The 55,740-nt window shown below is 66.1% G+C and carries 56 protein-coding genes and 1 tRNA gene (2 of these 57 cut by a window edge); 17 read left to right on the top strand and 40 right to left on the bottom strand.

The genetic code is table 11. The features are described 5' to 3' along the window. From H8F26_RS11660 to H8F26_RS11640, 6 genes are all read right to left on the bottom strand, one after another. A protein-coding gene (locus tag H8F26_RS11660) for an IS3 family transposase (protein WP_231598221.1) crosses the window boundary here: on the bottom strand, positions 1-43 show its start. 791 nt of this gene lie to the left of the window's left edge; only the first 43 of its 834 coding nucleotides appear in the window; its start codon is at positions 41-43; its stop codon lies off the left edge, out of view. Positions 44-92: 49 nt separating this feature from the next. Then, positions 93-380 (bottom strand): transposase, encoded by a 288-nt coding sequence (locus tag H8F26_RS19425; RefSeq protein WP_231597691.1) that lies wholly within the window; start codon positions 378-380, stop codon positions 93-95. Between the two features lie 112 nt (positions 381-492). After that, complete coding sequence (locus H8F26_RS20160; protein WP_370594618.1) at positions 493-780, bottom strand: transposase; 288 nt, start codon at positions 778-780, stop codon at positions 493-495. Between the two features lie 158 nt (positions 781-938). After that, positions 939-1,265, bottom strand: a complete 327-nt coding sequence (locus H8F26_RS11650; protein WP_197154059.1) for a hypothetical protein — start codon at positions 1,263-1,265, stop codon at positions 939-941. A gap of 123 nt (positions 1,266-1,388) precedes the next feature. After that, a complete protein-coding gene (locus H8F26_RS11645) occupies positions 1,389-1,706 on the bottom strand; it encodes a hypothetical protein (RefSeq protein WP_197154058.1) in 318 nt (105 codons plus the stop codon). A gap of 27 nt (positions 1,707-1,733) precedes the next feature. Next, complete coding sequence (locus tag H8F26_RS11640; RefSeq protein ID WP_197154057.1) at positions 1,734-1,934, bottom strand: hypothetical protein; 201 nt, start codon at positions 1,932-1,934, stop codon at positions 1,734-1,736. A 516-nt stretch (positions 1,935-2,450) separates the two neighbouring features. Between H8F26_RS11640 and H8F26_RS11635 the strand changes: the two genes are divergently transcribed. From H8F26_RS11635 to H8F26_RS11630, 3 genes are read left to right on the top strand one after another with little or no spacing between them, the layout of a single operon-like run. Continuing rightward, entirely contained in the window at positions 2,451-3,101 is a 651-nt protein-coding gene (locus tag H8F26_RS11635) for a hypothetical protein (RefSeq protein WP_197154056.1), read from the top strand. 15 nt (positions 3,102-3,116) lie between these two features. Continuing rightward, on the top strand, positions 3,117-3,404 hold the full coding sequence (locus tag H8F26_RS19420; RefSeq protein ID WP_231597691.1) for a transposase: 288 nt from the start codon (positions 3,117-3,119) through the stop codon (positions 3,402-3,404). Between the two features lie 10 nt (positions 3,405-3,414). Then, positions 3,415-4,293: an IS3 family transposase gene (locus H8F26_RS11630; RefSeq protein ID WP_231605622.1), complete on the top strand. Its 879-nt coding sequence runs from the start codon at positions 3,415-3,417 to the stop codon at positions 4,291-4,293. Positions 4,294-4,476: 183 nt separating this feature from the next. Here the strand turns inward: H8F26_RS11630 and ltrA are convergent, their stop codons facing one another. Continuing rightward, positions 4,477-5,727 (bottom strand): group II intron reverse transcriptase/maturase, encoded by a 1,251-nt coding sequence (gene ltrA, locus H8F26_RS11625; RefSeq protein ID WP_231597922.1) that lies wholly within the window; start codon positions 5,725-5,727, stop codon positions 4,477-4,479. 562 nt (positions 5,728-6,289) lie between these two features. Between ltrA and H8F26_RS11620 the strand changes: the two genes are divergently transcribed. After that, positions 6,290-7,501, top strand: coding sequence for an IS256 family transposase (locus H8F26_RS11620; RefSeq protein ID WP_197158927.1), 1,212 nt, complete (start codon positions 6,290-6,292; stop codon positions 7,499-7,501). 632 nt (positions 7,502-8,133) lie between these two features. Here H8F26_RS11620 and H8F26_RS11615 read toward each other — a convergent pair. The 3 genes from H8F26_RS11615 to H8F26_RS11605 all read right to left on the bottom strand — a co-directional run bounded on the left by H8F26_RS11615 (position 8,134) and on the right by H8F26_RS11605 (position 9,634). After that, positions 8,134-8,394, bottom strand: a complete 261-nt coding sequence (locus H8F26_RS11615) for a hypothetical protein (RefSeq protein WP_197154055.1) — start codon at positions 8,392-8,394, stop codon at positions 8,134-8,136. Between the two features lie 134 nt (positions 8,395-8,528). Continuing rightward, a complete protein-coding gene (locus H8F26_RS11610) occupies positions 8,529-8,672 on the bottom strand; it encodes an AlpA family transcriptional regulator (RefSeq protein WP_231605157.1) in 144 nt (47 codons plus the stop codon). Between the two features lie 386 nt (positions 8,673-9,058). Further along, a complete protein-coding gene (locus H8F26_RS11605; protein WP_231605155.1) occupies positions 9,059-9,634 on the bottom strand; it encodes a site-specific integrase in 576 nt (191 codons plus the stop codon). Between the two features lie 84 nt (positions 9,635-9,718). Between H8F26_RS11605 and H8F26_RS19905 the strand changes: the two genes are divergently transcribed. Together H8F26_RS19905 and H8F26_RS19900 are read left to right on the top strand one after the other, a co-directional pair. Beyond that, the gene (locus H8F26_RS19905) at positions 9,719-10,348 is read left to right on the top strand and encodes an ISAs1 family transposase (RefSeq protein ID WP_197154053.1); all 630 of its coding nucleotides are present in this window, start codon (positions 9,719-9,721) and stop codon (positions 10,346-10,348) included. Continuing rightward, positions 10,345-10,884 carry an ISAs1 family transposase gene (locus tag H8F26_RS19900; protein ID WP_197158971.1) on the top strand — a complete coding sequence of 180 codons (540 nt, stop codon included), beginning with the start codon at positions 10,345-10,347 and terminating at the stop codon, positions 10,882-10,884. Before H8F26_RS19905 ends, H8F26_RS19900 begins: the two co-directional genes overlap by 4 nt. A 3-nt stretch (positions 10,885-10,887) precedes the next feature. On the opposite strand, the gene H8F26_RS11590 is transcribed toward H8F26_RS19900, so the two are convergent. From H8F26_RS11590 to hisF, 10 genes are all read right to left on the bottom strand, one after another. Continuing rightward, entirely contained in the window at positions 10,888-11,595 is a 708-nt protein-coding gene (locus tag H8F26_RS11590; RefSeq protein WP_197154052.1) for an Arm DNA-binding domain-containing protein, read from the bottom strand. A gap of 318 nt (positions 11,596-11,913) precedes the next feature. Then, positions 11,914-13,167: an IS256 family transposase gene (locus tag H8F26_RS11585; protein WP_197153752.1), complete on the bottom strand. Its 1,254-nt coding sequence runs from the start codon at positions 13,165-13,167 to the stop codon at positions 11,914-11,916. A gap of 301 nt (positions 13,168-13,468) precedes the next feature. Beyond that, a tRNA-Ser gene (locus H8F26_RS11580) sits at positions 13,469-13,553 on the bottom strand. A 91-nt stretch (positions 13,554-13,644) separates the two neighbouring features. Next, positions 13,645-15,708 (bottom strand): ComEC/Rec2 family competence protein, encoded by a 2,064-nt coding sequence (locus H8F26_RS11575; RefSeq protein WP_197154051.1) that lies wholly within the window; start codon positions 15,706-15,708, stop codon positions 13,645-13,647. A gap of 51 nt (positions 15,709-15,759) precedes the next feature. Beyond that, complete coding sequence (locus H8F26_RS11570) at positions 15,760-15,951, bottom strand: hypothetical protein (RefSeq protein WP_231597786.1); 192 nt, start codon at positions 15,949-15,951, stop codon at positions 15,760-15,762. 10 nt (positions 15,952-15,961) lie between these two features. Then, complete coding sequence (glyQ, locus tag H8F26_RS11565) at positions 15,962-16,897, bottom strand: glycine--tRNA ligase subunit alpha (RefSeq protein WP_197154050.1); 936 nt, start codon at positions 16,895-16,897, stop codon at positions 15,962-15,964. A gap of 128 nt (positions 16,898-17,025) precedes the next feature. Beyond that, on the bottom strand, positions 17,026-17,151 hold the full coding sequence (locus H8F26_RS19895; RefSeq protein ID WP_255518567.1) for a hypothetical protein: 126 nt from the start codon (positions 17,149-17,151) through the stop codon (positions 17,026-17,028). Positions 17,152-17,344: 193 nt separating this feature from the next. Then, positions 17,345-18,043, bottom strand: coding sequence for a bifunctional demethylmenaquinone methyltransferase/2-methoxy-6-polyprenyl-1,4-benzoquinol methylase UbiE (gene ubiE / locus H8F26_RS11560; RefSeq protein WP_197154049.1), 699 nt, complete (start codon positions 18,041-18,043; stop codon positions 17,345-17,347). Positions 18,044-18,051: 8 nt separating this feature from the next. Then, complete coding sequence (locus H8F26_RS11555) at positions 18,052-18,363, bottom strand: hypothetical protein (protein ID WP_231597785.1); 312 nt, start codon at positions 18,361-18,363, stop codon at positions 18,052-18,054. A 52-nt stretch (positions 18,364-18,415) separates the two neighbouring features. Next, positions 18,416-19,222, bottom strand: coding sequence for an imidazole glycerol phosphate synthase subunit HisF (hisF, locus tag H8F26_RS11550; protein ID WP_197154048.1), 807 nt, complete (start codon positions 19,220-19,222; stop codon positions 18,416-18,418). Positions 19,223-19,312: 90 nt separating this feature from the next. Here hisF and H8F26_RS11545 point away from each other — a divergent pair, with 90 nt between their 5' ends. The 3 genes from H8F26_RS11545 (at position 19,313) to H8F26_RS11535 (ending at position 22,767) form a co-directional block, all read left to right on the top strand. After that, positions 19,313-19,525, top strand: a complete 213-nt coding sequence (locus H8F26_RS11545) for a DUF2862 domain-containing protein (RefSeq protein ID WP_197154047.1) — start codon at positions 19,313-19,315, stop codon at positions 19,523-19,525. Between the two features lie 136 nt (positions 19,526-19,661). Next, positions 19,662-20,594, top strand: a complete 933-nt coding sequence (gene chlG / locus H8F26_RS11540) for a chlorophyll synthase ChlG (protein WP_231605620.1) — start codon at positions 19,662-19,664, stop codon at positions 20,592-20,594. Between the two features lie 22 nt (positions 20,595-20,616). Then, positions 20,617-22,767, top strand: coding sequence for a transglycosylase domain-containing protein (locus tag H8F26_RS11535; RefSeq protein ID WP_231605154.1), 2,151 nt, complete (start codon positions 20,617-20,619; stop codon positions 22,765-22,767). 40 nt (positions 22,768-22,807) lie between these two features. On the opposite strand, the gene H8F26_RS11530 is transcribed toward H8F26_RS11535, so the two are convergent. Together H8F26_RS11530 and H8F26_RS11525 are read right to left on the bottom strand one after the other, a co-directional pair. Then, a complete protein-coding gene (locus H8F26_RS11530; protein ID WP_231605153.1) occupies positions 22,808-24,202 on the bottom strand; it encodes a 16S rRNA (cytosine(967)-C(5))-methyltransferase in 1,395 nt (464 codons plus the stop codon). Continuing rightward, the gene (locus H8F26_RS11525) at positions 24,195-24,530 is read right to left on the bottom strand and encodes an MGMT family protein (RefSeq protein ID WP_197159170.1); all 336 of its coding nucleotides are present in this window, start codon (positions 24,528-24,530) and stop codon (positions 24,195-24,197) included. Before H8F26_RS11525 ends, H8F26_RS11530 begins: the two co-directional genes overlap by 8 nt. A gap of 55 nt (positions 24,531-24,585) precedes the next feature. Between H8F26_RS11525 and trmH the strand changes: the two genes are divergently transcribed. Then, on the top strand, positions 24,586-25,275 hold the full coding sequence (trmH, locus tag H8F26_RS11520; RefSeq protein WP_197154043.1) for a tRNA (guanosine(18)-2'-O)-methyltransferase TrmH: 690 nt from the start codon (positions 24,586-24,588) through the stop codon (positions 25,273-25,275). 37 nt (positions 25,276-25,312) lie between these two features. Here trmH and H8F26_RS11515 read toward each other — a convergent pair whose 3' ends face one another. Then, positions 25,313-25,540, bottom strand: coding sequence for a hypothetical protein (locus H8F26_RS11515; RefSeq protein ID WP_197154042.1), 228 nt, complete (start codon positions 25,538-25,540; stop codon positions 25,313-25,315). 87 nt (positions 25,541-25,627) lie between these two features. Continuing rightward, entirely contained in the window at positions 25,628-26,449 is an 822-nt protein-coding gene (locus H8F26_RS11510; protein WP_197159169.1) for an ABC transporter permease, read from the bottom strand. 206 nt (positions 26,450-26,655) lie between these two features. Between H8F26_RS11510 and H8F26_RS11505 the strand changes: the two genes are divergently transcribed. Then, positions 26,656-27,351 (top strand): response regulator transcription factor, encoded by a 696-nt coding sequence (locus H8F26_RS11505; protein WP_197154041.1) that lies wholly within the window; start codon positions 26,656-26,658, stop codon positions 27,349-27,351. Here H8F26_RS11505 and H8F26_RS11500 read toward each other — a convergent pair. From H8F26_RS11500 to recR, 3 genes are all read right to left on the bottom strand, one after another. After that, positions 27,297-28,730: a sensor histidine kinase KdpD gene (locus H8F26_RS11500; RefSeq protein WP_197154040.1), complete on the bottom strand. Its 1,434-nt coding sequence runs from the start codon at positions 28,728-28,730 to the stop codon at positions 27,297-27,299. The two genes, H8F26_RS11505 and H8F26_RS11500, sit on opposite strands and share 55 nt — an antisense overlap. A gap of 22 nt (positions 28,731-28,752) precedes the next feature. Then, complete coding sequence (gene lipA / locus H8F26_RS11495; protein WP_197154039.1) at positions 28,753-29,664, bottom strand: lipoyl synthase; 912 nt, start codon at positions 29,662-29,664, stop codon at positions 28,753-28,755. A 141-nt stretch (positions 29,665-29,805) separates the two neighbouring features. After that, positions 29,806-30,375 carry a recombination mediator RecR gene (gene recR / locus H8F26_RS11490; RefSeq protein WP_231605619.1) on the bottom strand — a complete coding sequence of 190 codons (570 nt, stop codon included), beginning with the start codon at positions 30,373-30,375 and terminating at the stop codon, positions 29,806-29,808. A gap of 141 nt (positions 30,376-30,516) precedes the next feature. Between recR and psbP the strand changes: the two genes are divergently transcribed. From psbP to H8F26_RS11470, 4 genes are read left to right on the top strand one after another with little or no spacing between them, the layout of a single operon-like run. Then, positions 30,517-31,080, top strand: coding sequence for a photosystem II reaction center PsbP (gene psbP / locus H8F26_RS11485; protein ID WP_197159167.1), 564 nt, complete (start codon positions 30,517-30,519; stop codon positions 31,078-31,080). Between the two features lie 2 nt (positions 31,081-31,082). Next, positions 31,083-32,150 carry an FAD-dependent oxidoreductase gene (locus H8F26_RS11480; RefSeq protein WP_197154038.1) on the top strand — a complete coding sequence of 356 codons (1,068 nt, stop codon included), beginning with the start codon at positions 31,083-31,085 and terminating at the stop codon, positions 32,148-32,150. Between the two features lie 32 nt (positions 32,151-32,182). Continuing rightward, entirely contained in the window at positions 32,183-33,541 is a 1,359-nt protein-coding gene (locus H8F26_RS11475) for an NHLP bacteriocin system secretion protein (protein WP_197154037.1), read from the top strand. Next, a complete protein-coding gene (locus H8F26_RS11470) occupies positions 33,538-33,738 on the top strand; it encodes a hypothetical protein (protein ID WP_197154036.1) in 201 nt (66 codons plus the stop codon). Before H8F26_RS11475 ends, H8F26_RS11470 begins: the two co-directional genes overlap by 4 nt. A gap of 14 nt (positions 33,739-33,752) precedes the next feature. Here the strand turns inward: H8F26_RS11470 and H8F26_RS11465 are convergent, their stop codons facing one another. From H8F26_RS11465 to H8F26_RS11435, 7 genes are all read right to left on the bottom strand, one after another. Next, a complete protein-coding gene (locus H8F26_RS11465; RefSeq protein WP_197154035.1) occupies positions 33,753-34,466 on the bottom strand; it encodes a hypothetical protein in 714 nt (237 codons plus the stop codon). 11 nt (positions 34,467-34,477) lie between these two features. After that, a complete protein-coding gene (locus tag H8F26_RS11460) occupies positions 34,478-36,337 on the bottom strand; it encodes a TolC family protein (protein ID WP_231605152.1) in 1,860 nt (619 codons plus the stop codon). 108 nt (positions 36,338-36,445) lie between these two features. Further along, positions 36,446-37,705, bottom strand: a complete 1,260-nt coding sequence (locus tag H8F26_RS11455; protein ID WP_197154034.1) for a carbohydrate porin — start codon at positions 37,703-37,705, stop codon at positions 36,446-36,448. Continuing rightward, positions 37,702-38,796, bottom strand: coding sequence for an FUSC family protein (locus H8F26_RS11450; RefSeq protein WP_197154033.1), 1,095 nt, complete (start codon positions 38,794-38,796; stop codon positions 37,702-37,704). The genes H8F26_RS11455 and H8F26_RS11450 overlap by 4 nt, the downstream gene beginning before the upstream one ends. Then, positions 38,790-39,791, bottom strand: a complete 1,002-nt coding sequence (locus H8F26_RS11445) for an aromatic acid exporter family protein (protein ID WP_197154032.1) — start codon at positions 39,789-39,791, stop codon at positions 38,790-38,792. Before H8F26_RS11445 ends, H8F26_RS11450 begins: the two co-directional genes overlap by 7 nt. A 77-nt stretch (positions 39,792-39,868) precedes the next feature. After that, entirely contained in the window at positions 39,869-40,810 is a 942-nt protein-coding gene (locus H8F26_RS11440) for an LCP family protein (protein ID WP_197154031.1), read from the bottom strand. 15 nt (positions 40,811-40,825) lie between these two features. Further along, positions 40,826-42,631, bottom strand: a complete 1,806-nt coding sequence (locus H8F26_RS11435) for an ABC transporter ATP-binding protein (protein ID WP_197154030.1) — start codon at positions 42,629-42,631, stop codon at positions 40,826-40,828. 90 nt (positions 42,632-42,721) lie between these two features. Here H8F26_RS11435 and H8F26_RS11430 point away from each other — a divergent pair, with 90 nt between their 5' ends. After that, positions 42,722-42,922, top strand: a complete 201-nt coding sequence (locus H8F26_RS11430) for a hypothetical protein (RefSeq protein ID WP_197154029.1) — start codon at positions 42,722-42,724, stop codon at positions 42,920-42,922. Between the two features lie 280 nt (positions 42,923-43,202). Here the strand turns inward: H8F26_RS11430 and H8F26_RS11425 are convergent, their stop codons facing one another. Continuing rightward, a complete protein-coding gene (locus H8F26_RS11425; RefSeq protein WP_197154028.1) occupies positions 43,203-43,532 on the bottom strand; it encodes an RNA-binding protein in 330 nt (109 codons plus the stop codon). 302 nt (positions 43,533-43,834) lie between these two features. On the opposite strand from H8F26_RS11425, the gene H8F26_RS11420 reads away from it, so the two are divergent. Continuing rightward, positions 43,835-44,035, top strand: a complete 201-nt coding sequence (locus H8F26_RS11420) for a hypothetical protein (protein ID WP_197154027.1) — start codon at positions 43,835-43,837, stop codon at positions 44,033-44,035. A 145-nt stretch (positions 44,036-44,180) separates the two neighbouring features. Here H8F26_RS11420 and H8F26_RS11415 read toward each other — a convergent pair whose 3' ends face one another. The 5 genes from H8F26_RS11415 to H8F26_RS11395 all read right to left on the bottom strand — a co-directional run. Continuing rightward, positions 44,181-46,082, bottom strand: a complete 1,902-nt coding sequence (locus H8F26_RS11415; protein WP_370594705.1) for a DEAD/DEAH box helicase — start codon at positions 46,080-46,082, stop codon at positions 44,181-44,183. 374 nt (positions 46,083-46,456) lie between these two features. Beyond that, a complete protein-coding gene (locus H8F26_RS11410; RefSeq protein ID WP_197154026.1) occupies positions 46,457-46,873 on the bottom strand; it encodes a phosphomannose isomerase type II C-terminal cupin domain in 417 nt (138 codons plus the stop codon). Between the two features lie 711 nt (positions 46,874-47,584). Continuing rightward, entirely contained in the window at positions 47,585-49,324 is a 1,740-nt protein-coding gene (locus H8F26_RS11405; RefSeq protein WP_197154025.1) for an ATP-dependent RecD-like DNA helicase, read from the bottom strand. Then, entirely contained in the window at positions 49,321-53,244 is a 3,924-nt protein-coding gene (locus tag H8F26_RS11400) for a UvrD-helicase domain-containing protein (protein ID WP_197154024.1), read from the bottom strand. Before H8F26_RS11400 ends, H8F26_RS11405 begins: the two co-directional genes overlap by 4 nt. Then, on the bottom strand, positions 53,241-55,740 hold the 3' portion of the coding sequence (locus tag H8F26_RS11395; RefSeq protein WP_197154023.1) for an exodeoxyribonuclease V subunit gamma. 920 nt of this gene lie beyond the right edge of the window; the window shows 2,500 of its 3,420 coding nt (coding positions 921-3,420); its start codon lies off the right edge, out of view; it ends in the stop codon at positions 53,241-53,243. The genes H8F26_RS11400 and H8F26_RS11395 overlap by 4 nt, the downstream gene beginning before the upstream one ends.

Genomic DNA, 55,740 nt, shown 5'->3' with positions numbered 1-55,740 from the left:
GCGTGGATCGAGGCAGCCCCAGCAGCGCACACTGCCTGCTGATGCTGAGCTCGGGGTGGTCGTGATCGACCAGCTTGCGCAGTTCACGGGCATCAGAGCAGTTGAGACTTTTTTTTGAGCCACTCCAGCTCCATCTGCAGCCGTCCGATCTGCTGGAACAGCTCCGCCTCCTTGGCCTGCCCCTCCTCCTTGTCCTTGGTCTTCTTGCCTCGGGTGAAGAGCTCGCTGGCACCGTCCAGGAGCTGCCGCTTCCACTGGCTCACCTGGATCGGGTGGATGGCGTGGTCGGCGGCGATCTCCTGGATCGTCTTGCGGCCACTGATCGCCTCCATGGCGACCCTGGCCTTGAACTCGGGGCTGTGGGTGCGGCGCTTGCTCATCGGTGGGAGCCCCTTTCAGGGGCGGTACCCCGCCTCAGAGGTTAACGATGGGGCCTGTCCAGAAAAGCCAGACCACCTCAGACTCCATGGCAGAGGACCGGGCCAGGGTGGCTCACTTTTCGCTGTCGCCTCCCCCTGCCATGGCAGGGGGAGGACCCGGGGTAACCCGCCTACGTAATTGACGCGACCCGCCTACGTAGTTGACATCGGGCAGGTAGCCGTTGCGGTAGCCGAGCCGCTCCTCGCTGCGCTCATGGCGCTCTGCGCCGAGCACGGCAGCGACCTCCAGCTCGATCAGCTGCTGCAGGCCGTGGCGCACCAGCTCGGGGATCAGCTCACCGGCGCTGCTGCCATCCAGTAGCGGCGCCAGCTCAATTGCGGCACGATTGGACGTGGGCATGGTTCGTCTGGTTGAGGTAGTGCTCAAACCAGGGTCACGGGCCTGCCCACCCCTTGCAACGCTGGCCGCTGAGCGGAACGTCTGAGGTGCGCGCTCAACCCCGGCTACGCCGGGGTTGAGGTCCCCAGGGATTTACACCAACACAGGGGACGCAAGCCTCAATCCAGGTCGTGGAAGTTCCCCTGAGCGTCCCAGACGCCTTTGAAACGGGTTCTTTTGCTGGGGTTATAACGAGGCGAATATTCAATTCTTCGACCTCCTGAAGGGGCACCAGCACCCTTTGCATAGAACCTTCTGCTGGTCATGAACGAGACATCATCAAACTTCAGACCACGCTGCTTCCTGATGCTGCTTGCCTTGGTCTTTGCCTGATCAAATCCTCTTGCTGTTCCAAGGACTGCCCTTGTCTTCTTATTGAAGATCACGAACTCAGCGTTTGGGTTGTAGTCCTCACATAGATCAAGAAACTCTCTGAAGTTGATCACAGCATCAACCTCTTGTTCTGCTTGAGCAGTTTGAGATCTGCTGCTGTCCTTGCTTCTAGATACTGCTCCAAATTCAGGAAGTCAGTCTTTGCGAGGATCTGTTTGAGATTATTTTCTGTATTTTTACTTGTAATCTTGATATCCATACCTATGTCTTCGCTTGACTGCATCTAATATTTTTCTTGCTGCTCTTTTGATTCTACTTTCAAAGACCCTGACACCTTGTTGAGGATCGATTGGATTGGGGTGATATTTAGATCGCCCTCTCCGCCTGGGATCTATTGCTCTTGGGTTGATCTGATCCCAGTCTTGAAGACCAGGGTCATCCTCCAAGTCCTGCAGGTAAGAACCGTCTTTCATCTTGTCCCTTAGACGCTTGATGATTTCACGGTCTTCCAGGTATGCCTTGTAGAGCAATTCAACATAATCACGAAAAGTCATTTACCAGTCCCCTCTATGTTCAATAAATCATTCAGTTTTTTGCTCATACTGCAAGTGATCTTGCTCATATATTTTCTGTTTCAAGTGTTTGATTTCATCGCTGATCCATGAATAGGCAAGTTTGAGATCAGGGTGAACACGATATCCAGATGTTTCTTCTATGTGCTTCCTTTTTGAAAGCAAATAGTTGATCTTCTGTTCGTGCTGCTCTCTTATTGCCTTATCCATTTTCTCTTAGAAACTAACTTGTGGCATTTTCAACATGGTGTATGCATTACGAATTAGATGCTTATGAAGATCACTTCTGTTCATACTGTAGTGATCCATCAATTCTTCTTCAAACACCAAGAGATCTCTCTCTTTTTCCTTGTAAGAAATATGGGTCTTAGATGGGAGCGAAGATAATCTAGTATTACTTCTTTTGTGTGGGTATGCAAGTGTAGATCTGTTCATTTGATATCCAATAGATTTCAATATCTGGAACGCTAAGACAGCAATTCCGCAAGTATTTATATTGCAATAAAAAGGTGATGCGGGAACTCAAACCGCCTAGAAACGCTCAAAGGACTCTTAAGAACCAAAATAATGCCTGAAGACCGCCAAAGTCTATTTATACAATTTACACCCAATAAATACACACAGTTAGTAAATTGACACAAACCAGTTAATACTGAGATCGCAAGCATTTGATTGACTTGATAAGAAGATAGTGATAAACTACAAACAAGAAGAATCAAGATAGATATGCATCTTACCGACAGGGAAAGGCAGGCAATTTCAAGCAGAGATACTCTCACGGATCAAGAGAAGAGAGAAAAGATCAAAGAGTGGGATCTTGAGGTATGGACTGCTTTTACACCCAATGTCAAAGCACACGAGAAGAACTCAAATGCATATTGGTGCTACTGCCCACACTGCAAAAAAGGAAACGGAAAGACTGGTATCCACAACCTCACTGGGTTGGTCTATCCGCATAGCAATGGAGATGGTCTGGGTTTTGCCTGCAAGGCATGCGGGACCAAGCATCCCAGGGTCTACGAGTTCCTCGGCAAAGGTTCTGCCGCAGCAGAGGAATATGCCTGGAAACGCTTTGAGATTGATGCTGTGGGCAAGGGTTGGTATTGCCCTCACCCACAACGCTGGAAAGAGATCAGCGAACTAGCAGGTAAGAGACGAGCAGCGAGATACAAAGCGGACTACGAACGCAAGAGGCAAGAGAACAAGGTTGCCTACGCACTGCGTGAGCAGGAAGCACTGAAAGAAGCAAAACCCAAATCACCTTCATGCCAAAAGGGGTCATGCAGCGTCTCCAAGGACGAAGTGGCAAGAGTGAGGTGGTCTGGCTTTTCTGGACAGGCCCCATCGTTAACCTCTGAGGCGGGGTACCGCCCCTGAAAGGGGCTCCCACCGATGAGCAAGCGCCGCACCCACAGCCCCGAGTTCAAGGCCAGGGTCGCCATGGAGGCGATCAGTGGCCGCAAGACGATCCAGGAGATCGCCGCCGACCACGCCATCCACCCGATCCAGGTGAGCCAGTGGAAGCGGCAGCTCCTGGACGGTGCCAGCGAGCTCTTCACCCGAGGCAAGAAGACCAAGGACAAGGAGGAGGGGCAGGCCAAGGAGGCGGAGCTGTTCCAGCAGATCGGACGGCTGCAGATGGAGCTGGAGTGGCTCAAAAAAAAGTCTCAACTGCTCTGATGCCCGTGAACTGCGCAAGCTGGTCGATCACGACCACCCCGAGCTCAGCATCAGCAGGCAGTGTGCGCTGCTGGGGCTGCCTCGATCCACGCTGTACTACCGGCCGACACCGGTCCGTGTATCGACGCTGCGGATCATGGCCAGGATCGATGCTCTCTACCTGGAGGATCCCTGCAGCGGCAGCCGCCGGATGGTGGACTATCTGGCCCAAGATGGTATCCCGATCAGCCGAGATCGAGTGCGAAACCTCATGCGGCGCATGGGATTACGGGCGATCTACCAGAAGCCCCGGACGACGGTTCCAGGTGATCCGTCCGTGCGGTTCCCCTGCCTGGTGGACCTCACGCAGGTCACGTCGGTGGATCAGGTCTGGGCGACCGACATCACCTACATCCCTCTGCAGAAAGGGTTCCTCTATCTGGTGGCGATCATGGATCTCCATTCCAGGCATGTGCTCAGCTGGAGGCTCTCCAACAGCCTTGACACGAAGTTCTGTCTGGAGGCCCTGGAGATGGCCTTGGGAGGCGGCCGTAGGCCAGAGATCTTCCACTCCGATCAAGGCTGTCAGTTCACGTCCGCTGACTTTGTGGCCAGACTCAAAGGGGAGCGGATCCAGATCAGCTGGTCCGGCAGAAAGCGGTGCTACGACAACATCCTTGTTGAACGGCTGTGGAGGACTGTCAAGTACGAGGAGGTCTACCTACGGGCATACAGCGATGGCTGGGACGCTGAAATCAGCCTGGCCCGCTTCCTGTGGCGGTATTGCCATGTAAGACCTCACAGTTCCCTTGGAGGCAAAACTCCCCACGCGGTCTACACTGAGGCCGAACCATGTTGCTTGCGTCCCCTGTGTTGGTGTAAATCCCTGGGGACCTCAACCCCGGCGTAGCCGGGGTTGAGCGCGCACCTCAGACGTTCCGCTCAGCGGCCAGCGTTGCAAGGGGTGGGCAGGCCCGTGACCCTGGTTTGAGCACTACCTCAACCAGACGAACCATGTCGAGTCACCCCGGGGAACTTCCCCCCGAGGTGCTCACAGAACCGTACGTGACACTCTCGCGTCATACGGCTCCCATCATCCACATGCCACTTCACTGACTCGACGCCAGTGCGCGAACAGATCACGATGTCCAGACCTGATCCTGGCAAGTACTCGCCAGCTTTGGAGCCGACGACCCCGCAGCCTTTTGTACTTCTGCCGTAACCAGGCTGCAATTCTGTCATCCAGGTAGCGATACAACTTCCTGATCAGTTCTGTCCTATAGAAACGACCGTAGTACTGAATCCAGCCACGAATCACTGGATTCAGCACTTTAGCGATCTCCTCAAGCGACAGATACACGAGCGATGGAAGCCCTATCGACCTAATCCTCTCCCGCATACGCTGGAGAGCCTGCGGACTCACTGCCGGCAAAAAGCCTGTGTAGATGACTCCGCGAGAATTGCGAGACACACGTGGCCGAAACGCGAAACCAAGAAACGTGAACGTGACATCAGCAAACGGTGCCCGGCGGTTGCTATCCCTGCAGTAGACCACCTGGGTCTTCTGGGGATGAAGCTGGAGGCCACAGGACGCAAAGCGATCCTGCAATGCCTCCAGCAACCGCCGAGCTTCCTTCTCGCTGTGGCAATGACAGATCACATCATCTGCATAGCGCTCAAAGGCAATGGCCGGGTGGCTCCGGCGCATCCACACATCAAACGCATAGTGCAGGAACAGATTGGCCAGCAGTGGACTGATGACACCACCTTGCGGTGTGCCCCGGTCCCTGGGATGGAGCGTGCCATCCGGCAACAGAACCGGTGCCTGCAGCCATCGTTGCAGGTAGAGCACCACCCAGCGCTCGGAGGTATGGGCCTTGATCGCGCGCATCAACAGGTCGTGATCGATAGCATCGAAAAACCCCTTGATGTCGAGATCGAGAACCCAGTTGGACCTCCAGCAGCGCTGACGGCAGACCTCTACTGCCTGATGCGCTGACTTGCCCGGTCTGTAGCCGTAGGAATCCTGATCAAAGATCAGCTCCAGCTCTGGCTCCAGCACCTGCTTGACCACCATCTGTGCGATGCGATCAGCAACCGTCGGGATACCCAGCGGCCTGACGCCTCCACCGGATTTGGGAATCTCCACACGCCGAACTGGTGGCGGAAGATAACTTCCTGATGCCATCCGATTCCAGAGTTTGTAGAGATTATTCTCCAGATCCTTGTTGAAGTCGTCCAGGCTTTGGCCATCCACACCGGCCGCCTGTCCGTTCCGTTTCACCTGTTGATAGGCCTTCCAGACCATCACCTTGGTAATCGGTAGCGGCTTGTCTGTTGTCATCCCATTCCTCCTGCCGTAGGCAGTTGATGGGAGACTCCAAACGGGATGATGCAACCCCTTGGCTCCGAGTCCGTTACAGACCCATCATCGCTACTACGGGTTGCTCCGCCCCTGCCACAGACATCGGTATTGACCCTCATGGTGGTGACCACTTGGGATGTTCCCTTGGCATTCCATGGCAGGTTCTCACGTTCCGCATCAGGGCCTGCGATGAGCTCGTGCCGTCTATACGCCGGCTGCCGTGTGGTCCATAGACAGGCTCTGTCCACACTGATCCAGGAGATTTGGGCCGCCTCCCGTTTTGGCAGCGTCTGAAATAGATATCGGCGCGTCATCAACGGTTCGCTTGCGCTCACCTTCTCGTCGCACACCTGACGGATCCAGTCCGCCGTTTCCCCGTCGCTCACCACCACGTCTTTTGAACGCAGCAGCACGGGGTGGTTTGGTACCAGCCCCTGCAGGCCGATCCCGGGAGGCCACACTCCCATCCCCGATGCAGTTTCATCAGCCTTGGCTTTCACCTGCTGACTCGTGACACACGCCCACGTCCAATCGTGCCGCAATTGAGCTGGCGCCGCTACTGGATGGCAGCAGCGCCGGTGAGCTGATCCCCGAGCTGGTGCGCCACGGCCTGCAGCAGCTGATCGAGCTGGAGGTCGCTGCCGTGCTCGGCGCAGAGCGCCATGAGCGCAGCGAGGAGCGGCTCGGCTACCGCAACGGCTACCGGCCGCGCACCCTGGCCACCCAGGTGGGGGACATCGATCTCCGCATCCCCAAACTGCGCTCCGGCAGCCACCTGCCCTCGATCCTGGAGCCGCGCCGCCGTGTGGACCAGGCCCTCTACGGCGTGGTGATGGAGGCCTATGTCGGCGGCATCTCAACGCGCAAGGTCGACGCCCTGGTGGCCGCCCTGGGAGTCCAGAGCGGCATCTCCAAATCTCAGGTGAGCCGCATCTGCGCTGACATCGACATCCAGGTGCAGGCCTTCCTGAACCGCCCCCTTGAGGCCACCGGCTACGCCTACCTGTACCTCGATGCCACCTATCTCCACGGGCGTCTCGGCAAGGCGATGCAGGTCTGCTCCAGGGCTGTGGTGGTGGCCATGGGCGTCAATGCCGATGGTCGCCGCGAGCTGCTCGGCATCAAGGTGGGCGACAGCGAAACCGAGAGCTTCTGGAGCGAGTTCATTGGCTCGCTCAAGGAGCGCGGCCTCACTGGGGTCAAGCTCGTGATCAGCGACGCGCACGTGGGCCTCACCAAGGCGATCCGGCGGATGCTGCAGGGCAGCTGCTGGCAGCGCTGCAGGGTCCATTTCGCCAGAAACCTGCTCCAACGGGTGCCCAAGGCCCACCAAGGCATGGTCACCGCTGCCTTGCGCTCGGTGTTCGCCCAGGAGAAAACGGACGAAATCGAGGCCCGCTGGGACGATCTGGCCAGCTCACTGGTGGATCGCTTCCCCAAGGCTGCTGAGCTCATGCTGCACGCCCGGGAAGACGTGCTCGCCTTCCGTCACTTCCCGCCTCAACACTGGAAAAAGACTTGGAGCACCAACCTGCTCGAGCGCCTCAATGAGGAGATCAAACGCCGCACTCGGGTGGTTGGCATCTTCCCGAATGACGCCTCGATCACCCGCTTGGTGGGGGCTGTGCTGCTGGAGCAGGACGAGCACTGGCAGCTGGAGGGCCGGCGCATGTTCTCCGCCGAGAGCATGGCCGCCATCCCCTCACTGGCGGAGCTGCCCACGCAGCCTTCCTTGCAAGAAGCAGCGGCCTGAGCCTCAGGCCCCAGGAGATCGCGCCGTAGCGCCCCCACAGGGCGCAGCGGCGGCGATCACCGCCCGGGGGCCGGCACCGCAGACGTCACGACCAAGATTGCAGGTGTAGCCCACAACCGATCGGCAATCCAGACGAAAGACTTGACAAGTCAATCGTCTGGATTCATCGTGAAATAACGAGGTGCACATGCGCCTCGAGAATGACAGCCCGTCATTCACCCCTGTTCTCCCTCAGTCCAGGGCAATCGGGCCTCGGGATTTACACCACGCCAAGGGACGCGGCCACCATGTTCCACCCGTCCTGGGTTAACGATGTCAGGGGCCGGAACTGTCCAATAAAAGGCACCCACCTCAGAGAACGCGAGCGGTTTGCCTCCAGACACGTCAGGCGAAGTCAGGAACGGTGAAGTCTCTGCCTTCCTTGAACCCACTACTAAGACATTTGTCATCGAAGAACTGATGTAGATAGAACCTTGGTGGGTCCTCCAAAGAAAGAGATGCAACGAACTGATTAAGGTTTCAGACCGCATTCATTTTCTAAAAAAAATCCGCCCCAGAAATTTAGGCGGAATGGGTAACTAAATCTAATCAGTTAACAGAAGTCACATTACTGCTTATCGACTGGTGCTGAATCAATAACAAGCATAAGAAGAAGAAAACTTAAGACCATCCTCCGTCAAACAAAAGGTTCCATCCAATCGTTTGTAAGGGTGTTGCGCATGAAGAACAGCAAGAGCATCAAAAGTTGATTGGACAAGATCATCCCAACCATCACCAACACCATCTCCCCAAATGATGTCATCAACCTTGTCATCAAAGTAGATGCCAGGTTCATGGTTAATACCATCTGGTGTATCAAGGAACGAAATCTGTTCCAAGTTGTTGGTCTTCATGAAAGCGACCAACGAGTCACAGGATCGAGCAAGAGTCATGTTCAGCAAAGAAAGAAAGTGCGCATTAATATTTGTTCTCGGTGTTCTCTCACCGATAGGGTTTTAAGTCGGTTTATCGACTATTAATTACTCAGTTAAGCAGCAGAAATCTTCTGGGAGCACCAATCTTCAATGTCGGAACGAATCCAGACCACAGAACGAGCACCCAGAAGAATCTGCTTCGGGAAGTCACCAGCATCCATCAAGCGATAGATGCTGGACTTAGACAGACAGGTCATCTCTTTGACCTGAGGCAAGCGCAAAAAGGCGCAGCGATAATGAGACATTGGCAAAAAGCAAAGGACTTTTTAGTGGATTGCTTTTTGTCTTGTTAGACAGAGATCAGGTCGGGGATGTCTGATCGAAATACACCCTCTCGGGTAGGCACTTATTTAATTTGTATCGCAGAGAGGGTTGCTCGATTCACCCCGTTTCGATGAGATAATTATAAGGCGACTAGAGCGCCCCAGAAGCGCCCCTGTGCCAGTTCTTTTGACCCTCAGAGGCAGGGGCAAAGCACCCTCAAGACCCAAGGCGTAGCAGGAGGTCTCAGAGGGTCTTTTCGACAACGAAAAACCTAGAAAAATTGGCACAAGGGTCGTCTCAGAAGGTCCTAATTGACCTTTCAGACCTTGAGACCCTGGGCAAGCAGAGCGTCACACCAAGCGACCATGAATCGTCTGCGCTCATCAAGCATTTCTGAACGGTCATACGCCATCCGTATCTTGTCCCCGATGCTGTGGGACAACTGCCTCTGAATGATCTCAGCGGGGAACCCCAGAACCTCCTGACCTGCTGTCATCGGGATTGCCCGAATGCCATGAGCATTGAGCACACCCTTGTATCCCATGCGCACGAGGTGCTGATTCATCGAGGAAGGGTTCATGTGCCCCTTGCTCGCTCCTCTCGGTGAGGGGAAGACAAATCCGTTACCCGTGCCGAGTTGCCTGAGCGTTTCCAGCACCTCCCGCAGCGGATCGGTCATGGGGATCAGATGGGCATCTCCATTCTTCATGCGGGCACCAGGGATGACCCAGAGGTCCTGGGAGGCGTCCCACTCCTCCCAGCGCATCCCAGAGAGCGAACTCGCCCGTAGGAAGGTCATGAAGGCGACTTTCAAGGCGCAGAGAGTCACCACAGACCCATTCGCCTGGTTGCCTTCTAGATCCTCAAAGAACTGAGGCAGTTGCTCCCACAGCAAGGCAGGGCCGCCTGAAAGTCCGTCCAGCTTGCCCTTGGCGCCCCTGCCGCGGCCTGGTTTGCTCGCGGGACCAGCCCCTCAGCAATGCCCCAGACCGCTGCTCCCGCTGTTGATTTCAACGCCGATGCCGACCTGATCAGCTTCCTCAAGGCCATCCCCGATGGCCGTTACCGCCGCGGGGTGCGCTACCCGCAGTGGTACCTGCTGCTGGTGGCGGTGCTTGGGATCCTCAGCGACTGCCGCAGCTCCCGCGATCTGGAGGCGTTCGCCAGGCGGCACCGGGAGGTGTTGAACCAGGCCCTGGGGCTGAATTTCAAGCGCTGGCCTTCGGACGCCACCTTCCTCTACCTGTTCAACAAGGCGCACCTGCAGCAGTTCGGCGAGGTGCTCCAGGCCTGGATGATCAGCCATATCCCAGGCGGTACAACGGCTGTGGAGCAGTTGGTGTGCGATGGCAAGACCCTGAAGGGTTCAGCCATCGAGACCGATGACGGCAACCACCGCTTTGTCGCCCAGGTGACGGTCTACGCCCGAGCCCTCGGTGTCGCCTTGGCTCAGAAGGCCTACGACACCCATGAATCGAGCGAGCGAGCAGCGCTCAAAGAGCTGCTGAGCACGATGGATTTAGAGGGCAAGCTGATCCAGGCGGATGCCCTGCACACGACGCAGGCGTTTTTCGCTGGTGCCTCGAGCAGGGAGCCGACGTCGCCCTGACCGTCAAAACGAATCAGCCCAGGCTCCATCGGCAGATCAGCCGCCAGTTCGAGGGAAAACGTCGGATCCCTTTCACTGCAACGGATCAGGAGAAACGCCATGGGCGTGACACGCGCTGGGAGCTCAGGGCCAAGGAAGCCCCCGATCACATCAAGGAAGCCTGGCCGGGCAGCGCCTGGATCGTGAAGCTGATCACCACGACCACCAAGCGCAACGGCAAGCACAGTGTCACCAGGCACTTGTTCATCACGACCGTTCGCACAGCTCCAGAAGGCCTGCTGCGCCTGATCCGGCAACGCTGGAGCATTGAAAACGAATGGCACTGGGCCCGCGACACCCAGCTCGGTGAGGACGCCCACCGCTATACCCATCGCATCGGTGCACCGGTGTTTGCGTTCCTGCGGACCGTGGTCATGAACCTGCTGCGGCGCGGCGGCTACCGCTCGATCCGACGGGGGCTCCGGGAACTGGCTTACGACATCAGAGGGATGCTGGCGTTGGGCGGGGTTCAGCTCGCGGGAGCGAGGTTGGAGTGACTTTCAGGCAACCCTGCACAGCAAGGTTGGGTGCGGAGTGGGTTTGTGCTTGCCCTTGGTGCCTCTGCTCCCAAGGGCAGGGTTCTGGTCGCGCTCCATCCATCCCTGATCAATGGCGTGGTCAAAGACCATCCGCAGCACCATCAGGGACTTCTTCGCTTGAACAGGTGCCCTTGCTTCCACCAGGCGGAAGTAGTCCATGACCAACTCGCGCCCCTTCTTGCCAGAAGGACCTTTGCCGTCCCAGCAGAGGTGCTCAAGCGCGGTCTCACCCCCGAAATGCGGGAGGACTTGATTGCGGAGCAGGTTCGGGTATTCCTTCTGCGCTGCCTTGGAGGTGGCAGAGGCGAGATATGACTCACACGCCTGCTGGAGGGTTGGTCCAGAGGAGTGCTGGATCAGTGCCTGCTTCTCCTGACGCTTGAGGTCTCTGGGGTCTTTGCCGTTTTGCTTGCTCCAAGACCTGATTCGGTCCCACTCGTCACGCGCCTCCTTGAGGGACCATTTCCCGACGCCTCTGCCATAGACACCAATCCGCACGGGCACTTGCTTGCCCTGCCTGCCAGGGGGAAAGCGCATCCGCCCCTCAAAGGACTTGCCGCCGCCCCTGGAGGCGGACTCGATGACTAAGAAGAGGGAGTCACCAACGGAGACATTGCGCCTGCGGGGACCTGCCTGCTCTGCCTTGACCTGAGAGTCAGAGAGCGGCATCTCAGCAATCCAACAACACCAATTTTATCCAACAACACAAGGTCTATTTGGCCGCGTCCCTTTGCGTGGTGTAAAACCCGAGGCCCGAATGCCCTGACTCAGAGGGTGAACAGGGTGGAATGACGGGCTGTCATTCCTGAGGTGCAGATGCACCTCGTTCTTCCACGATGAAACGAGACGATTGACTTGTCAAGTCTCTCGTCTGATCGCGGCTGTGTTGTGAGCGGCAGGAGTCTTCTATGCAGCCCAGGGGTTACAGCGCCGGCCCCCGGGCGGCGATCGAGGCCGCTGCGCCCTGTGGGGGCGCTGCCACCTCAATCACCTGGGGCCTGCGTCTTGCACCTCTGCGGCGGCGGCGCTGAGCAGGGCCGGCAGATCCTCCAGCTCCGGGATGGCAGCCATGCTTTCGGCGGAGAACATGCGGCGGCCTTCCAGCTGCCAATGCTCGTGCTGCTCCAGCAGCACCGCGCCCACCAGGCGGGTGATCGACGCGTCGTTGGGGAAGATGCCGACGACGCGGGTGCGGCGCTTGATCTCCTCGTTGACCCGCTCCAGCAGGTTGGTGCTCCAGACCTTCTTCCAGTGAGGCTGCGGGAAGTGACGGAAGGCCAGCACGTCCTCTCTGGCCTCGTTCATGAGCTCGGTGGCCTTGGGGAAGCGCTCCGCCAGCGAGGCGGCCAGGTCATCCCAGCGGCTGAGGATCTCTCCGGCATCCTCCTGAGCGAACACCGAGCGCAGGGCGGCGGTGACCATGCCCTGGTGGGCTTTGGGGACGCGCTGGAGAAGGTTGCGGGCGAAGTGGACGCGGCAGCGCTGCCACACACAGCCCTGCAGCTGGCGCCTGATGGCCTTGGTGAGGCCCACGTGGGCGTCGCTGATCACCAGCTTGACGCCAGTCAGGCCGCGCTCCTTGAGCGAGGCAATGAACTCGCTCCAGAAGCCCTCGGTTTCGCTGTCGCCCACCTTGAGACCCAGCAACTCCCGGCGGCCGTCCGCGTTCACCCCCATGGCGACGACGACAGCCCGTGAGCAGACCTGCAGGGCCTTGCCCAGCCTGCCCTTGAGGTAGGTGGCATCCAGGTAGACGTAGGCGTAGCCGGACTCCTGCAGGGGCCGGCTCAGGAACGCCTGCACCTGCTGGTCGATCTCCTGGCAGATGCGACTGACCTGGGATTTGGAGATACCGCTCTGGGATCCCAGGGCGGCGACCAGGGCATCCACCTTGCGGGTGGAGACCCCACAGATGTAGGCCTCCATGATCACGCCGTAGAGGGCCTGCTCCACCCGGCGACGGGGCTCGAGGATCGAGGGCAGGAAGCTGCCAGCCCGCAGTTTGGGGATCAGCAGGTCGATGTCGCCTACCTGGGTGGTCAGACTGCGGGGCCGGTAACCGTTGCGATAGCCGAGCCGCTCCTCGGTGCGCTCGTGGCGGTCGGCACCCAGCACGGCAGCGACCTCCAGCTCGATCAGCTGCTGCAGGCCGTAACGGGCCAGCTCGGGGATCAACTCACCGGCAGTGCTGCCATCCAGTAGCGGCGCGAGGTCGGGTGCGGCACAGTAAGTCTTGGGCATGGTTCGTCTGGTTGAGGTGGTTCTCGAACCAGGGAAACGGGCCTGCCCACCCCTTGCAACGCCAGCCGCTGGGCCAGCCACCTGAGGTGCGCGGCCCACCCCGGCTACGCCGGGGTGGGGGTGCCGGGGGATTTACACCAAGCCTTGGGACGCCAGCGTCTATTTCCAACAACACATCCCACAACACAATTTTGGGACATCCTGGTTTTTGAGGGGACCAACCAGGACCACAGAGCACTAAAGAAGTCCCTCACCGCATGGGGTTTGGGACTTCCGTGGTCTTGTCGGGACCTTCTCTGAACGGAGAGGGTGGGATTCGAACCCACGGAAGGTTTCCCTTCAAACGATTTCGAGTCGTTCGCTTTCGACCACTCAGCCACCTCTCCAGGCACCCCATCCCGAAAGCCTGAGGCCAGAGGATGCAAGGGCGACACGGCCAGCAGGCCATGACTGCTGCACTCTAAGGATCAGCCCGCCTCAACCCGTCTGCAGGGAGCCGCTGAGGCCGCTGGCCCTCCAGCCTGGGGGCAGGGTTTGCCTGCGGGAGGCGAAGTTGCCACTCCACCAGACCCGCTCAATGTTGCCGTCCGCCAGGCTGTGCTGATCGCCCTGGCGGGGCCTGAAGCCGAGCCAGATATTGGCGGGCCAGCTTGCCGGGGTGCTTCGCTCCCAGCTCCACAGGGCCTGGCGATCCGGCAGCAGCAACCAGCGCTGCCGGCCCACCCGGAGCTGAAGGGCGCGGCTGTCCACCGCGACGGCGGAGGCCTCCAGCCCCTCACTGCTGAGGGTCTGCCCCGGCAGCAGCGGCGGGCCGGCCTCGCCGGTGCTCTGGACCAGCTGGGCCAGGTCCTGCCAGCAGGTCGGCCCGTCGCTGGCCACGGGATCGAGCAGCAGCAGCCAGTCGTAGCGCCGGATTCCCAGGCCGGTGGCGAGGCTGCGGGCCTGGTGACAGCTCAACCCATCGCTGCGGCTGCTCACCAGGGCCGCCCTGCCGCCATGGCGGGCCACCAGCAGGTCGCGCGGCCCCTGGTGCACCAGCAGCATCCGATCGGCCGCCAACCAGGCCAGATGCAGAGTCACGGCGATGGTGATCAGCGCAGCTCCCAGCTGGCGCCAGCGCCGCGCCAGTTGCGGCAACAGCAGGGCCAGGCTGCCGAGGGCGAGCAACAGCACCAGAACCGGCTGCGGACGGCCGGTCTGCCACTGCGCCATCGGCAGCCGGGAGATCTGCTGACAGATCAGCAGCAGCAGCTGGGCCAGCAGCAGCAACGGTTGGACCAGCACCGGCAGCACCGCAGGCAGCAGCACCGCCACCAGGGCGAGGGCCATCGCGCCGAGGGTGAGCGGCGAGAGCAGGGGTGCCGCCAGCAGATTCGCCGGCACGGCGTAGAGCGGCACCACACCGAAGTGGAGCACCTGCAGGGGCAGGGTCCAGGCGGTGGCGGCCAGGGGGATCGCCAGGGCTCCGCCCAGCCAGGTGGCGGCCCGTCCCGTTCCCCAGCCTTCCGGCAGAGCAGCGCCAAGGCAGCCCTTCAGCCAGCTTTCCAGTGGACCTGCGGTGAGGATCAGACCGGCGGTGGCGCCCACGCTCAGCTGAAACCCCACATCCGCGAGCCAGCCAGGTCGCAGCAGCAGCATCGCCACCACCGTGCACAGCAGGATCGCCACCGGCCGGCCGCGGCGGCCGCTCTCCAGCAGCAGCAGGGCGCCGCCTCCCATCAGAACGGCCCGCACCACCGAAGGCTGCGGGCCCGCCAGCAGCAGGAACAGGGCCAGGGCGCCAGCGGCCAGGGTCAACCTGGGCAGCCTTGGCAAGCGGCGTGCCAGGGGCAGGACAGCTCCCAGCAGCACACTGAGGTGAAAGCCCGAGGCAGCCAGGGCGTGGGAGAGCCCGGCCACCCGAAAGGCTTCGCGCAGATCAGCGGGCAGCGGCACCACGGCGCTGCCCAGCACCAGGGCCGCCAGCAGGCCGCCCCGCTCCGGGCCGCCGACCGCAGTGAGTTGCCGCGCGATCCGGCGGCGCAGGTCGGCGATCGGCGTGGCCGGCCGGCTGAGCACTTGCCAGCGCTCCACCTGCATCTGAGACCAGATGCCCTGGCGGGCCAGGCGTTCGGCGGCGCTGCTGAGCAGGGGGTGCGGCGCGCTGGAGGGGCGCCGCAGCCGGCCGGACACGGTCAGGCGCCAGCCCTGTTGCAGGGCTGGGCAGGCGTTGAACAGCAGTTCGCTGCGGCCTGCTGCCGTCTGGAGAGGAACGCGGCAGGGTCTGCTGGCGCCGCTGGTGCCTGCGCCGCCGTTGCTCCCTGTGCCGCTGGTTTCAGTGGTGCTGGTTTCAGTGGCGCTGGCGGTGCTGAAACGGGGATCACTCAGCAGCCAACCGCTGAGCTCCACCTCCAGGCTTGGCTGGGTGGCCGAGAGCCGCAGGGAGGGATCCCCTGCGGCAGGCCCGGTCGGTTCCAGGGCAGATCGACCGGCGAGCAGCAGGACCAGGGCGAGGCAGGCCAGCGGCAACCCCAGGCCGGGCCGGTTGTGGGTGGCTTGCATCGATCGCGCTGCACTGGGATGCAGCGTTCCCCAGGGCCGCCACAGCGCGATTCAGAACTGGGGAATCTGCAGCAGCAGCTCGCATAGCTGCGGACTGGGAACGGACTGACCGACCAACGGGGCCACAATCGCAGCCACCGGCCGCAGCCGACAGGGCCAGACCGCCCGTTCACTGAGGCGTCCCACCTGGAAGCTGCCGAGGATCAGCACGGCCATCAACAACGAACGGCGCAGGGGCGGCATGGCGCGCTGCTCAGGCGGGCACCATGGCGTCCTCCCGCTGCTCCTGCGGGTGCAGCGCCAGCCACTCCTGCCGCTTGTCGGGGCTGAGCAGCGGGAAGCCGAGGCTGCGGCGCTCCTCCAGCCAGGCCTCCGCCACCTGCCGGGCCAGGGTGCGGATCCGGCCGATGGTGGCGGTGCGCTCGGTCACCGAGATCACGCCGCGGGCCTCCAGCAGGTTGAAGGTGTGGCTGCACTTGAGCACGTAGTCGAGCGCCGGGGCCGGCAGCTTCTGAGCCACCAGATCGGTGGCTTCGGCTTCGTAGAGGGCGAAGAGCTGCTTGAGCCGCTCGGGATTGGAGGCCTCGAAGTTGTAGGTGCACTGGCCCTTCTCGAAGGGCAGCCAGATGTCGCCGTAGCTGCGGTTCCCATCCCAGCTCAGCTCCCAGATGCTCTCCACATCCTGCAGATACATGGCGAGGCGTTCGAGGCCGTAGGTGATCTCGATCGACACGGGCCGGCAGTCAATGCCGCCGCACTGCTGGAAATAGGTGAACTGGGTCACCTCCATGCCGTCGAGCCACACCTCCCAGCCCACGCCCCAGGCGCCGAGGGTTGGCGATTCCCAGTTGTCTTCCACGAAGCGGATGTCGTGATCAGCGGGGCGGATGCCGAGGGCCTCGAGGGAGGCGAGGTAGGTCTCCTGGATCGCATCCGGTGAGGGCTTGATCAGCACCTGGTACTGGAAATAGTGCTGCGCCCGGTTGGGGTTGTCGCCATAGCGGCCATCGGTGGGGCGCCGACAGGGCTCCGGATAGGCCACAGCCCAGGGCTCGGGGCCGATCGCCCGCAGCACCGTGTGGGGACTCATCGTGCCGGCTCCCTTTTCGGTGTCGTAGGGCTGAAGGATCAGGCAACCCCGTTCGGCCCAGAAGCGGTTGAGGGTGTGGATGATGTCCTGGAAGTGCATGGGGGGAGATCTGCCCAAGGGCGGTGAGGGCATTGTCTCCCTTGGATCGGGCCAGGAGCCCCTGCAGGGAGCTGGGACCACGGAGATTGCCTCAGCGCGAGGCTCTGCCTCAGCCAGGGGCGGCTGCGTCAGGGTGGAGAGGTCTCGAGCAGGCGGCTCAGCGACTGGTTCACCGACTCGCGTGGGTGGCTGAGGTCTTCGAACTGTTCCGGTGGCAGGGCCTTGCTCCACAACCAGCCCTGGCCATGCTGCACTCCGAGGTAGCGCAGACATCGCCCTCGGCGCAGACATCGACGCTCATGCCCCGGCAGCCTCCCAGCAGCCAGTGCAGGAAACCCTGGCGGTAGAGATCGGAATGCCGTGAGACACGATGCCGCGATCCACCTTCACCTTGCTGTCGTTGACGATCGAGATTCAATCGGGGAGCCGTCAAGGCCTGGTCTTCGGTCACGCCACCAGTTGCAGCAGGCCCATCTGCCCGCCTGCAAGTGTCCGATGCCGCGCCAGGGAAAACCCGGCGCTCTGCGCCAGATGTTCCTGATCCGGGCCGCTGGGGAAGCGGGCCAGACTCGTTTCGAGGTAGGCGTATTGCTCCTCCAGTCCGACCTGGCGGGCGAGGGGCACCACCAGGCGGCGCAGATACAACCTCTGAAAACCCTTCTGGAACCTGTCTTCAGGCCGGTTGAAATCCAGTACGGCGGCACGACATCCCGATCGCATGACTCTTCGCAGTTCCTTGAGGCCGGCGGCGGGGTCGGCCAGGTTGCGCAGGCCATAGGCCATCACGGCGCCGTCGGCCCAGCCATCCTCCAGGCCCGTTGCCAGGGCGTCGCCCTGGCTCCAGCGCAGCCGCAGCCAGGGCGAGGCCTGGCTGCGCTGCTCCGCCAGCCGTAACGGGGCCGCGGCTGCATCCAGACCAAGCACAAGTCCTCCTGGCCTCACCTTCTCGGCCAGAACCAGCGCCAGATCACCGGTGCCGCAGCACAGGTCAAGCAGGCGCTGGCCGGGCTGTGGCTGCAGCCAGGCCACGGCCTGTCGCTTCCAGATCCTGTGCAAACCGAGGCTCAAGGCGTCGTTGAGCCGGTCGTAGGCGGGGGCAATGCTCTCGAACAGATCACGCACTGCGGTGGGATCGCCCGGCATCACGGAGGTTTTCAGGAGGTCGTCTCGTCCCAGGGGAGCACAATCGCATCGAGGCTGATTCCGCTCTCGATCCCAGGGGTCTGAGGGGCTGGTCCCTGGGCCTGCAGGCCACTCGGTCCCGTGAGGGTGAGCAGCATCACAGTGGCCAGGCCCACGGCGGCCGAGCAGACCATGCAGCCGGCCAGCATCAGCGAGAACTCCTGACGGTCGTTGGCCGCCTGCATCAGCTGCAGGGCCCAGGCCACCAGCGCCACCACCGCGGCCACCATCACCAGGGCCAGCAAAGTGGTAACAGCAGGTGAGAGGGCGAGCAGGGAGGTCAAGGGAGTGGGAGGCGCACGGTGCGGTTCGGCACCGACTCAATGTAACGAAGGTTTACAGAGCTTCGCGGCTGTTGATCTCGTTCGGAGGCTCCTGAACAGGGCGGATCGGCAAGTGCCGGTCCAGCAGGTCCCGCTTGATCTCCTCCACCGTCAGCACGCCGTCGTGCAGCAGGGAGGCCAGCAGGGCCGCCGAGGCCTCGCCCTGCTCCAGCGCCGCGGCGATGTGGTCGATGCAGCCGGCACCGCCGGAGGCGATCACCGGGACTTCCACAGCGGAGGCCACGGCGTGGGTGAGCTCCAGGTCATAGCCGCTCTGGGTGCCGTCCCCATCCATGGAGGTCAGCAGGATCTCGCCGGCGCCGAGTTCCACCACCCGTCGCGCCCAGCTCACGGCATCGAGTCCGGTGTTCTCCCGCCCCCCCTTGACGTACACGTCCCAACCGCCGTCGGTTCCGGCGCGCCGGCGAGCATCAATCGCCACCACAATGCACTGCGCCCCGAAGCGTTCAGCACCGGCGGCCACCAGATCCGGCTGGCGCACCGCCGCCGAGTTGAGGCTGATCTTGTCGGCACCGGCCCGCAGCAGTTCGGTGATGCCGTCCACGCTGCTGATCCCGCCCCCCACCGTGAACGGAATGGTCACGGCTTCGGCGGTGCGGCGCACCAGGTCCACCAGGGTGGCCCGCCCCTGGTGGCTGGCGGCGATGTCGAGGAAAACCAGTTCATCGGCGCCGGAGGCGCTGTAGCGGCAGGCCAGCTCGACCGGATCGCCGGCATCGCGGAGCCCCACGAAATTGACCCCCTTGACGACACGGCCCTCGGCCACGTCCAGGCAGGGAATGATGCGCTTGGCAACCACGGGTGGCAGGCAGGGGAGGAGGGGGAGGTCGGGCCTGAGGTGAATGGAGCGGAGCTGTTAAGGTTGCGCCACTTTTCCACCGCGCCGGACATGTCCCAGGCTGCCATCACCATCGGGTCGAAGGTGCGGGTCACCCGGGTTCGCGACCGTATTCCGGCCGATCTGGTGGCCATGCTCAAGGCGGATGCCACCGGTACCGTCCGCGATTTCAAGGTGACAGACGGCAAGGGCATCGGCGTGGTGGTCGAGCTTGCCGGTGGTGCCACCTCCTGGTTCTTCGACGACGAGATCGTGCCGCTCTGAGCAGCGGCATCTCTGTTCGGTCTTCATCGACGTCCTCCCTGCATCCACCGTGAGCGAGAGTCCACAACCCAGCGGGTCTCCGGACGTCGCGTCTCCGGCACCGGCCGCTGGAGGGGCTGCTCGCCAGTTGCTGGGCATGAAGGGCGCCAGCAGCACCAGCAGCATCTGGAAGATCCGGTTGCAGCTGATGAAGCCTGTCACCTGGATTCCCCTGATCTGGGGAGTGCTCTGCGGCGCAGCTGCGTCCGGCAACTTTCACTGGACCCTGCCGCAGGTGGGTGCTTCGTTCGCCTGCATGCTGATGAGCGGGCCCCTGCTGGCCGGCTACACCCAGACGATCAACGACTACTACGACCGCGAGATCGACGCAATCAACGAGCCCTATCGGCCGATTCCCTCCGGCGCCATTCCCCTGGGCCAGGTGAAGGCCCAGATCTGGATCCTCCTGTTGGCTGGACTCGCCGTGGCCTGGGGGCTCGATCTCTGGGCCGGCCACACCACGCCGGTGCTGCTGCTCCTGGCCCTGGGGGGCTCGTTCGTGAGCTTCATCTACTCGGCACCGCCCCTGAAGCTGAAGCAGAACGGCTGGCTGGGCAACTACGCCCTCGGAGCCAGCTATATCGCCCTGCCCTGGTGGGCTGGCCAGGCTCTTTTCGGGCAGCTCACCTGGACCACGGCCCTGCTCACCCTCGCCTATTCCCTTGCCGGTCTCGGTATTGCTGTGGTCAACGACTTCAAAAGCGTTGAAGGCGACCGTGCCCTCGGTCTGCAGAGCCTGCCGGTGGTTTTCGGCGTTGAGAAGGCCAGCTGGATCAGTGCCGGCATGATCGACATCTTCCAGCTGGCGATGGTGGCTGTTCTGATCGCCATCGGCCAGCATTTCGCCGCCGTGTTGCTGGTGCTGCTGGTGATCCCCCAGATCACCTTCCAGGACATCTGGCTGTTGCGGAATCCCATCGCTTTCGATGTCAAGTATCAGGCCAGCGCCCAACCCTTCCTGGTCCTCGGCATGTTGGTCACGGCTCTCGCCATCGGTCACAGCGATCTGGTCGGCGCCGCCCTCGGCTGATGTGAACCCACGCACTTTCCAGTTGCTTCGCGCCGGCCTTGTGGCCGCTGTTCTCGGCTCCGGGCTGGCCCTGGGCCAGTCCGCCCTGGTCGCCGCGGTGGATCGGCAGCTTCCCGATGCGCGCCGCATCAGCAGCTTCAATCGTCCAGGGACGTTCACCATCTTTTCGGCCGATGGCCAGGTGATCCAGAAGCTGGGTCCGGCCACCCGGGAGAAGTTGGTGGCGGGCCGCATGCCCGAGCTGGTGCGGCAGGCCTTCATCGCGGCCGAAGACCGTCGCTTTTATCAGCACAACGGCATCGATCCGCTTGGGATCGGCCGGGCTGCGCTGCGTAACCTGAGCCGGGGATCGGTGGAGGAAGGCGCCAGCACCATCACCCAGCAGCTGGCCCGCACCGTCTTTCTCAGTCAGGACCGCACCCTGCTGCGCAAGCTCAAGGAAGCTGCTCTGGCCGGCAAGCTCGAGCGCCAACTGACCAAGCAGCAGATCCTTGAGCAATACCTCAACTTCGTCTATCTCGGTTCCAGCGCCTATGGCGTCGCCGATGCGGCCTGGATTTACTTCTCCAAGACTCCCGATCAGCTCACCCTGCCGGAGGCGGCCCTGATTGCTGGGTTGCCGCCGGCACCCTCGGTCTATTCACCGCTGGTGAATCCCGACCTGGCCCTGCAGCGGCGCTCCATTGTGCTGCGCCGGATGCGGGAAGCTGGTTTCCTGGATGCGGCTCAGGAGGCGGAGGCTCAGGGTGCACCGCTGGCCCTCAAGCCCGCCGAGCCCAAGTACTGGGTCAGCAAGGCGCCGTATTTCACCAGCTGGGTGTCTCAGGAGCTCACCAAGGTGCTCACCCCCGAGCAACTTGAGGTGGGTGGGCTGACGATTCGGACCGGCCTCAACCTGGCCTGGAATGACCAGGCCCAGAAGACGATCGACACCTACGCCACCGGCGCCATGGAAGGGGCTCTGGTGGCGATGGAGCCGGGCACCGGCCTGGTGCGGGCCATGGTGGGGGGGAACGATTTCGCATCCAGCCAGTTCAACCGCGCTGTTCAGGCGCTGCGCTCACCCGGTTCCACCTTCAAGCTTTTCGTTTATCTCAGCGCCCTTCAGGAGGGCATGCGGCCGGAGACTCTGGTGCTCGACAAAGCCCGTTGCTTTGCCGGTTACTGCCCAAAGAACTTCGGCAATCGCTACATGGGCCGGGTGCCGATGGTGGTGGCCCTCCAGAACTCGCTCAATATCGTGGCGGTGGGACTGCTGCAGCAGCTGGGTTTCGACAAAGTGATCGCCACGGCCAAGAGCCTCGGCATCACCCGCGAGTTGGGACGCTTCTACCCAATGGCGATCGGGGCCTACGAACAGACGGTGCTCGACATGACTGCCGCCTACGCCGCAATCAATAACCGTGGGGTGTATGTGAGTCCCACCCCCTTCGAGGAGATCTATGGCCCCGATGGGGAATTGCTCTGGAGCCGCCGCCACGATGGTGATCGGGGTCATCGCGCCGTCGACAGCGACATCGCCGACGCGATGACCTGGATGCTGCAGCAGGCGGTCCGCTCCGGTACCGGTGGGGGCGCCGCCCTGGCGGATCGACCGGTTGCCGGCAAGACCGGCACCTCGGAGGGAGGACGGGATCTCTGGTTCATCGGCTCGATCCCCCAGCTCACCACCGGTGTGTGGCTGGGGTATGACAACAGCCGCGAGACCCGCAACACCAGTGTGGTGGCCACCTACGCCTGGAACCACTTCATGAAGCCGGTGGTGAAGGGGCTGCCGGTGCGGCAGTTCCCGCCCAAGCCGGTGCTCACCGGTCGTTACAAGCCCACCAAGCCGGCTCCCGCCAAGGGGCCTGCAAAGGGGCGGCCAGGATCTGCCGCGCAGGAGGCCCCCGATCCGGCATTGCCGCGCGCCGATTCGGCCGACTCCCGCCAAGATCCTGCCCCGCGTCCTGCAGCGCCGTCACGCCAGGCCTCTCCTGATCCCCCCCCCTCGCGTCCAGCTCCCGATCGTCCGCCAGGCTCTGTTCGCCAACCGTCGGAGCCGGATGGTGGATCCCAGCCCTCTCTGAATCGGATTCTCGACGACGTGCGTCAACAGCCAATCGCCCCGCCACCGGTTGCTCCGCCACCGCCACCACCACCGCCACCAGTGGAGCCGCAGCCCCAACCCTGACTTTCACCATGGGCAGGACATCGCCACGCAACAGCTTCAATCAGGCTGCAGTGGTCAATGCTGCGGCGTAGAAGCCATCGCCTCCCATGGCCGAAGGCCAGCGTTGCCACTGCTCGATCAGCACCAGCTCGGGGTGCCGTTGGCTCAGGGAGGCGATCTGCTCGCTGTTTTCGCTTGGATGAACCGTGCAGGTGGCGTAGACCAGCCGTCCGCCGGGCTTGAGCAGCGGCAGCAGCGCCTCAAGCAACTGCCGCTGCAACTCCACCAGCTCGTCGATGGCGGCTGGAGACATCCGCCAGCGCGCATCGGCATGGCGCGCCAGGGTGCCCAGGCCCGAGCAGGGGGCGTCGACCAGGAGCCGGTCAAAGCTGCCGATCCAGTCGGGTCGGGCCGCTGCCAGGCTGAGTGCATCGGCGGCCAGGGTGTGGATCGAGCCGAGACCCAGCCGCTGGGCGCTGTGCACCAGTCTCTGCAGCCGGCCTTCGGAGCGGTCCACGGCCCAGATCTCGCCCGTGTCGTTCTGGCGCTCGGCGATCTGGATGCTCTTGCCCCCGGGGGCGGCACAGGCATCAAGGATGCGCTCGCCCGGCAGGGGGGCGAGCAGCGGCACCACCTGCTGGGCCTGGCGGTCCTGCACGCACCACCACCCCTCGGTGTAGCCGGGCAGCTGGCGCAGGTCGCCGGGATGTCCCCCCAGGCAGAGGGCTTCGGGGAATCCCGCAAGGGGCTGGGCCGTGACGGCCGCTGCAGCCAGACGCTCGCGCAGAGCCTCGGGGCTGGAGCGCAGGGGATTGACCCGGATGTCGAGATGGGGAGGGGTGTTGCAGGCCTGGCCGAACGCTTCGGCGGCCTCCGGCGTCAGCCATGAGGGGATCAGCTCAGCCAGCCAGTCCGGCAGGGAATGGCGCACGCCCCAGGCCTGAGCTGGATCGGCCGGCAGGCTGAGGCCGCTCCAGGGCACAGGGGGCTGCAGCTCCTGGGCTTCCCTGGAACGGCTGCGCAGCAGGGCGCGCAACATCCCGTTCACAACGGGGGCCAGGCGACCCAGCTGGGCCCGCTTGGCCAGTTCCACCGTGGTGCTCACCGTCGCCGAAGCTGGAATTCTCTGGCTGAACAACAGCTGGTAGAGGCCCAGGTGCAGCAGCCAGCGCAATTTCGGCGGCTGCCGGAGGGCCGGAACGCGGCCGAGCCGGTCGATCCAGGCATCCAGCAGCCGCCGCTGCCGGATCGCTCCATAGGAGAGCTCGGTGGCCAGGCCCCGGTCGGAGCCTTGCAGGGGGCGGCGTGCCAGTTCCCGTTCCAGCGCCACATCGGCGTAGGCCCCGGCCGCCACGGCCTGCAGCACCTGCCAGGCCACCTGGCGCGGTGCCAGGCCAATGCCGGGATCCGCTGCTGGGCGGCCGGCGGCGGCGACGTCGGTGCGGGGATCAGCCAAGCGGCGGTTGCGGAGCCTTCCAGAGATAGCGCCGCAGCGGCAGCCGCCCCTCGGCATCCACGGCGATCCCCTCGGCCAGCAGCAGTTGCCGTTGCATCCAGTCCGAACCTTCGCGGCTGGGGCTCATGCTGATGCGCCCCTGGGCGTTCACCACCCGATGCCAGGGGACGGGGGTGGGCAGCGGCAGGCGACGCAGTGCCCAGCCCACCTGACGAGCACAGCCGTAGGCGCCGATCAGCTCGGCGATCTGGCCGTAGGTGGCCAGCCGCCCAGCCGGAATCTGGGCCACGGCGTCCCAGACCCGTTGATCGAAGGTCGCTTCCGCCATCGGCGGCCCGCGGTAGAGGATGCTCCCAGCCTGCCGTGCTGTGGCACCCGCCTTCATGCCCCTGCTACCCCGCCGTTTCGAGCGCCTCAAGGCCGTGCTCGATTGCCGCATGGGTGATCTCACGGTGCTGCTCGAGCAGGTGGAGAAGCCCCACAACCTCTCGGCGATCCTGCGCAGCTGTGATGCGGTGGGCGTGTTGGAGGCCCACGCCGTCTGCCTGCAGGGCCGCCTGCCCACCTTCAACAGCACCGCCCAGGGCAGCCAGAAATGGGTGCCGCTGCAGCTGGAGACAGACGTGAACGTGGCGATCCACCGCCTCAAGCAGCGGGGCTTCCGTCTCTATGGCACCCACCTTGGTGTGGAGGCCGTCGACTACCGCCGCTGTGATTTCACCGGCCCCACGGCGTTCGTGCTGGGCGCCGAGAAGTGGGGCCTCAGTGCCGCCGCCGCCGCCCAGATCGATCAGGCCGTGATCATTCCGATGCGTGGCATGGTCCAGTCGCTCAACGTGTCGGTGGCCACGGCCACCCTGCTGTTCGAGGCCCTGCGCCAGCGCCAGGCCGCTGGAACGGTTCCCACGGCAGGCGAAGGAGTGGCGCCGGAGCGCTACCAGCGGCTGCTGTTCGAGTGGGCCTATCCCCAGGTGGCCGCCTGGTGCCGCAGCCAGGGGCGGGCGTATCCGGCATTGTCGGAGGCCGGCGAGATTGCAGAGGAGCTGCCGCGGACAGTGCGGTTGCGGTGCTGATGCTTCTCATCAGCGCTGCCATGGGTTGCCGCAGAGCTCAGCCCCGTCCCTCTTCCTCGAAGCGGTTGGCGCTGGGCAGCCAGACGGCCACGGCCAGGGCGGCGAGCTCCAGGGGGATCTGCCGGCCGCCCAGCAGCACCACCATCACGCAGGTCACCGCGAAGATCTTTTCGAGCATGCCGATCACGTCATCGGTGTGACGACTGCCTTCGCTCCAGAGCACCACGCCGGACAACAGCAGCACCACATCCAGCCACCAGGGCATGGCCGCACCATCTACTTGAGGATTCCACTATGGCGAGGTCGTCGCGCGGCTGCACAGGGGATGAACAGGCCCTGCAGTGGGGCTGTTTCAGAGGGCGTTGCGCTCGGTGTCGTTGCCGCTCAACCAGCTCTCCAGGCCCTCCCCCAGGAACGAGAGGCCCAGCACCAGCACGAACATGGCCAGGCCGGGATAGAGGGCCGTCCACCAGATCCCGGTGGGTAAGGCCGTGAGGGCCTGCTGCAGATCACTGCCCCACTCCGGAATGGTTTCCGGCAGGCCCAGGCCGAGGAAGCCCAGGCCGCCCAGCACCAGCACCGCATCAGCGGCATTGAGGGTGAGCAGCACCGGCACCGAGGTGATCACATTGCGCAGCAGGTAGCGCCGCAGGATCCAGATCGGTCCGGCGCCGAGGGATCGGGCCGCCTCCACGAACAGCTCCGCCTTCACCTGAGCGCTCTGATTGCGCACCACGCGGAAGTACTGGGGCACGTACACCACACAGAGCGCCGCGGCGGCATTGGGCAGGCCGCGGCCGAGCAGAAAGGCCAGCACTACTGAGAGCAGCAGCACCGGCAGGGTGTACATCGTGTCCATCAGCAGCACCAGCAGCCGGTCCACCCATCCCCCCAGGTAGCCGCTGATCATCCCAAGAGGCACCCCCACCACCAGAGCCAGCAGCAGGGCGATCAGCACCACCTGCAGGGCCACACCGCTGCCGGCCAGGGTGCGCACGCAGACATCCCGGCCGAGGCGGTCGGTGCCGCACCAGTGCCCCCAGGAGGGGGCGGCATAGATGGGGTTGTCGAGGCCGGCGTTGGGATCGGCCAGAACGCCCAGATGGATGGCCAGCGGGGTGAGCAGGGCCACCAGGGCGTAGGCGAGCACGATCCCCACACCCCAGCGGGCCATCCGGCCGGAGAGGGTTCGGGGCTGCCAGCGATGGATCACGGCCGCGGCGGACGCGCGGGCGCATCCGGGAAACTCGCTCCATTCAACCGGTCATCGCCTGGAACCGGTCGCTGCAGGCAACGGGGCCGGCAGAGATGACTGAACAGAAGGCACTTAGGCTGGCTTCGATTGCCGTGCAGGCCTGGTTCTGCCGCTCCGGTTGCCCCATGCCCCCGCGCCTGCTGATTGTCGACGACGACCCGGAACTGCGTCATTTCCTGGTGGCCGAACTGCTGGCGGATGGCTACATCTGCGATGAGGCGGCCACCGGCCAGCAGGCCCTGGGACAAATCCGCAGAGAGCCTTGCGATCTGGTGCTTCTCGACTGGAGCCTGCCCGATTTCAGCGGCGTTGAAGTGTGCCGGCGGATGCGCCGCAGCGCCATCACCACGCCGGTGTTGATGCTCACGGCCCGCGACGATGTACGCGAACGGGTCGAGGCCCTCGATTCCGGAGCCGACGACTATCTCACCAAGCCCTTCTCGATCGAGGAGTTGCTGGCCCGCATCCGTGCCAGGCTGCGTCGCACCGGCCTGGATGAACCGGACGATGGCTGGTTACGGCTGGCCGATCTGGCGGTGCATCCCGCCAGCCGGGAGGTGAGACGAGGGGAGAAACAGGTTCAGCTCACGGCCCGCGAGTTTGATCTGCTCCATCACCTGATCCGTCACCCCAACGAGGTGCAGGAGCGGCGCCTCATCCTCGACACCCTGTGGGGCGCGAACTGGGTGGGTGACGACAACCTGCTGGATGTGTATGTGCGCTATCTGCGCAAGAAACTCGAGCCGGTGGGCCGCGCCACCCTGATTCAGACCGTGCGCGGCGTCGGCTTCATGCTCAAGGAGGGTCCGGTTCGCACCTGAGGGTCCGGTCCTGGGCGGCTGGCGGCAGACCGTGCGGATGGCAGCTCCAGGCGGAAGTCAGCGCCGCCGCATGGAGCTGACCGCACGGTGACGGCTCCGCCCATCGCCTCCATCAGCAGCCGCACCACCGAGAGACCCAGGCCGCTGCCGCGGGTATCCACAGACGCTGAGCCCCTGAAGAACCGCTCGAAGATCGTGTCCTGCTCCTGCGGCGTCACTCCCGGTCCCTGATCCAGCACGTGCAGCACCAGCAGGCCTCTGGGCGGGCCAGCTTCATAGTCGGCCCGCAGGGTGATCAATCCGCTGCTGTATCGCAGTGCGTTGTCGATCAGGGCTGCCAGGCACTGCTGCAATCGCTCCGGATCGCCGTTGGCCTGAGGAAGGGTCATGGCTTCGGGGGAAGCGAGCTGCAGGCGACCGCCGGCCTGCTGCTCCAGCCGTCCAAACGCTTCCAGCAACATGTCTTCCACGGAAAGGGGCTGGAGCTGCAGTTGCAGCCGGCCAGCGTCCAGGCGAGCCAGATCGAGCAGGTCGCTCACCAGCAGGCCCATGCGGCGGGCTTCCGTGCAGATCACCTCCAGGGAGGTGCTGAAGGATTCCGGGGCATTCAACGCGGTGGGTTGGGCGGCGGCGGCGGGGTCGGCACCGGCCAGCTGGCGCCGCAGGCTCTGGGCGTGGCCCGAGATCAGGGTGATCGGGGTGCGCAGCTCATGGGCGACACCATCCACGAAGGAGCGCTGCTGCAGCCATGTTGCGGCCAGACGCTCCTGCAGGGCATTGAAGGAGCTGGCAATCGGGCGGAGTTCCTGCGGCTCCGCCTCCACATCGAGCAGTTCGGCCTGCTGGGGCGGGGTGGGAATTGCCGCCACCTCCCGGCTGAGCTGGGCCAGGGGTTCGACAAGGCCGCGGCGCAGCACCGGTCGCAGCAGGGCGCCGGTGAACAGGGACGACAGTCCGGCGGCGGCAATCAGCAACAGCTGCGAAAGCCGTTCCCGTTCCACCGAGTCCGTCACGTCCTGTCGCAGCTCCAGCAGGGGGCGATCTCCGGCGATCGGGCCGATTCGGGTGCGGCTCACCAGCAGCACCTGGCGCTCGCCATGCAGCAGCAATGGCGCGCTGGAGGTGCCGCCGGCCGGCAGCAGGCGCACCGTCAGACCCGGTAGCTCCAGCATGGAGTGGATCAGCTGCTCCAGCTGGGCCGTGCTGGAGACGCGCTCCAGCAACTTGCTGCTCAGGTGCTCAATCAGCTGAGCATGGCTCTGGCGGCGCTGCAGGGAGGTGAGGGTGTGGTTCAGCGCCAGCAGCAGGCAATAACCGGCCAGCACCGCCAGCAGGGTGGTGGATTGCAGCCACAGCCGCAGGGATGGCTGCGCACGCATCACGTCGTGGCGGAGGTCGGGGTCATTGTGCGGCGTGATAACTGCTGCGCACCAGTGGCCCGCTGCGCACCTGCGCGAAGCCGAGGCTGCGGGCGATGGCGCCGAGCTCCTCGAAGGCGGCCGGGCTCCAGTAGCGGGCCACGGGGATGTGGGCCAGGGAGGGGCGCAGGTACTGGCCCAGGGTGAGTCGCTGGCAGTCGGCCCGGCGTAGATCGTGCAGCGCTGCGATCACTTCGTCCATGCTCTCGCCCAGTCCGAGCATCAGCCCGGATTTGGTGGGAATGGCGGGAGCCAGTTGCCGCGCCGCCGCCAGCAGCGCCAGGGAGCGGCTGTAGGTGGCGCCACGCCGCACCTCGCCCTGCAGCCGCTCGACGGTCTCGAGGTTGTGGTTGAAACAGGCGGGTCGGGCGGCCAGCACGGTGGCCAGGCGCTGCCTCTGGGCGGCTTCACCGGCTGCCGGATCAGGGTGGCCGCCCCAGAAGTCAGGGGTGAGCACCTCGATGCCAACTGTGGTGTCACGGCGCCGGATCGCCGCCATGGTGGCGGTGAACAGGCTGGCGCCGTGGTCGGGCCTGTCGTCGCGGGCGACGGCGGTGAGCACCACGTAGCGCAGGCCCAGGCTGTGCACGGCCTCCGCCACCCGCTCGGCTTCCCCGGGGTCGACGGGGGCCGGCGCCTGGCCCTTGTCCACCTGGCAGAAGGCACAGCTGCGGGTGCAGATGGGTCCGCCCAGCAGGAAGGTGGCGGTGCCGGCGGCGTAGCACTCGCCCCGGTTGGGGCATCGCCCCTCCTCGCAGATGGTGTGCAGACGCTGCTGCTTCACCACCGCCTGCACCGCCTCCAGGTTGCTGGCTGAACCCACGGGGCGCCGCAGCCAGCTCGGCAGCCGTTCCCGGGGGGGGATCGCGGCGTAGCGGCTGGTGGTTGAGCTCATGGCGGCGGCAGATGGTTAGGGCAGTGGCCTGGATGGCAGGGCAGAGGTCGGGGAGTGGGCTCTCAGGCAGTAGGCTGTCAGGCAATGAGCCGATTGGAGGGGGATGGCCCTGGGCGGCGGGCTGAGCGGCGGTGGATGCACTCAACCCATCGGCCTGCGCCCCTCCAGGGCCCGGGCCAGGGTCACCTCATCGGCGTACTCCAGCTCGCTGCCCACGGGCAGGCCATAGGCGATACGGGTCACGCTGGTGAACGGCCGCAGCAGGCGCGCCAGATAGAGGCTGGTGGTATCGCCCTCGACGCTGGGGGTGAGCGCCAGGATCACCTCACTGATGCTTTCGCGATCGACCCGTTCCACCAACGGCTGGATGCGCAGGGCCTCCGGGCCGATGCCATCCATCGGGGAGATCAGGCCGCCGAGCACGTGATAAGTGCCGCGGTATTCGCGGGTGCGTTCCATGGCCAGCAGATCGCGCGAATCCGCCACCACGCAGATCAGGCCGTTGTGGCGTTCCTCCTGCCGGCAGATCTCGCATTCGGGATCGGCGGAGAGGTGGAAGCAGCGCCGGCAACTGCCCACCTGGCTGCGGGCGGCCAGCAGGGCATCGGCGAAGGCGCGGATCTGCTCCTCCGGCTGGCGCAGCAGGTGCAGGGCCAGGCGCTGGGCGGTGCGGGGGCCGATCCCGGGCAGGCGTTCGAACTGATCGATCAGCCGGGCCAGGGGGCGGGTGAAGCCGCTCAGGGATCCGCTGCAGGTGGCCGGAATCTAGGCCCGTCGCCCCGGGCTGTGGCCCGGCGGCTCTGGGTGCCTGGGGCGGTTGGAGAATGGAGCGCGATCCGCCGCGCCCGTGTCATGCCCTTCCTCGCCTTCAGCTGGTCCCGCCTGCGGCCGGCCCTGACCGCCCTGCTGCTGGGGGTGGTGCTGGTGGGCTGCAGCGCCGCGGCAGCGGGGCTCAACTCCTTCCAGAGCCCGGATGGTCGCTATGCCTTCCTCTATCCCACCGGCTGGACCCGGGTGCAGGTCAGTGGCGGCCCGCAGGTGGTGTTCCATGACCTGATCAACAGCGACGAGACCCTCAGCCTGGTGATCGGTGAGGTGAACCCCACCAACGACCTCGAAGCGCTCGGCAGTGCCGTGGCGGTGGGCGAGACCCTGCGCCGCACCGTGATTGCTCCAGCGGGCAGTGGCCGCGAGGCGGATCTGGTGCAGGCCGATGAGCGACAGGTGGGCGGCCGCACCTTCTACGACCTGGAGTACGCCGTGCACCTGCAGGACCGGGACCGCCACGAACTGGCGACGGTGGTGATGGACCGCGGCCGCCTCTACACCTTTGCGGCCAGCACCAACGAGGTGCGCTGGCCGCGGGTGAAGGGCCTGTTCCAGCAGGTGATCACCTCCTTCACCCTTCAGATCTGACCATGTCGGCGGTGCCACAACCAGGGGATCCGGGTCAGCGTCCGGTGCTGGTGGTGGGCGGCGGCATTGCCGGCGGCTTGCTCGCCCTAGCCCTGGCCGATGCGGGCCTGGCGGTGACCCTCGTGGATGAGGGCTTTTCCCGTGCCACTGCCCTCAGCTACGGCGGCGTCGCCTGGTGGGCCGGGGCTCCGGGTGCGCTGGGTGCCCTGATCCGCCAGGCGCCGCAGGCCTGGCGTGCCCTGGAGCATCGTCATGGTCCGATCGGCTGGCATCCCTGCGGCCTGCGCCTGCATGGCGGCAGCGTGCTGGAAGGGTTGTGGCGCCCACCCTTCGCCCGGGTGGATGCGGTGGCGTTCCGCCAGGCCCTGGCCCGGATGCTGCCGCGAGCCGGCATCACCGTGCTGGCGGATCGGGTGCTCGGTCCTCTGGAGCGGGTGTCTGGAGGGTGGCGGTTGCGGTTGCAAGCCCAGGCGGATCTGGAGGCTGATCAGGTGGTGCTGGCCGCCGGTGCGGGCTGCCTGGCGCTCTGGCCGGCGCTGGGCCAGCGGCTCCGGCTCAGCTGGGCCGGGGTGCTGGCCCTCGAGGCGATGCCCGCTGGCCGCCCCCCTGCCGGCAGTCGTTGGTTGGAGCAAGGACGGCGCGGGCGGCTGGTGCAGCCGCGGCACTGGCGCCGCCGGAGCCTGGAGCAGCAGGCGGCGACGTTGCAGCAGGAGGCCTGGATCGTCGATGCCGGGCTGGCGCCCTGGGGGAAGGGGGTGCTGGTGGGGCAGATCAGCCTGGTTCGCCCGCCGGCACGCCAGGCGGAGCCGCCCGATCCGGCCTGGATGGAGGAGCGCCTGCGCCAGGGCCTCAGCCAGCTGGAGAAGAGTCTGGGGAGCCTCGCCGGGCCGTACCGGCAGGTGCCGGTGACCTTCTGCGCCGGCGGAATCCCCCTGGCGGGCCCGATCGATGCGGCACCGGGACTCTGGGCCTTCACCGGGTTCAGCGGTGCCTTCGCCCAGGTGCCGGTGCTGGCGCCGCGGCTGGCCCAGGCCATCGCCCTGGCAGCCTCCAGGCCGAAGCCCGGCTGACAGAGCTGCCCGGATCCAGCAAGCTGGCCGCCATGACGATCACCAGCCCCGACTCCGGTGCGCCCCCGCCGGGCCCCGAGTCGTCCGCCGGCCGGGGGGCGCGCTCGCTGCCCCACCGCTGGGCGGGCCTGAGCGATCACGACCAGGTGGGGGTGTGCCTGGCGGCCGTGGCTGGCGCGCTGGGGTGCTGGGCCCTGTTCTGGCCGGTGCCCACCGAGGTGACGGGGCAGGGGGTGCTCGTCTATCCGAACAACGCCGGCCTGCTCAATGCCCGCTCTGGCGGCCAGGTGCGGCAGGTCTTCGTGCAGGTGGGGGATCGGGTGAGCCGGGGCCAGGTGCTGATGGAGCTCTACCTGCCGGTGCTGGAGAAGGAACTGCAGCAGCAGAAGGGCAACCTGGCCCAGCTCGAGCTGCAGAACCGTGAACTCGATCAACGGGACCGGCTGCGGCTGGCCACCGAGCGGCTCAGTGTCGACACGGCCCTGGCCAAGCTCGCCGACGACCGCGATCGCTTCGAGGCCCTGCAGGCCACCTATGCCGACAAGCTGCGCAACCTGCGCTGGCTCAGCCAGCGGCAGGTGGTGGCGCCGCTCTCGAGTGAGGTGGTGGGTGCCGAACAGGGCTTCACCACCACCAGCGTCAATCTCGATGCCACCCGCACCCAGGAGAAGGAGGTGCTCACCAGCTATGAGCAGGTGAAGCTCACGATCGACACCCAGGCACTGCAGCGTCGCTACCAGATCGACGATCTGAAGCGCCAGGTGCGGGTCACCGAGGCCCGCATCGCCTTCGACGGCAAGGTGGTGGCCCAGCGCGACGGCAGGCTGCTGGATCTGCAGGTGATCGAGGGCCAGACCGTGAGCACCGGCCAGCGGCTGGGCACCCTGGGGCGAGCCGCCGCCCCCACCGCCCACGAGGCCCCCCTGCGGGCCGTGGCCTTCTTCGCACCGGCCGATGCCCGGCGGCTCCCTCCAGGACTGCCGGTGGAGGTGGTGCCCCTCTGGAACCAGCGCGGTCGCTTCGGCGGGATCGTGGGCAAAGTCAGCCAGGTGCTCACCCTGCCCGCCACCGAGGAGGACATCTCCACCACGATCGGCAACCCCCAGCTGGCCCAGGAGCTGGTCAGCAAAGGACCCGTGATGCGGGCCGAGATCACCCTGGAGCGCGATGCCACCAGCCTCGACGGCTACCGCTGGACCCTCTCGCGCGGCAGTGGCGTGTTTCCGGTGCGGGACGGACTCACCATTGCCAGCCACGCCTACGTGGAGTGGCGATCACCGATCAGCTACCTGATCCCCGGCCTGCGCTCGATCACCGGTGGCTACCGCAGCCAGGGGATGGACCGGCGCTGGAACCTGCCCTTCCTGCGCCAGCCCGACACCCTGCCATGACTCCCTCCCCCCGCCGCCCTCTTCTGCGCAACGGGCTGCTCCAGCAGGAACTGCCCTGGCTGACCAGCGAGGTGGTGCTGCTGGTGGTGCTCTTCAACGCCAACCCGCCGGAACTCTGGTTCTGGCTGGTGGTGCTGCTGGTGATCCTGGGGTACCGGATCGAGCGCTGGTGGTCATCCCGATCGGGTCGGGACTGAGCCAGGTCCGTGACTCAGCCTGGCCGTCTGTGGAAGCGCCCCAGGATCAGGGCGATCAGGATGGCGATGTAGAGCTGGCCCGCGATGGTGATCACCACGGTGATCACCTGCCCGGTCACGCTGGCGCTGCGGAGGACACCCGATCCCACAGTGGTGAGGATCGCGAAGGAGGCGGCCATCAGGGCCGGTTCCATCGCCACAGCGTCGGCGTTGTGCTGGTTCAGCACCGGCAGTGAGGAGATGGCGAAGGCGCCGGGATGCAGCACCCACAGGGCGATCAGCATCACGCCGCCGGCGATACCGACCAGCAGATAGCCGGAGGTGGCACCCATCACCACGGCCAGGGTCACGAAGGGCTCGCGCACCAAGGTCTTCACCTTGCGCATCAGCGCCAGCAGAAAGAACAGCAGCCAGGCGATCACATGCGGCACCGTCACGATGCGCCCCACCGCTGGATCGAAGCTCAGGGCCAGATGCCACACCCCCTCCAGAGCGATCGCCACGCCGCCGAGCCCATAGACCAGCGGCCGCGTGCTGACCAGGGGCGAGTACCGCGTCACCGTCGTGATCAGAACCACCGCCAGGCTGATCAGCAGCAGCGAAAGCAGCCAGACCTGCGACTGACAGAGCGGCAGCAGCAGAATCAGCAGCACCTCGGTGGTGAGGGTGAGGATGTAGCCCCGATGGCGGTGCCGGAGCCTCTCGATCTGCTCGTGGGTGAAGGGCATGGTGGCTCCGGTCAGGGCCTGGGGGTCGGAGGGCGCGGCTGGCTGAGCTGCAGCTCGGTGAGCTGCAGCTCAGGGGCATAGGGCGCCTCGGGATCGCGGGAGACCGGCAGCAGTTCCCGCAGCAGCCTGGCGTAGGTGAGGTTCACGTCTACGGTGGCATTGAGCCGCTGCACCAGGCTGTTGATCAGCCGCTCCTGGGTGATCGACAGATCCACCTCGTTGGAGAGGCCGGTGCGGTAGCGCAACCGCACATCGCGGAAGGCCTCCATGGCGGCCGCCACGCCGCGGCGGGCGGAGCTCAGCTTGGCGAGGCTGGCCTCGTGGTTGAAGAAGGCCTGCTCCAGCCGCAGGCGGATGTCATTGCGGCGGGCGGCGAACTGCTGGGCCGCGGCGGCTTCCCGGCGGGCCAGGCTCCGCACCCGCGCGGCGGTGGTGCCGCCATCAAAGAGCAGCCAGCGCAGGGTGAGTCCGATCGACCAGTCGTAGCCGTTGGTGTTCAGCACGGGGATGACCGTGCCACCGCAGCAGCCGCCGCCACTGACGCTGATGTCGAACTGATTGGTGTTGGTGCCGTAGCCGCCGGCGGCGGCGAACAGCGAGAGGGTCGGCAGCAGGGCGGCGGCGGCCGCGTCCTTCTCCCGGGCCAGGGCCTCGCGGGTGGCCAGCACCGCCTCCAGTTCCGGGTTGTCGCGGTACGCGGCCAGCAGGCTGGCCTCCAGGTCGAGGGGCCAGCGGGGTTGCACCTGGATCGGATCGGAAGCGCTGGGGGTCACCTCCGGCGGCAGGTTGAGCACCACGCCGAGCTGGCGCCGGGCCACGGCCCGGTCGGCCAACGCCTGGATCAGCAGCTCCTGGTCGCTGGCCTCGATGGCGCGGCGGCGCAACACATCCAGCCGCGGCACCAGGCCCGCCTGCTTGAGATCAAGGGCGTCCTGAAGGATCACCAGGTCGTTGCGCACCGTGGCGTCGCGGATGCGCACCAGCTGGTCGGCCTGCTGCAGCTGGTAGTAGGCCTCACTCACCTGCAGCTGCAACCGGCGCAGGTCGTTCGCGTAAGCCTGGCGGCTCTGCTGCAGGCGGGCCCGGGCGGCTCTCACCTGGGGCGTGCGGGCGAAATCGAGCAGCGCGTACTGCAGTTCCAGGCCTGCCTGAACGCTGTTCACCGATTCATTCAGGTAGGCGCCGCCGCCGGTGGGCACCGTCAGGGCACCGCCGGTCGGCTGGCCCGTCGCCGTGGCCAGACCATTGGTCGAGAACTGCGGCCCGAAACCCAGCCTGGTGTTGCCCACGGGGGAATAGAAGCTGGTCCCGCTCTGGCTGCTGCCGCCGCTGGCCACCGCACTGATCCGGGGCCAGTAGGTGCCCAGGGCCGCCTGCAGCTCCGCCAGGGCCGCTGCCACCTGCTCGCGCTGGCCCTGCAGTTCGGCGCTGCCCCGAAAGGCCATCGCCAGGGCCTGCTCCAGGCTCAGGCCCTGGATCGAACCCCGCCCCAGCTGCTCAGCCGTGGGCAGGCTCAGGGGCGCGGGCACGTCCAGTTCCGCCGGCAGGGGCCCGGAGGCCTCGCGGTTGGGTGCCAGCAGGGTCTGCGGCAAGGGCGGGGTGGCGTTATCTGCGGCGGCTGGTGCCTCTTGCTCTTGCGGCAGCAAGGTGTCGAGGGTGCGCAGCTGCTGGTCGAGTTCCCGCCAGCTGCGCTCCAGCGGCTCGGTGGACCCCTCGGGCAGCGACGTCGACCGGTTGGCCTGGGCCTGGCTGGGGGCGAGCAGCCCCGGCTGGCCCGGCCCCACGGCCATCGCCGGCAGCAGCAGCAGGCCAAGCAGCGGCACGTGGTTCAGGTTGCGGTTGCCCTGCCGGCCACCTCGGCTCCTGCCCATCCGCTCCGATTCGTCCCGTCTGATCGGCGCCAGTCTCATCGGCGTCAGTCTGAACGCTGCAAGCCTGATGGATGCAAGTCTGATGGCAGCCAATCTGGTGGACCCGGCTCAGAAGGTCAGGGTGACCTGCAGGCCGCTGGAGAGGATGCCTGGCCAGGCCCCGCGAGCGCCCGGATTGACGATCCACTGCAGGGTGGGCTGGAGATTGAGGTTGTCATTCAGGCGAAGCTGATAGCCCAGCTCCACCACCCCCTCCTGGCCCAGCGGCGGCTGGAGTCCGGGGCTGAAGCCGGTGCGGGCCATCCCCAGGGCCAGCAGATCCCGGGGGCGCCCCGGGAAGGGGCCCAGCACCACCACGCCGGTGCTGAGGTTGGTGCGGATGGAATTGAAGGCCGGATCCAGACCGAGGGTGGCCGCGAACCAGAGCCGTCGATCGCTGCCGGGCCCGCTGCCCACCGGCAGGCTGAGGCTGCTGTAGAGGCCGCGGTTGGGGCCGCTGCCGAGGTAGCCGCCCAGTTGCAGTGACCCCGGCGGCAGCTGCAGCGGCGCGGATGGGGGCAGCGATGGGGGCTGGCTGCTTGGCTGCAGCCAGTCGGGCGTGAGTTCCAGCTGCACCATCTGCAGCCAGCCCCCCGGCCCTGCCATGGATCCTTCGATCCAGAACCGACGCACCTGGGCGGCCATGGCTGTCAGATCGAAGCCGGCCACGTCCAGTCGCAGCTCCTCGGAGGGGCGGAGGCTCAGCACGGCGCCCGGGGCATGCAGGGGGGCCACGGGGAAGTCGGCGGTGCCGAGACCGGGGGCCGTGTTCAGGGCCCCATGGACGTAGTAGCTGGCCAGCGGTGCGGTGAAGAACTCTGGATCGAGCGAGAGCAGGCCGGCCCGCAGGCCCCAGGAGCCTGGGAGGGTCTCGCGCCGGATCTCGGCGGCGCTGAGCCAGAACCCCGGCGGATCGGCGAGCTGCTGCAGGGGAATCACCGCGCCGATGGATTCGGCGTAGTTGGGGTTGCCGTTGATGAAGGTCAGATCTGTCCGCATCGACCAGCGGCTCGCCTCGGAGCCGGACTGCCGCCAGGGAAGGATGACGATCTGCAGGGTGGATTGCTGGATCCAGCTGGCCCGGGAGGCCTTGCCCCCGACGGGATTAGCCATGGGTTCGGCCTGGATCTCCAGCTGCAGCTGCAGCCATTCCGGCAGCCCCAGCCACTCCTGCAGGCTGCCCCAGCCCGTTGGTTCAGGCGTGGCTTCCGTGGATCCAGGACTGGGGGCCGCAGGATCAGGAGCTTCGGGCAACGGTTCCGCCAGGGTCGGCGCCATCAGCAGCGCCATCGCCGCGCCCAGGGCTCCCCAGGGGCGGACTCGCTTCATGGCACCAGCTGCCGCCAGCGGGATTCGCAGTGCAGCAGGCAGGAGAGCACCTGCTGGCAGGCCATCAGCCGCCGGGCGATCCGCTGCAGCCGGCCCAGATCCATGGCGGCGAAGCTGGGATCGCGCAGCCAGTGATCGGCCACGCTCCAGCTGGCCGGGGCCTGGAAGGGAGGCGGGTGCTTGAGCGATTCCCCCGGCTGGAGCACGATCCGGCACCATTGCCCCAGCTGGGCGGCGGCGGCCTCGAGCAGTTCCGCCTCCGCCAGGCGCAGGGCCGCCAGGGAGGCCACCTGGCCAAGGGGAGGGGGCTGGCGCTCAAGGGTGTCGAGGGCGCCGATCAGGCTGGAGCAGGCGTCCTCCAGCAGGGAGAACCCCCGCAGCAGGGGATGGCGGCTGGGATGGTCGCCCAGCTCGGCCTCCACCATGGGGCGGCCGCGGCGCAGCAGCCCCAGCTGGCGGCGCAGCTCCACCGTGCGTCGATGCTGTGGATCGGCTTGGGTGGTGGGTGTGGCTGCGCTGGTTGGCTTCGCGGCGTGGCCTTGCTTCGCCGTGGCCCCGCTCAGATACAGCTGTGCAGCCGCCGCCTCCAGACCCTCCGCCAGAGATCCCAGAAGGACGTTCCACTGACTGCGGGTCTGCGTCACCGCCTGGCTGGGCCAGAACAACCGCAGGCTCAGCAGGGCCATGAGGATGCCGACACAGGTCCAGAACAGCCGCAGCGGGATCCACCAGTCGAGGTCATCGCCGTGGACCAGCCAGCCCATCACCAGCACCAGGCCGCCCACCTTATAGCCCACCCGCAGCCCCAGCCACTCCCCCAGGGCGCGCAACAGGCCCAGGGCCAGGCCGAGGGCGAGAGCGAGGGGCAGCTCCCGGAGGCACTCCTTGGTCACCACCAGCAAGGCCGCTCCCAGCAGGGTGCCGAGCAGCCGCTGGCGGCCGAGCCTCAGGGAGTTGCCATAGGTGCCGGTGCCCACCGCCAGCACCGCCAGGGTGGCGTAGAACCCGAAGCCCAGGGGTGCCAGCAGTCCGAGGGCGTTGGTCAGCCCGGTGGTCACCACCAGACGCAGCTCGTCGCGGCGGATCAGCATGGAACGGTGGGGGGGTCGAGCCGGCGCAGCCGCGCCAGGGTCTCAACGGTGGAGAGCAGTCGTTGCTGTTCTTCGGCCAGGGCCAGCAACTGCAGCAAGGGCCGCCCGTCGCGCAGGGCCGCCTCCTGCCAGAGCTCGGGGCGGGGGGGCACAGGGTGTGCCCTGCTCCCCTCCAGGGCGGCGGCCAGGTCGGCCAGCACCTGGCGCAGGGGATAGGGGCCTGTGATGGCCGGGTCCGTCTCGGGAGGCGGCGTTGCTGGCGGCAGGTTGGAGAGCAGACGCTCCCACTGAACCCAGTGGTGGCCGAGGGTCTGCCAGAGGTTGAGCCGTTGGCGCCAGCGCCGGCGCAGCAGCCAGCGACGCCGGGGACCGCGCATCTGCTCCTGGGTGAGCTGACTCATGCGCAGCCAGGTCTCGGTGAAGTCGGCCGGCGGCAGGGGCGGTGGCGCTGGGGCGAGCTCGATCAGCCAGCGGCGATGCTCCTCCAGCTGGCACCTCAACTGCTCCCAGAGCCTGTCTTCGATCTCCTGCAGTTCCCTGAGGCCCTGGCGGGGCCAGAACAGCAATCCCACCAGAATGGCAATCACGCAGCCCAGGGCCGTGTCAAGGGCGCGGTTGAACACGTAGTTCCAGTTGAGGAGCACGTGGTCGGGAATCATCAGGAACATCACGCTCACCAGGCCGGCAGTGCCGAGGGAGCTCTGCCAGCCCAGCATCCGCAGCACCGGCACCATCAGCAGCAGCGACACCAGCACTCCAATCCAGCCCGACAGGATCGTGTGCACCAGAAAGGTGATCAGCCCGCCGGTGACGGTGCCGAGAATGCGGGACGTGGCCGCGTGCACGGTCTGGTCGTCGTTGTCGTCGACCACGACGATCACCGCCATCAGCGGATACCAGACGAACTCGATCCGCTCCCACCACAGGGCTGCGGCAGCGGTGATCGTGGCCGAGATCCCCAGCTTGAGGCTGTTGTGCAGCAGCGGGGAAGACACGGGGGCGCGCAGCTGCCGCAGCAGGGATGACCGGCTCAGCCTATGGCCCGCGCTCAGGCCTCAGAAGTGGTCAGGTCTCAGAACAGGAAGCGGTAGCGATCGTCCTGCGGATTGGTCTCGCCATTGTCAGCGGCCTTGCTTCCCTCGGCGCCGGGCTCGGCCTGCGGCCAGGTGGCATCCCAGTAGCTGATGCCGTCCCGGTAGAAGGGGCGGCCGTCCAGCCGTTCGGTTTCCAGGCTGGTCATGCCCATCGCCGTGATCAGTCCACCCATCTCCATGGGCCCCAGATCGGTATGGAGATCCTTGCCGGCGGCAGCCAGGATGGCCGGCAGCCGCACCAGGTTCTCCGGTCGGGTGAGCTTGCGGAACAGGGCTTTGAGGGCCAGCTGCTGACGCTCCAGCCGGCCGATGTCGCCCATCTCATCGTGGCGCCAGCGCAGGAATCCCTCCAGGTCCCGACCCTTGAGGGTCTGCAGACCGGGCTGGAGGTCGATATGAAGCCCCTGGCTGTTGTCCACGTAGTACAGCCTCTTGGGCACGTCCACTTCGATGCCGCCGAGCACATCGGCCATGCGCCGGATCGAGGAGAGATTCACCTTGACCAGATGGCTGATCGGCCGTCCCATGCGGCTGGAGAGTTCCTGTTTCACCAGATCGGCGCCCCCCAGGCTGTAAAGGGCGTTGGCCTTGACGCCGCCGTACTCCACCGTCTCGATGTAGCTGTCACGTGGCACCTGGATGATGCGGGTCACACCGTTCTCCACCCGCAGAACCGCCATCACGTCGGTGTTGCCACCACCGACATCCGTACCCAGCAACAGCACATCCTGATGACCGAAATTGGCCCAGCCCGCAAAGGGGTTGGTGATGCGCTTGTCCTCGATGTGATTCTCGATGGACAGCCAGCGACTCAGGGGACCGGCGAGCAGCAGACCGCCACTGAGGCCCAGCACCACGGCCACAGTGACGGGCCCGCGCTGACCTCTCTTGGGACGGCGCTGCGCCGCAGATGTCTTCATGTTGGAAAACTTATGTCAGGCATCGAACCGCAGGGGCTCGTCCGGCAGGAGACCGGCCTGGACACGCCAGAGGCCGGCGTAGGCACCGGCGGCGGCGATCAGGTGCTCATGGGTGCCGCTTTCCACGATCTGGCCCTGCTCCAGCACCACGATGCGATCGGCATGGCGTACCGTGCTGAGGCGGTGGGCGATCACCAGAGTGGTGCGATCCGCCGTGAGCCGCACAAGCGAGCGCTGGATGGCCGCTTCGGTGTCGTTGTCCACGGCGGCGGTGGCCTCATCGAGGATCAGCACCGGAGGATTCTTGAGGATGGCGCGGGCCAGGGCGATGCGCTGGCGCTGGCCTCCGGAGAGCCGCTGGCCCCGCTCCCCCACCACCGTGTCGTAGCCGTGGGGCAGGGCGGCGATGAAGGGCGCGGCCTCGGCCAGGGCAGCGGCGCGTTCGATGGCGCTGCGGGATGCGTCGAAGCTGCCGTAGGCGATGTTCTCGGCCACCGAGCCATGGAAGAGGAACACCTCCTGGCTGACCAAACCGATGGCGTGACGCAGGTCATCGAGCCGCAGGGTCTGGATCGGGATCCCATCGAGCAGGATCTGGCCCTGCTGTTGTTCGTAGAGACGCAGCAGCAGCTTCACGATGGTGCTCTTGCCTGAGCCGGTGGCGCCCACGATGCCCAGGGTGGATCCTGCCGGTACCTGCAGGTTGAAGTTCTGCAAAATCGGCGGGCGCTCGTGGTAAGCGAAGCCCACCGCCTCGAAGCGGATCTCGCCCCGCACCCGGGAGCGTGGCAAGTGGCCATCACCACCGGGGATGGCGATCGGCGTGTCGAGCAGATCCAGCACCCGGTTGGTCGACGCCATGCCCCGCTGATAATCGTCGAGGGTGCGGCCCAGGGTGGTGAGGGGCCACAGCAGACGCTGGGTGATGTACACCAGGAAGGTGTAGGGCGCCACTCCGAGGGTTCCGCGCCACACCTGCAGCCCGCCGACCACCAGGATCGCCAGGAAGGCGAACAGGATGGCGAAACGGATCAGCGGCACGAAGCCGGCCGAGAAGCGAATGGCGCGGCGGTTGCTCTGGCGGTAGGCCTCGCTCTGCTGAAACAGGCGATCGTTCTCCCAGCCCTCGGCCACGTAGCTCTTGATCGTGAGCATGCCGCCCAGATTGGTGGCCAGGCGGCTGGCCAGATCGCCGGCCCGCTCGCGCACCTCCTGGTAGCGGGGAGCGAGGCGATGCTGATACCCCAGGGAGCCCCAGAGGATCACCGGCACCGGCAGAAACGACACCCCAGCCACACCCGGTGAGATCCACACCATCGCCCCGCCCACGGCCAGCACGGTGGTGATCAGCTGCAGGATCTCATTGGCACCGTGATCGAGGAAGCGCTCCAGCTGGTTGATGTCGTCGTTGAGGATCGTCAGCAACCGTCCGCTACTGCCCGCCTCGAAAAAGGCCATCTCGAGGCGCTGGAGATGGTCGTAGGCCTCCAGGCGCAGTTCGTGCTGCACGGTCTGGGCCAGGTTGCGCCAGAGCAGACCGTAGAGGTATTCGAACAGGGATTCGGCGGTCCAGATCAGGAATGACAGCACGGCCAGCACGGCCAGCTGGCCCGGAACCGAGACCACGCCCAGATCGGCCAGCCAGGAGTTCTGCTGTTTCACCACCACATCGACCGCCAGGGCGATCAGCACCGGTGGAGCCAGGTCAAAGAGTTTATTGAGCACCGAGCAGGTCGCCGCCAGCCAGACCTGCCGCCGATGGGGACGCAGGGTGCGCAGCAGGCGCTTCAGGGCAGGGGTGGAGCCGGTGGCAGGCCGCATGCGACGGGTTGGCGGTGAAGATGTTTGCCAGGAACGGTTTGTAGCGGTGCACCGGGGGTAGAACGACGACATCCCAGAAGGGAGATGTTCATGACCCGTTCACGCGCTTTCAATCGATTCCATCGTTGGACAGCCAAGGTTCGTCGCCATCATCTGCGGGCGGCACTTCCTGAGAGCCTTGAGGGCCAACCGATTGCACCTTGCCCAGGAGCTGAGTTGCGTCGCCGTGCCTGGCAGGTCGATCAACTCGATGAGCTTGAGACTGCTCAAACTGAACTCCTGGAAATCTGACGCTGCCACGCTTGTGACGATCAATCCGTGCCTCAAGGCACGATCAGACAACGGAGTCCGTTCCTGAAGCTTGATCGTTGGCCTGATCCACCTGATGGTACCGGGATCATCTCCGTCGTCGTGATCCAACCGATTAGAACCCCTTGGAGCGCAATGCACCAAGGGGTTTTTGTTTGGATCGCAGAGGTGCGAAGGGTGCAGAGCGACTTATCCCATCGTTAGGCGTCAGGAGAGCACCAATGGGCCTGATCCCTTGGGGCGCCATCGGATTCCAGTCGCTTCACCAGCGGTTTCCGCTACCTCCGCCGTAGCCACCGCCACCTCCTCCAGCACGATTGCCACCCCGTGCACCGCCGCCACCACCGCCTTCCCGGGGCGTGGCTTTGTTGACGCGGATCATGCGGCCCATCCACTCGACGTCCTGAAGGTCGTCGATGGCTTTCTGCTCAGCGGCATCGTCGCTGAGCTCAACGAAAGCGAAGCCACGTTTGCGGCCGGTTTCCCGATCAAGGGGCAGGCTGCAGTTGCGCACCTCTCCGTATTGACCGAAGAGATCAAGGAGATCCTCCCGTTCAGCCTGGAACGAGAGATTGCCGACGTAGATAGTCATTCAATGAACTGGACCTGGAACTGATCCGCAGATAGCCGTGTGTCCCTGGGAAGGCCCTTGAGAGCCAGGAGTCCGTACCGGAGCCGTTTGGAAAGGCCGTGCGGTCCAACCCTGCTGAGCGCGCCGAGGGGAGCCTGGACATCAATGAATCGCCATCAGCCTACTCGGAGGTCCCATCCCTGATCTCCCCTTGAGCGGGATGGAGAAGCGTGAAGAACTTGCGAAGGGATCCTGAAGAACGGCCATCGATCCCCGGTCCTGTCCCATTGTCAGCGAACCCTGATCCAGTTCCCATTAGTCCTATGGCATGCCCTGTCCCCTGGAGCCTGGCGTGGAGCGATGACGGTGAGCTCGCTGCCCAGGACCGCTTTGACCTGCTGCAGAGCCTGGTCTGTGTCGAGACCAGCGAGGTCCAGCCCTCCCTGATTGCCGCTGTCGAGCGGCTGTCCGTGACCGAGCTCAGCGTGCTGTCCAGTGTCGATGTCACCCGGTCGTGTGCCTGAGCACTGTGCCGGCGTGAGGTCAGTGCCCTTGCCGAGGGAAGCCTCCCCTGGAGCGGTGATCGTCACGACCTCCTGACCATGAAAAAAGCCGCTGCGGTTAGCAGCGGCTTCAAGACGCAGGGGGCTGCGGTGGATCGCTTCAGGCTCAGGAGAGCTTGGTGATCTGCAGCTCGCGGTTCATCACCCGCAGCCGGCGCAGATTTTCGAACACGTCTTCGGGCATGCCTTTGGGCAGGTCCACAGTGCTATGGGCGTCGAAGATGTGGATCCGGCCGATCATCTTGCCGGCGATGCCGGCTTCATTGGCGATTGCGCCCACGATGTTGCCGGGTTTGATGCGATCGCGCCAGCCCACCTCGATCCGGAAGCGATCCATGTCCGCATCCACGGGGGAGACCTCCTGGCTGCGGGGGGCTCCGGTGCTGCGACCATCCCGGCCGGCGGGGCGCCGCTCAATCGTTCGGCGTATGCCGCCATCGCGATCGCGCGGACTGCCGCTGCGGCTGTCGCGGGCGGGGCCGCGGGCCGCGGGCTGGCTCCACTGCTCGTCTCCGTGCAGCAGCAAGGGCTTCCCGACCAGGCTCATCTGCAGAGCCACCAGGGCCAGCTGGTCGCTGCTCACCTCATGCTCCTGCGCCACGCGTTGCAGGATCTCGCTGAGCAGGGCGCGCTCCTCCTCGGTGCCGATCGGAGTGGTGAGCCCGTTGGTGAGCTTCTGACGGAGCCGATCAAGGCGGTTCTGGTTGATGGTGGCGTTGCTGGGCACCTCCATCGGCTCAATGGCACGGCCCACGGCCCGCTCCAGGCCTCCGAGGAAGCGCCGTTCGCGGGGGGTGAGGAAGAGGATCGCCTCGCCGCTGCGGCCCGCCCGGCCAGTGCGACCGATGCGGTGCACGTAGGCCTCGCCATCAAAGGGCATGTCGTAGTTCACCACCAGGCCGACGCGTTCCACATCGAGGCCGCGGGCAGCCACATCGGTGGCTACGAGCACGTCGACCCGGCCGTCCTTGAGCCGCTCGATCGTGCGCTCCCGCTGCGCCTGGGGCACGTCGCCGTTGAGCACGGCCACCTCGTAGCCATGGCTTTCGAGAAACTCAGCCACGGTGAGGGTGATCGCCTTGGTGCGGGCAAAGATGATCGTTCCCTCACTGGACTCGGCCTCCAGCACCCGCTGCAGCACCGGCAGCTTGTGGGGGCCGTGCACCATCAGGTAACGCTGACGGATTCTGCCGCCGTCGGCCGCCTTGGTGCGGATCGTCACCTCCGCCGGCTGGCGCAGGTAGTTGTGGGAGATGCGCCGGATCTCGGCCGGCATCGTGGCCGAGAAGAGCACCACCTGGCGCTCGCTGGGCAGTTGCTCCAGCACCCACTCCACGTCGTCGATGAAGCCCATGCGGAGCATCTCATCGGCTTCGTCGAGCACCAGGGCACGCAGGCCGGAGAGATCGAGAGTTCCCTGGCGCATGTGGTCCATCACCCGGCCAGGCGTGCCCACAACAATCTGTACGCCGCGCCGAAGCTGCTGGATCTGGTCGCGGAAGTCGGCGCCGCCGTACACCGCCAGCACGCGCACGTTGGGCAGGCGGGAGGCGTAGGTGTTGAAGGCATCCGCCACCTGCATGGCAAGCTCCCGGGTGGGGGCCAGCACCAGGACCTGGGGTTTGCGTTGCTCGGGATCGAGACGGGCCAGCAGGGGGAGGGCGAAGGCGGCCGTCTTGCCGGTACCGGTCTGGGCCTGACCCACCAGATCCCGGCCGAGCAGCAGCTCGGGGATGGCGGCTGCCTGAATCGGTGACGGCTGTTCGTAGCCGATGGCGCTGAGGGTTTCGAGCAGCTCGGAGGCAAAGCCGAAACTGGCAAAACCGGAGGGTGCCGCAGGCTCAGGCTCTGATGTAGTGCTGCTCTTCAGGGTGTCTGTGGATGCAGCGGCGGTCACCGGCTTGACATCACGGCTTTCGCGATTGCTGTTGTCGTGATTCAGGTCTTCAGCGTCAGCGTTGTCGCTGGCTTGGAGGGGTTCAGCAGAGCTCGGCAAATCGCTGGTCAGCAGTTCTGCAGAGGTTGCGATCGAGTCAGCGGCCACAGCCAAGCTGGCCTCGATCAGGCTGGCGGCGTCAACGCCGGTGACGGCGCACAGGGTGCTGCCGCCTTCTTGAGATGGGGTCACGGGATGTCCGGGCCTGGGAAATCCTTCAACGCAGGCCGGCAGAGACCCAAGAATTGGAACTTGAAATGGTGTCGAACATCAGCAATCTTCTGCGGCTTGCTGGCTGCCGTGGATCGGCGGCTCCTGCGCTGCAGGGTTGTGCGGACTGAGGCTTGATCGGATCGGGATGAATGAATGGTGGTCCCAGCTCCGGTCCTGTGGTTCGACAGCTCACCTGAACTGCCACGCCCTTCATCAAAGGGTGAGGCTGCACCTTACACGCGACCGTAGTCATCGGCAAAGCGCTCAATGTCGTCTTCCCGTAACAGGGGGCCGCGCTGCACCTCGATGATCTCCAATCCTTCGCTGCCCGCTGCCGCCCGGTGGATCGTGAGCGGCGGAATGATCAGGCTGCTGCCCGGTTCGAGCGGCTGGGTTCTGCTCAGCGGCGCGTCACCCAGTTCCACGCTGCCCTGGCCCAGTACCACAAGCCAGTGCTCCAGGCGATGCTGATGCCGCTGCCGACTGAGGCGCTGATGCGGATCAAGGTGCAGGCGCTTGACCCGATAGCCGGGCCCTTCCGCCAGAAGCTCGAACCAGCCCCAGGGACGCTGCTCCGGTGGCTCAACAACGGCCCGATCAGACACCGCTGTGTCCAGGGCCGTTCCTGACTCCGATACGGGTCCAGACATCGGCAGAGGTCCAGCCAGAGAATCAGGTCCAGGTGGAAAAGAGCAGCTCAAATCGATCACGGCCATGGGCTGTTGATCGGCGGATTGCGGATGAATGATCACCAGCCTGGGCAAGTCGAGTCGTTCACCGGCATCCTGGCTCTTGCATGGGCTGAACAGGCCGGGATGATTCATCTGAATCTTCCAATTCGGCTGAACCTGCTTGACCTTCATCAGCAGACTCGATGGGTCGAGCCTGGGAGCCCGCCTGGGTTCGACCAAGGATGGCGATCCAGCTGAGCTGCACCTTCGAGCTCAGGACTTGGAACGCTTTGGAAGGGGGTGGTTTCAGAGCCGCCTGGGGCCGGGGCGTCCAGGTGGCGGTTCTCCGAGAACCTTTGGGGCACCTCGCTCGCGTTCGCCACAGAGGGTGAAGGCGGGGTCAGGGATGCAGGAAGGAATCGCCCAGGACGATGAACATCCTGATATCGATTTGGAGAACTCCCAGGGGGAGAGACTATTGGAGCAGGGGCTCTGAAACCGCCGGTTGGGGGATAGCTCCCTTCCCGGTTGAGAGAAGTATGAATCGCTTGGCAATGGCTCGCGCGGGCCGTTCATGTTTCGTTGACAGGTTGCGCGATGTGGTGCTGTGTAACGCCCGTGCAGCATCGGTATTCAGGCAAGAGCTGGCACACAGCTCAGGTACTCAGATCAGATCGTCAGGTCAAAGACTCAGGTGAGTGGAGCCGTGATCAGCAGGGCTTGGTGGCGGGCCCGGGTCAAGGCGGTGTAAAGCAGGCGAGGATCGTCGCGCTCTGGATCCGGCAGCAGCACGATCACCGTGTCGGCTTCGCTGCCCTGGGCCTTGTGCACGGTGAGGGCGAGGGCCGGTTCCACCGCCCCTGCCATCTGGGCCGGATGCAGCCAGCGCAGATGGTCTTGGTTGGATGCTGCGGCGCGGTCTGGGCCGCCTGATGCGGCAGCGAACAGCAGGCGCCGCGCGCCGCCGCGTCTGTGCACCACCACGCCCAGATCGCCATTGGCCAGGCCCAGATCGGGCAAATTGCGGCAGCACAGCACCGGAGTTCCCGGCGGCCAGGCGCCAGGACCGGCCGTGGCGGCGTCGCCGAGCAGGGCCTGATGGATCGCTTCCACTCCCCAACGCCCCCTGCGCACAGGCGTCAGGATCAGCATCTCCCCCAGCGCCTCCAGCAGAGCACTGGCCCCATCGGTTGGCTGGCTGGAGCTGGCCATGGCGGCGGCCAGGCTGGCCAGCTGCAGCTGCCTGCGGCGCAGGGGTTCCAGCAGCGCCGCAGGCAGGCCCCGGACTGGATTGGCTTGTTGCCACGCCAGATTGCCGCTGGAGCGACACGCCTCAAGCTGGCTGGCCAGGCCGTGCAGATTGCTGCCCTGCGGGTCATGGCCTTCCCGGCCGCGCAGCCAGTTGGCCAGCTCGGCGATGGCGCCGTGGTTGCGGTAGGTGGTGGTGAGCTGCACAGCGGCCTCCCCCAGCGCCTTCAGCCGTGCCGGTCGCTGCAGTTCCAGCAGTACCGGTCCGGGACCCACCGGCGGCAGCTGGGCAGGATCTCCCACCAGCACCAGCCGACAGGTGGCCGGCAAGGCGTCCAGCAGCGCCTCCATCAGGGGAAGATCCACCATCGACACCTCATCCACCACCAGCAGATCCAGCTGCAGGGGCCGGTGGCGGTGTCGTCCGAATCGCTCCCCGTTGCTCTCCAGCAGCCGATGCAGGGTGCCGCAGGGGGTGCGGCGCAGCTTGCCGGCCACAGCGGGGGCGAGGCAGCCGGCACCATCCTCGATCGCCTGCAGCAACCGGGCCGCGGCCTTGCCGGTGGGGGCCGCCAGCTGGATCCGCAGGGCGGGCTGCAGGCTCAGCTGGGCCGCCAGGATCTGAACCACGGTGCTGGTCTTGCCGGTGCCGGGGCCGCCGCCCAGCAGCACCAGGCCGTGGTGCAGAGCGGCGGCCACCGCCCTCTGCTGCGTCCGATCCAGGCCTGCAGCGGCGGCACGGTCGAGGGCCAGACGCTGCGGGCTGGAATCGGCGATCGCCGGCAGTGGGGATCGGGCGCGTTGGATCAGGCTCTCCATCACCCCCTCCAGCTGCTGGTGCCAGCGGCGCCAGCGCACCAGCCGGCCATCCACCAGCACCAGCGGTGCTTCCGGAGCCTCGTTCAGCTGGATGGCCTCGGTGCTCAGGGGCGAGTGGGCGAGGGCCTGCCGGTGCCGCTGCGGCCAGTGGCTGGCTTCCACCTCCGCCGGTGCCGGTCCCTCCAGGTCCAGGTCCAGTTCGCCCCGCTCCAGCGCGCTGCCAAGGGCGGCCATCACCTCCAGCAGGGCCGGATCCAGCGGCGTTGCGGTGCACTTGCCTGCGTTGATCTGGGTGGCGTAGAGGCGTGGCAGGGCCTCCAGCAGCAGCTCGGCCAGGCCCAGTCCAGCGGCGGCGGAGGTCATGCGGTGGTATTCCGAACATCGCTCTCGCGAACACCAGTCTCCCGATCACCGCGCTGCAGCAGCGCATCCAGGGCCAGCAGGCGCTGCAGCGGTGGTCGTTCCACCACCATGCCGGGCACCTGCTCGGCCTGGCAGGGACCCGGGGCACCGCGCAGGAAGGCGTACACCCAGCCGCCCAGGTGCCGCTGCGGCCGGTATCCCGGCAGTCGCCAGCGCAGGTAGCGATGCAAGGCCACCAGGTAGAGATGCGCCTGCAGCAGATAGTGGCGCTCCACCATCTGGGCCGCCATGGCCTGGCGGTCGTAGTGGGCGGGTCCGCAGGCCAGCGGCCGTCCTTCCGCGTCCCGTTCCCCGATCCAGTTGCTTTTCCAGTCGAGCACCCACCAGCGCTCCCCCTGGCAAAACACCAGATCGATCGAGCCGGTGAGGAAGCCGCGGCTGGCCACCTCCAGCCCGCCAAGGGACCTGGCATAGCCGGCATCGACCAGGCCGCCCGGATGGGCGGCGAACACCTCGGCCAGGCCGGCGGCCGTGACCTGCGGAGGGCGCCGGTAAGGCTTCTCAAAGCCATCACGGGGCAGCTCCAATCCGTCGGGAGGCTCGATGGCAAGGGGCAGATCGAAGCTCATCTCGTTCAGCCGTTCCGCCAGGGGCAGATCCGCCAGCCCGAACGATCCCAGCTCCCCGCCCAGGGGGGTCTGGCGCAATTGCTCAAGGCCGGCCAGCAGGTTGGGTTGCAGCTCCGGCGCCAGGCCAGCACGCTCCAGTTCCTGCTGCACCACCGCCACGCTGGCTGGTGTGTCCGTGGGCTGGCGGTAATCCAGCCGCTCCAGGATGCGGTGCAGGGTGTCTCCAGGACCGGCGCCGCGGGGGAACTCCGCCAGTGGTCCGTGGCGGGACCAGGGCTGCCCGACGACCGTGGCGTTCGGCAGACTGCGTTCTGAAGCCGTTAAGGGCTTGCTGTCCTGATCCTTGGTCCTGGCGCTTTGGGCTGGGGTTTGGCCGCTGACGCCCTCAGCGCTGCCCAGAACCTCGGTTTCGCCCACCAGGCCATCGGTGTCGCGCCCCTGCTCGCGGGCCTCCGGCGCCAGGGAGGCGGCCCCGTGGGTCCAGCTGGAGTAGCTGCTGCGGCCCCAGCTGGTGTCGATGCGGTGGCGGGGCAGGGGGCCGCCCTCCAACGCTCCCTCGGGCGCCGGTCGCTGCCAGCGGCGGCCAGGCGGCGGCAACTGGGCCGGATCGAGGCGCTGCAGGGGCAGGTCATCCTCGTTGCGCGGCTGGCCGGAGGCGTCCTGGAGCCAGGGCGTCAGGGGGTTGTCGGTGTGCTTGGCGGGCAGGGGATCGAGCCAGCCGAGCACCAGCAGGTGCTGGGCCCGGGTCAGGGCCACGTAGGCCAGCCGTTCCCGTTCCTGCACCTGGGCCTGCCGGTCGGCGAGGGCGGCCTGGCGGCCTGGGCCCCAGTAGGGCGAGAGATGCAGGTCGAGGCGCGGCGCGGCGCTGCCCGGTGGCCGCCAGCGACGGCCCAGCTCCCGTGGGCTGCTGGTGGGGGCCGGTGGGGCGTGCCAGAGGTAGGGACACAGCACCACCGGATACTCCAGGCCCTTGCTGCGGTGCACCGTGACCACCGCCACGGCGGAATCGGCCGCATCGCTGTGGAGCTGATGGGCCTCCGGAACCTCGCGATCGGGATCGAGCCGCAGCCGCCGCAGCCAGTCCGCCGCGGCCGCGGCCGGCAGGGCCTGCTGATGCATGCGTTCCTGCACCAGTTCGGCGGCCTGCTGCAGATCGGCCAGCAGCCGTCCCCCCAGTGACAACCGTGCCAAGCCGGTGGTGCTCAACAGCTGGGAAAGCACCCCCATCAGACCCTGACGGGGCAGCAGCTGAGCGAGCCGGCCGAGGCGCTCGGCCAGTTCGGCCCAGGCCTCCGGCGTCGCCGTTGCCAGCTCCGTGGCACTCCAGCCCAGCAGCGGCGACGCGGCCAGCAGGCGGCGGCGGCCGTCGCTGGCCGGGTCGGCCAGGGCATCGAGCAGGCGTTGCAGGGTGGTGGCACCCTCGCTGGCGAACACATCGCCGCGGCTCACCAGGCGGCTGGGCAGTCCACGCTCGTCCAGGGCCCGGCGCAGGGTTTCGGCCTGGCTATGGGTGCGCACCAGCAGGCAGAGGTCCTGGGGTTGCAGCGGGCGCGTTGGGGCGGGGCCCTCGTCCGCTGCGGCGGTGCGGAGGCGCAGATCCCGCTCCAGCAGCTGCAGGCAGAGGCCGGCCATGGCCTCGGGCAGCTCGGCCTCCTGGGCGCAGGCCAGCAGCTGCAGCGGTCTCTCGCCGGCGGGCAACACCAGCTCGCCCTTGGTGGCGCGCGAGAGAACCTTGGGCGCTGGCAGCTCCGACCGCTCCAGCCCGATGTGCATCAGGGCATTGAGCCCCTTCACCAGGGGCTCCGCAGAACGACGGTTCTCCCGCAGGGCATGGACCGCGTCAGCGCGGTGCCGGGCCAGGCGATAGGTGGCCAGTTCGCCGCCGCGGAAGCGGTAGATCGCCTGTTTGGGGTCCCCCACCATCACCAGCAGGTGGTGGCCCCCCGTCGTGAAGGCTGATTCGAGAATTCGCCACTGGATCGGGTCCGTGTCCTGGAATTCGTCAACCAGGGCCACCCGGTAGCGCTGACGCACGGCCGCGATCAGGGCGGCATGGCGATCCCCCTGGGGCCCGGGGTCCAGGCCCAGCAGCAGGTCGCCGAATCCCATCTGGCCGTTCTGCCGGCGCCGCCGCCGCAGCTCCAGGCGCCCCCAGTGGCCGAAATGGAGCAGGGTCAGCTCCGCCGGCCCGTCCACCAGGGCTGCGATCGCCTCCATCAGCGGCGCTTCGGGCAGGGTCTTGCCCTCCCCTTCCATCGGTGCGGTCAGCTTCACCCAGGGTGCGGGGTGGAAGTAGTCGCGCAGCAGGGCCTTGGGGCTTCTGGCGGTGGTGCCGCCCTCGCGCAGCTCCAGCACCATGGCGTAGCTGGGAGTGGTCTCCAGGGAGGCGATCCAGTGATCCACCTGGGCGGCCCGGTCTGTTTTCGGTTTGGCGGCGTAGGGCGTTGTCTTGGTCTGGATGCCGAGCGCTTTCCAGTCGGCCGGCAGGCGGCGGAAGCTCTGCTCCAGTGCGGCGCCGTGCTCCCTCCACTCCTTCACAAAGCGCTCCCACAGCTGCGGCCACAGGGCCGTGAGCTGGGGTGCCAGCGGTTGGTCGGCCGCCATCGCCGCCGGCAGGGCATCGAGCTCCAGGGCCGGGTCGCCGTCGAGCTGCCCCAGCAGCTTCTGCAGACGCTGGAGCCCCAGGCCGCGGCTCTGCAACCCCGCCAATAACTCCGGCGCCAGGCCGAGCACCTGTTGCTGCCAGTAGTCGTGGCAGACCTGGCGGCTGCGTTCGCCATCGTCGTTCTCCAGCTCCACCGCCGGACCCAAGCCGGCCTCCAGGGCACGGCGTTGCAGGGTGCGGCGGCAGAAGCCGTGGATGGTGGTGATGTCGGCCCGATCGAGCTCCTCAAGGGCAAGCAGCAGCCGGCCCCGCAGCCGGTCGCGCACCTCCGGGTCTGGGGGTTGCAGGGCCAGCCAGTCGGCCAGCACCTGGTCGGGGGGCTGGGTGGTCGCAGCGGCGGGGGTCTCCAGCAGCGTCAGGGCCTCCTGCAGCCGGCGGGCGATCCGGTCGCGCAGTTCGGCGGCGGCGGCTTCGGTGAAGGTCACCACCAGCAACTGCTCGAGGCTGAGGGGCTCCTCCTCTCGGGTCACCAGCCGCAGCACCAGATGGGCCAGGGCAAAGGTCTTGCCGGTACCGGCGCTGGCTTCAAGCAGCTGCACTCCCGGGGTGAGCGGCACCGTGTTGGCATCGAAATCGAGAGCGGCACCCTCGAGATCGACGCCCTCGATTGCGGTGGCTTTGCTCATGGCCTGAGCTCCTCCCAGACCTGCAGCAGTGGTTGATGCAGGGCCAGGGCGTGGGCGGTGCAGGGCCCCTGCAGCAGGGCACGGCCGCTGAGGCTGCGGCCGAAACAGAGGGCCATCACCTCCTCATCCCGTTCCGCCTGCTGCTCAGGGCCGCCTTCCCATCGTTTGCAGGCCGCGGCGGCCCCGGAGCCGGCCTTCTTCGCTTCGGCGGCGGCGTAGGCCCAGCCCGTTTCCGGCGGCACCGGCCAGCAGATCCGCTGGAAGGCCTGGCGCCACTGGCGCAGGTTGTCCAGGGCGGCGGCGGCCTCCGCTGGGCTGGGGGGGCTCAGGCGCTCGCGGGCCCGGAAGCAGGCACCGTCGCGGCCGATCAGCAGGGCCTGGCGCGGGCCGGCGCCGGCGGCGCAGGCCAGCAGCAGCTCCAGCCAAAGCTGCAGCCGCTGGCGGCAGCGGGGGGTGGCGGTGTGGACCAGCACCAGCTGGTCGCCGCGCCAGCTCAGATCGCCGCAGAGATCCTGATGGCGCAGCGTCTCCTGACGCGGCTCCCCCAGCCCGGCCAGGCAGGTGTGCAGCGAGGTCCAGCGCTGATCGAGTCCACTGCTCTCCAGCAGGCCGGCGGCACCGGGCGGCAGCACCCCCTGGCCCCGCTGTCGCCGCGGCCAGTCGGGAGGCGGTGGAGGTTCCGGTGCTGGGTGTTCCGTGCCAGCCAAGGTGTCGACTGCCAACCGGTCCAGTTCCTGGCGCAGCAGTCGGGCCCGCTGGAATTCGTCGAGGCTGAGATCTTCAAGATCATCGACCCGGCGGGCCCATTCGCGCGGCCGCAGCCCCAGGCTCTCGAGCCAGCAGTCCTGCGGGGCCTGCAGCCAGGCGAGCAGGTCAGCAAAGGCTTCGCCGGCGGCAGAAGGCTTGGTCTTGTCGGTGGCGCTGACGGTCAGCTGGTCGCGGCCGGGGGCGGCCAGGGCCGCGGGCGGTTCACTGCGCTGCTCCTCCAGCAGCCGGCGCGCCTGCAGCAACCGGCGGTCGCTGCAGGGGGCGGGACGATCGCCTTGAGGCAGAAAGTTGCGCCGCTCCAGGGGATTGGCGCAGTGGTTCCAGCGCAGCCGGTCCACGGCCTCCTCTCCCAGCTCCTGCTCCAGCAAGGCCAACCACTGGCGCACCGGCGTCGAGGGGCTGAGGGCTTCGCCGCTGCGTTGATCGCGGCTGCTCCAGGTGATCAGCAGGTGCTGGCGGGCCGAGAGCAGGCTTTCGAGCAGCACGTAGCGATCCTGATCGGCGGGGCTGGGATCACCCAGCTGCCGTTGGCGCTCCATCAGGTGAAAGCCGGGCCGCTCGACCTGGCGCGGGAACTGACCGGTATCCAGCCCCATCAGCACAATCACCCGATGGGGAATCGCCCGCATCGGCTCCAGGGCGCTGATCGTCAGCGCCCCACTGCGGTGGCCGAAGCGGCCGCTGTCGGCACTGAGCTGCTCGCCCAGCACCTCCGCCACCACGGTGGCATCGAGGATCAGCGCACTGGAGCCGGCCACACGCAGCCAGTCGGCGATCGCCCCCTGAATCAGCGGCAGCTCCCAGGCCCGTTCGCCACCGGCTCCGAACAGCTCCTCCAGCAGCTGGCGCAGCACGGGTGCCCAGGCCGCCGGGGTGCGGCCCTGGCCCAGCAGCCCCAGCCAGCGGCGCAGGTCCTGGAGGAACAGCAGCCAGCGAGTCTGCTGTTCCAGGCTCCCAGCCAGCGGCAGGGGGGAGCACTCCGCCGGAGCCAGCCCCGGCTCCGCTGGCAGCACCAACCCCAGCAGCAGCCGGTCGATCGCCCAGCCGAGGCTGTGGGTGGGGTCGCCAGCACGGCTGTCGCCGTCGAGGCCCCAGCGGAAGCCGGCCCGTTGCAACAGCGTCGTGATGGCGCCCGCCTCGCTGGCGGGGATGCGCCGGTTCTCCAGCAGTGGCGAGCAGCCCAGCAGACCCTCGAACCCTGAGGCGGTGAGCCGTTCTCCGCCGAGCGCCAGAAGGCCCAGCAGCCCCTGGGCGATGCCGGCCTCGCTCTGCTGGCTGCGGTCGGTGAGGCGCCATGGCAGCGCCACGCCGGTGGCGTCGGTGTCACCGAACACCGCGGCCACCAATGGCGCGAAGGCCTCCACCTGGGGAGTCATCACCAGGATGTCGCGCGGGGCGAGACCGGGATCGGCCGCCATCAGTTGCAGCAGCCGATCCCGCACGATCTGCACCTGCCGCAACGGCCCCGGACAGGCGTGGAACTCCAGGGAGCGATCGCCCGGCGGAAGGCAGAGTGGTTCGGCGGCCTCCGGCTCCACCAGCTGCTGCTGCCATTGCTCCAGCAGCGTGGCGGCGCGTGGCGCCTGGACAGCAGAGCCGTGGCGGGCCATGGTTGCAGCGCCCAGGAACAGATCCTGTTCCTCCCAGGCACCCAGCTGGGTCTCCCCTGATCCCTCCAGCAGCTGCTGAAATTCGGCGCCCAGCCGCCCGAAGCGGGCTTCCAGGCGC

Source organism: Synechococcus sp. CBW1006 (assembly GCF_015840525.1).
Lineage (GTDB): Bacteria > Cyanobacteriota > Cyanobacteriia > PCC-6307 > Cyanobiaceae > CBW1002.
This window is presented reverse-complemented; position numbering and strand designations above follow the sequence as displayed.

Coding starts and splice junctions, on each gene's coding strand:
- H8F26_RS11500 (WP_197154040.1), bottom strand. CDS start 28,730: ATGCGTGCGCAGCCATCCCTGCGGCTGTGGCTGCAATCCACCACCCTG.
- H8F26_RS11570 (WP_231597786.1), bottom strand. CDS start 15,951: ATGCCGCCCCTGCGCCGTTCGTTGTTGATGGCCGTGCTGATCCTCGGC.
- H8F26_RS11405 (WP_197154025.1), bottom strand. CDS start 49,324: ATGACCTCCGCCGCCGCTGGACTGGGCCTGGCCGAGCTGCTGCTGGAG.
- H8F26_RS19425 (WP_231597691.1), bottom strand. CDS start 380: ATGAGCAAGCGCCGCACCCACAGCCCCGAGTTCAAGGCCAGGGTCGCC.
- H8F26_RS11400 (WP_197154024.1), bottom strand. CDS start 53,244: ATGAGCAAAGCCACCGCAATCGAGGGCGTCGATCTCGAGGGTGCCGCT.
- H8F26_RS11585 (WP_197153752.1), bottom strand. CDS start 13,167: ATGCCCAAGACTTACTGTGCCGCACCCGACCTCGCGCCGCTACTGGAT.
- glyQ (WP_197154050.1), bottom strand. CDS start 16,897: ATGCACTTCCAGGACATCATCCACACCCTCAACCGCTTCTGGGCCGAA.
- trmH (WP_197154043.1), top strand. CDS start 24,586: ATGCCCCTGCTACCCCGCCGTTTCGAGCGCCTCAAGGCCGTGCTCGAT.
- H8F26_RS11615 (WP_197154055.1), bottom strand. CDS start 8,394: ATGAAGACCAACAACTTGGAACAGATTTCGTTCCTTGATACACCAGAT.
- H8F26_RS20160 (WP_370594618.1), bottom strand. CDS start 780: ATGCCCACGTCCAATCGTGCCGCAATTGAGCTGGCGCCGCTACTGGAT.
- psbP (WP_197159167.1), top strand. CDS start 30,517: ATGCCCTTCCTCGCCTTCAGCTGGTCCCGCCTGCGGCCGGCCCTGACC.
- H8F26_RS11435 (WP_197154030.1), bottom strand. CDS start 42,631: ATGCGGCCTGCCACCGGCTCCACCCCTGCCCTGAAGCGCCTGCTGCGC.
- H8F26_RS11425 (WP_197154028.1), bottom strand. CDS start 43,532: ATGACTATCTACGTCGGCAATCTCTCGTTCCAGGCTGAACGGGAGGAT.
- H8F26_RS11610 (WP_231605157.1), bottom strand. CDS start 8,672: ATGACCTGTCTGTCTAAGTCCAGCATCTATCGCTTGATGGATGCTGGT.
- lipA (WP_197154039.1), bottom strand. CDS start 29,664: ATGAGCTCAACCACCAGCCGCTACGCCGCGATCCCCCCCCGGGAACGG.
- H8F26_RS11635 (WP_197154056.1), top strand. CDS start 2,451: ATGCATCTTACCGACAGGGAAAGGCAGGCAATTTCAAGCAGAGATACT.
- H8F26_RS19420 (WP_231597691.1), top strand. CDS start 3,117: ATGAGCAAGCGCCGCACCCACAGCCCCGAGTTCAAGGCCAGGGTCGCC.
- H8F26_RS19905 (WP_197154053.1), top strand. CDS start 9,719: ATGCCCCAGACCGCTGCTCCCGCTGTTGATTTCAACGCCGATGCCGAC.
- H8F26_RS11460 (WP_231605152.1), bottom strand. CDS start 36,337: ATGGGCAGGAGCCGAGGTGGCCGGCAGGGCAACCGCAACCTGAACCAC.
- H8F26_RS11420 (WP_197154027.1), top strand. CDS start 43,835: ATGGCATGCCCTGTCCCCTGGAGCCTGGCGTGGAGCGATGACGGTGAG.
- H8F26_RS11465 (WP_197154035.1), bottom strand. CDS start 34,466: ATGCCCTTCACCCACGAGCAGATCGAGAGGCTCCGGCACCGCCATCGG.
- H8F26_RS11510 (WP_197159169.1), bottom strand. CDS start 26,449: ATGGCCCGCTGGGGTGTGGGGATCGTGCTCGCCTACGCCCTGGTGGCC.
- H8F26_RS11515 (WP_197154042.1), bottom strand. CDS start 25,540: ATGCCCTGGTGGCTGGATGTGGTGCTGCTGTTGTCCGGCGTGGTGCTC.
- H8F26_RS11525 (WP_197159170.1), bottom strand. CDS start 24,530: ATGGCGGAAGCGACCTTCGATCAACGGGTCTGGGACGCCGTGGCCCAG.
- H8F26_RS11430 (WP_197154029.1), top strand. CDS start 42,722: ATGACCCGTTCACGCGCTTTCAATCGATTCCATCGTTGGACAGCCAAG.
- H8F26_RS11475 (WP_197154037.1), top strand. CDS start 32,183: ATGACGATCACCAGCCCCGACTCCGGTGCGCCCCCGCCGGGCCCCGAG.
- ltrA (WP_231597922.1), bottom strand. CDS start 5,727: ATGACAACAGACAAGCCGCTACCGATTACCAAGGTGATGGTCTGGAAG.
- H8F26_RS11450 (WP_197154033.1), bottom strand. CDS start 38,796: ATGCTGATCCGCCGCGACGAGCTGCGTCTGGTGGTGACCACCGGGCTG.
- H8F26_RS11640 (WP_197154057.1), bottom strand. CDS start 1,934: ATGGATAAGGCAATAAGAGAGCAGCACGAACAGAAGATCAACTATTTG.
- H8F26_RS11505 (WP_197154041.1), top strand. CDS start 26,656: ATGCCCCCGCGCCTGCTGATTGTCGACGACGACCCGGAACTGCGTCAT.
- H8F26_RS11440 (WP_197154031.1), bottom strand. CDS start 40,810: ATGAAGACATCTGCGGCGCAGCGCCGTCCCAAGAGAGGTCAGCGCGGG.
- H8F26_RS11575 (WP_197154051.1), bottom strand. CDS start 15,708: ATGCAAGCCACCCACAACCGGCCCGGCCTGGGGTTGCCGCTGGCCTGC.
- H8F26_RS11480 (WP_197154038.1), top strand. CDS start 31,083: ATGTCGGCGGTGCCACAACCAGGGGATCCGGGTCAGCGTCCGGTGCTG.
- H8F26_RS11470 (WP_197154036.1), top strand. CDS start 33,538: ATGACTCCCTCCCCCCGCCGCCCTCTTCTGCGCAACGGGCTGCTCCAG.
- H8F26_RS11455 (WP_197154034.1), bottom strand. CDS start 37,705: ATGAAGCGAGTCCGCCCCTGGGGAGCCCTGGGCGCGGCGATGGCGCTG.
- chlG (WP_231605620.1), top strand. CDS start 19,662: ATGAAGGGCGCCAGCAGCACCAGCAGCATCTGGAAGATCCGGTTGCAG.
- H8F26_RS11410 (WP_197154026.1), bottom strand. CDS start 46,873: ATGTCTGGACCCGTATCGGAGTCAGGAACGGCCCTGGACACAGCGGTG.
- H8F26_RS11545 (WP_197154047.1), top strand. CDS start 19,313: ATGTCCCAGGCTGCCATCACCATCGGGTCGAAGGTGCGGGTCACCCGG.
- H8F26_RS11645 (WP_197154058.1), bottom strand. CDS start 1,706: ATGACTTTTCGTGATTATGTTGAATTGCTCTACAAGGCATACCTGGAA.
- H8F26_RS11590 (WP_197154052.1), bottom strand. CDS start 11,595: ATGCCGCTCTCTGACTCTCAGGTCAAGGCAGAGCAGGCAGGTCCCCGC.